We start from the raw sequence: 52,426 nt of genomic DNA on the forward strand, positions 1-52,426 counted from the left end.
GTGGGGTCGTGGGCGGGCACCAGCAGGTAGGCCTGGGGCAGCAGTTCGTAGTACGCTATCAGCATGGGAAGGCAGGGGCTACAGCTAAAAACCAATAGGCAGCCAGAGCAGCTGAGGCCACCCGGCCAGGCACTGCAAAGCTCGGAGCCAGCGCGAATTGGCTTACCCATTTAAGTACTTATTTCACGTATGCGTTCTGCGTAAAAACACAATTGCTAGAAACGCCATTTCGCTGCTTGGTGAGGCTCCTTTGCGCAGTAGCCGGCCCCGGTTGGGCTAGCTGGGTGCCGGGCTAAAGGCTGAAAAACTAAGCTAGCTTCGGCCGTTTAGCAGCCTGAAAATGAAGGATAAATAGGGGGCGGAGCCAAACGGATTCGGTAAGTAAAGCTATCGACAAACGCTTTAAAAGATGTTGACAGTCAGGCGTATATACGATGAAAAGGCAAATCGACCGTTCTTCGGGCAGCACAGCGGATACGTTTCTGGCAGCGCCCTGCGGGGCGGTGGCTGCACGATATACGGAGGCAGCTTGCCCCGGCTGCACGAAACCCGTAGCAGCCTTGCGGAAATGCCGTAGCGCCTTTCCGTAGAAAGCCTCATTTATTGGCTTAAACCCTTAAAATGCAAAATAATCTTAATCCAGCCGCAGACTTGCCTCGTTAAAGCCACCGAAGTTTTCTCTCACCCTTTACCCTTTTTCACTCATGGCAGACAACCAAAATAACACCCGTGGCGGCAGCTCGGAGCAGCACGCCGAAGCTGGCCGTCAGAGCCACAAAAACCAACAAGGTGGCGAGCAGGGCGGTGGCCAGCGCGGCGGTAGCTCAGAGCAACACGCCGAAGCCGGCCGTCAGAGCCATAAGAATCAGCAGGACGGTGGCGGACAAGGCGGTGGCCAGCGTGGCGGCAGCTCGGAGCAGCATGCCGAAGCCGGCCGCAAAGGCGGTGAGGCCAGCCATGGGGGCGGCAACCAGGGCGGCGGCAACCAGGGCGGCGGTGGCCGCGGCTTTGCCGGCATGGACCCCGAAGAGCAGCGCCGCATAGCCAGCGAAGGCGGCAAAGCTGCCCACGAGAGCGGCCACGCCCACGAGTTCAACTCGGAAGAAGCCCGCGAAGCCGGCCGCAAAGGCGGCGAGGCGAGCCACGGGGGCGGCAACCAGGGCGGCGGTAACCGCTAGCCCTGGCATAGCCCGGCCCTCGGGCCCAACCCTACCGCCGGGTCTCCGCAAGGGGCCCGGCGCGTTGGTGCTAGGGGGTAGCTACCTGAGGTAGCGCCTGCGCTGCGGCAGAAACGCGGCTATTTACCGAGGGCGGAGTGCAGCATACTGCCCTGGCGCGCAAAAACACGTAGCCAGCACGCGGCTGGTTAGCCCCGCAACGGTGGGCGAGCATCCTCTGGGCGCACGCCTTCCGGCCGACCATGAGCTGGTGCCCGCCAGGGCTGCCTGCGTTCTGGCCGCTGCCGGTTTTGGTAGCGGCGGGTGGGGTTAAGCGCCAGCAGCCTACTCCGGAAGCTGCGCAGCTTACCGGGCCCGGGCTGGCCAGCAGCCCAGGGTATTTCGCAGGCGTGGTACTATCTTGCGCTAACTGTCGCATTCAGGCTTTGTTACTAGCTACCGCCTGATTTTCAATGGATAAGCCCAGCCGTTCCACCGTTCCTCTCATCGACCACCGTGCGGCCTTGCGCAGCCTGCGCGAGCGCGCCGAGCGCCGCCGGCTGGTGTCAGAAAGCTTGCCGCCTACTACTTCTGCCGAGGTGAAGCGCTTGGTGCAAGAGCTGCAAGTGCACCAGATAGAGCTCGAAATGCAGTATGAGGAGCTGCTGGTGCTGCAAGCCGAAGCCGAGCGTAGCCGGATGCAATATGTTGAGCTATACGATTTTGCGCCAGTAGGCTACTGTACCCTGGCCGCCAATGGCACGCTACTGCAGCTCAACCTGTGCACCAGCCAGCTGCTGGGCCAGGAGCGCCGGCAGCTGCTGGGCCGGCGGCTAGCCCTGTTTGTGGTGCCGGCCGAGCGCCACTTGTTTGCTGATTTTCTGAGCCAGCTCTGGGCGGCGCCAGGCCAGCGCCGCAGCTGTGAGCTGACCATGCGGGGCCCCCGGGAGGAGCTGTTTTATGCCCAGCTTGAGGGGGTAGCTACGCCCGAAAGCGACGACGAGACCCAACCTCCCAGCAGCTGCCGGCTGGCGCTGTTCGATGTGACGGCCCGCCGCCAGGCCACCGACCAGCTAGGGGCTAGCGAAGCGCGCTTTCGGGCCACCTTCGAGCAAGCCCGCGACGGCATGCTGCTGCTCGATAACCAGTGCTTTACTGATATCAACCCGGTGGGCTTGCACCTGCTGGGCATTCTCGACAAAAGCCAGGTGCTGGGCCGGCCGCTGGCGTCGTTCTGGCCCGAGATGCAGCCTAATGGGCGCCGCTCGCTCGATGTGCTCATGCAGTGCCTGCACACAGCCCAAACGCAGGGCTGGTGCCGCCTCGAATGGATGCGCTACAGCCCGGCCGGTGAGGAAATATGGGACGAAATGTCGTTTAACCCGGTAGTGGTCAATGGCTTGTCGCTGATGCACGCCTCGTGGCGAGATGTCACGGCCCGCAAGCTGGGCGAGCAGCTGCTGCAAGAAAGCGAAAGCCGCCTGCAATTGGCCCTAGCCGCCGCCAACACTGGGGTCTGGGCCTGGGAACCCGCCTCCGACGTGCTCTACCAAGACGCCCGCGCCCAGGAAATACTGGGCCTGGTGCCGCCCGAAGCCGACCGGCCGTTGGTGCCCTTTGCCCAGCTGCGACAAGCGCTGCACCCCACCGATGCTGCCCGTGTGGAAGAAGCCCTAGCCGTAGCCCAACGCGAACACTCGGTAGTAGATATAGAGCACCGGCTGCTGCGCCCCGATGGCAGCGTGCGCCACGTGGCATCTATGGGCCGCTTCAGCTACGACGAGCATACCGGGCAGCCCCTGCGCTTTGTGGGCCTGGTGCGCGACATCACGGCCCGCCGCCAAACCGAAGAAGCGCTCGGCTCCCGCAATCGGCTGCTAGGCAGCATCCTGCAAAACCTGCCGGTACTGGTGGCCCGCCTGGGGCCCGACGGCCGTTTCCGCGAGCACGTGGGCCAGGCCGTGGGCCGCATGCACCTGGCCGAAAACGAGCTGGTGGGCCAGCTAGCCGCCGAGGTGTTTCCGCACAGCGCCTCCCACGTGCAGCGCCTGCTGGCCGGCGAGCGTCATAACTACGCGGTCAACGTCTTATATAATGGGCAGCCGGTTCATCTGCAATGCTTTGGCTTTTTCGACGAAGTGCAGCAGGAAGTGGTCATCTTCGCTCTCGACATCACCGAGCCCGAGCTGCTGAAGGAAGAAACTACCCGCCTGCGCCTGCGCCAGCAGCAGGAAGTGCTCTCGGCCATTCTCAGCACCCAGGAAGAAGAGCGCCGCCGCATTGCCGAGGGCCTGCACAACGGCGTGGGCCAGCTGCTCTACGGCACCCGCCTGCACCTCGACACGCTGCCGCCCTCCGAGGGGGTGCGGGCCAGCCAGCAGCTGCTCAAAGAAGCCATCGAGGCCACCCGCAGCATCTCGTTTGAGCTCACGCCCAGCATCCTCGAAGACTTTGGGCTCGAAGTGGCCCTGCGCGAGCTGGTGAGCCGCATTCCAGCCAGCCTGTCGGTCGACCTGAACCTGCATGGGCTGGGCGAGCCGCTGCCGGGCCTGCTGGCCACGGCCGTGTACCGCATTGTGCAAGAGCTGCTCAACAACGTGATGAAGCACGCCCAGGCCCAGGAAGTGTTCGTGCAGGTATCGCGCGAAGAAAACCAGCTCCACCTGAGCGTGGAAGATGATGGCGTGGGCTTCGATGCGGGCGCCGAGAGCAGCCTGACCGGCATCGGCCTGGCTGGCATCCGCACCCGCGTGGGGCTGCTGGGCGGCACCATAAGCATTAATTCGCGGCCCGGCCGGGGCACCGGCTTTTTCCTGAATGTGCCCGTGCCGGCCGCCTAGCACCTGGGCAAACTATGGAGCAGAGTATCAATAGTATTAACAGGAAAAATAAGGATTTTTGGGGTGGATTTTGTGGAAGCTATCCCCTAGCTTTGTCTAACAAATTCATGCTTTAAACCTATTTGATTCCTGGGCTATGGGAATAGCTACTACGTTTACAGTGCATGTAAGTAGCCAGCACACCAACGCAGGGTTAAGCCTACGCGGCAGTTGCCACAGCACCACCGCGGCCCGGCAGCTAGAGCAGGCCATTGCCGAGCTGATAACCGCGGGCATGCCCTTCATCTGGGTCGATTGTCGCTACCTGCTTTTTCTGAGTTGGCACGGGCAGCGGGCCATTTTCAACGCGCATCAGCGGGCCCGGCAGGCGGGCTGCACCGTGTACTGGTGTGGGTTTTCGGCCTCGGTGCTCGGCCAGCTGGCCGATACCGGCCTGCACCTACTGCTCAACTTGCTGCCCGCTGGCGGCTACCAAGGCCCTAACGCGCTGCTGCAAGAAGCCATTCCGGCGGCCCTGCCCACCCGGTCGTTTAAGCAGTAGGTGCTTGCAGCGGCCCAAGGCATCGTTTAACCGGTCAGATGGCTTTCGGCCGACCGACCGGGCGAGCTCCGAGCCGCTGCAAGTTTGAAAAGTCTTTGAGCCGCCGCAGGCCGGCCAGGGCCTTGGCATCGTCGGGCCTGATGAGCAGTACCTTATTGTAGAGGGCGCGGGCCTCGGCCTTTTTAACTACGCGGAGTTTGTACGGGCTGCGCTCAAGGCCCGGGCTTTTTTGAGGCTGAGCTGCCAGTGGTACCCGCCGCGGCCGCAAAGGTCCCGCTAGCCCCACCCGAAGACCACATCTACTTCAAAGTCTAGTACCGGCTTGTGCGCGTGATGCCGGCCGATATCCTCTACATCGAGGGCCTGAAAGACTACGTGAAGGTGCGCCTGCCTAGCCAGCTGCGGCCGCTGCGCGCGCCCATTAGCCTGCGCAGCATGGAGGGAAAGCTGCCGGCCGGCAAGTTTATGCGCATCCACCGCTCCTACATCGTGGGGCTCGACCACGTAGCGGCCGTGGGCCGTTGCAAGTGCGCACCGAAACCTCGCCCGTAAGCGACGGCTACCGCGAAGCCGTCGCCCCTTTTTTGCCCGCTGGAAGTAGCCAGCTATCGCACTAAAAGGGAGCCTGGCAGCGGTCCGCTGCGTGATGGGGTGAGCAGCCAGCGATGCATTACCCCCTCTGCTAGCCTCGGGCCAGTGGTTGCGCTAGGGCGGCCGAGCACCCCGAATAGTGCAAATATCCCTTCGCCGGCTTAGCTTAGAATATTCGCTAGTATAGCCGTGTGATATGAATGTGTTTAAGAAGCTTTTTGCGCGCTTTAGTGCGGCTCCGGCCGTGCCAGCAGCGGCCCCGCCTCCCAATTGGCTGGAGGTAGATGGTCAGTTTGTAGACCTCAATGGCTTGGCACCCGAGCAGCTGGCCGCGCTGGCTGCCGACCTGCAGGTGCGTCGCCAGCAGCGCGAGGCCGAATTGGCCAGCTACCTGCACGGCCTGGCGGCCGAGCGCGAGCGCCTGCTGGCCAGCGCCGATGTGAGCCTGTGGGTGCTCACCCTCAAGCTGATGTTTGGGGAGGCGATGGGCCGCCGGGTAGCCATCCAGGATATTGGGCCGGGTATGCAGCTGCAGCACCTGATGCTCAGCTTTGGCGAGCCCACCCAAGTACTGGCCGAGGGCGGCGGTCTGGTCCTGCTCTATGGCGCACCGCCCGCCATCAGCTACTTTGAAATAGAAGGAGATACCATTGTGAAGGCCGCCATTGGCTGGCGGCCCGCGCTGCCCTTTGGATAGGGCAGCCGCTCAGAGCTGGTACCCTACAGCGCTGCCGTAGCAACAAAGGGCCTAGCTGCCTGGCAACTAGGCCCCTTGCTAAAGGTTTATAAGCTTACCGGCTTGTTAGGCGGGCTTCGCTTGGGCGGCTTTGTAGTGTACGGCGGGCAGCGCGCGCAGGCGCTCGGCGGCCTGCTCGGCGGTAATGTCGCGCTGGGCATTGGCCAGCAGCTCGTAGCCCACCATAAATTTCTTTACCGTGGCCGAACGCAACAGCGGCGGCAAAAAGTGCATGTGCAGGTGCCACTCGGGGTAGTCCTGGCCATCGGTGGGGCGCTGGTGGAAGCCGGCCGAGTACGGGAAGCTGATTTCGAACAGGTTATCGTACTTGATGGTGAGCTGGCTCAGGATGTCGGCTAGCCCGTCGCGCTCCTGGTCATTCAGCTGCGTGAGGTCTTGCACGGCGCGGCGTGGCAGCACCAGCGTTTCGAAAGGCCACACCGCCCAGAAGGGCACCAGCACTACCCAGGTATCATTCTCCACCACAAAGCGGGTCTTGGTTTTCTCCTCAATGGCGAGGTAGTCGCTGAGCAGCGTACGGCCGTTTTTCTCAAAATACGCCTTCTGGGCGCGGGCCTCCTTTGCGGGCAGGTCGGGCACGGTGCGCTCGCTCCAGATTTGGCCGTGGGGGTGGGGGTTCGAGCAGCCCATCACAAAGCCCTTATTCTCGAAAATCTGCACGTAGTTGATATTCGGGTCGGCCCCGAGCGTGCGGAACTCGTCGGTCCAGACATCTACCACGCGCCGGATTTCGGCGATGGGCATCTCGGGCAGCGTCAGGTCGTGGCGCGGCGAAAAGCAGATGACGCGGCAGTGGCCTGTTTCGGCTTCGGCGCGCAGCAGGCCGCCTTCCTCGTAGGTGCCGGGCTCGCCCTCGGGCAGCAGCGCCGCAAAGTCGTTGTCGAACACATACTGGTGCTCGTACTTCGGGTTGGTGATGCCGCTGGTGCGGGTGTTGCCGGGGCAGAGGTAGCAGGTGGGGTCGTAGGCGGGGCGCACCTCGGCCTGTTCTTTTTCCTGCTGGCCCTGCCAGGGGCGCTTGGCGCGGTGCGGCGACACGAGCACCCACTCATCAAGCAGCGGGTTGAAGCGGCGGTGGGGCTGCGAGGTAAGGTCCATGCTAATAGGTGTTTAAAGATAAAAGGCGGTTGTCAATGTGGCACCTGCCCGTTTTTCGTTCGGCAAGTTCCCGCAGAGGTTCGCAGTGGGAAAGCGCAGAGGTTCGCTGAGCGCTGACGGTACAACTCAGCGCACCTCAGCGTAGCACACTGCGAACCTCTGCGGGAACTTGCCGAACAGAATTCTTAGCCAGCAAGCTCTCCTACGCCGTCGGCTAAATTGGTTACGTAAGTATCGAGCTTCAGGCCCAGCTTTTCCTGGTAGCCCTTGGTCATAAAGTCGATAAAGGCATCCACTTTGTCGCTAGCCACCAGGTTGAGGGTGCAGCCGCCGAAGCCGCCGCCCATCATGCGGGCGCCGTAGCAGCCGGGGGCGCTGTGAGCCAGGCCTTCGAGCACGTCGAGCTCGGCGCAGCTCACCTGGTAGAGGTCGCGCAGGCCGGCGTGGCTGGCGTAGAGCAGCTCGCCTACCTCGGCTAGGGGCTTGCCTTCCACGAGGCGGGCGGTAAGCTCTTTTACGCGCTCGTTTTCTTCGACTACGTAGCGGCAGCGCTTCTCTACTACCTCGCCCAGCTCGGCTTTGGCCGCGTCGATGTCGGCCAGGGTGGCGTCGCGCAGGGACTTGATGGCCGGGTTGTGCTTTTGCATGATTTCCACCCCCCTAGCGCACTCCGCGCGGCGGGTGTTGTACTCGCTGTCGCCGAGCGCGTGCTTCACGCCCGAGTTGCAGAGCACGAGGCGCGCGTGGGTGGTATCGAGCGGAAAGTAGGCGTATTCGAGCGAGCGGCAGTCGAGCTCTACCACGTGGCCCGCGCGGCCGAAGAGGCTAGCAAACTGGTCCATGAGCCCGCACATCACCTTGGCGTACTCGTGCTCGGCCATCTGCGAAATCTGCGCTAGGGTCATCGTATCGAGCCCTAGGCTCAACAGGTGGTTGAGGCCCCAGGCCACGCCGCACTCGGCCGCGGCCGACGACGACAGGCCCGCCCCGCTCGGAATATCGCCCCCGAAGGCGCAGTCGAAGCCCGGCACCTGAGCGCCACGCTTGCGCAAGCCGGCCACCACCCCTAGCTGGTAGTTGGCCCAGTGCCCGCCGGGCAGCGGCGCAATATCGGCCACGGCCACCTCGTAGGTGGCGTCGAAGTCGAGGGCGACCAGCCGGATGCGGTCGGTACCATTGAGGCGCAGCGCAAACCGGATTTCCTTATCAATAGCCGCTGGCAGCACCAGGCCATCGTTGTAGTCGGTGTGCTCACCGATGAGGTTGATGCGGCCGGGAGCGCGCAGCAGCAAGTCGGGGGCGGCGCCAAAGCGCTGCTCAAAGGCGGAGGTAAGGGCGGAAGCGGTCATAAGTAGGGGCAAAAGTGGCGCATATTCCTGGCATACGCAGTTACGAACTAGGCAAACAAGGGGGACAAATTGGCTAGGCCAACCTTTTTACGGCTATTTGAGTAAGTCAGTGCAAGAAGCGGGCAAGCAGTGAAAGTTGCTGGTTGCGCTTCATATCTACTTCACTTTCTGATTATTCCCATGACTACTTCGCGACTTTCTCTGCTTATGCTATGCGCCGTGCTGGCCTCAACGCTCACGGGCTGCCAAGTGGCCGGTGACATCTTTAAGGGCGGCATGTGGATTGGGGCCATCGCGGTGTTTTTGGTCGTAGCCATTATCTGGTGGCTGGTGAGCAAAATGAGCGGTGGCAACGGTGGCGGCGGCACGTCTGTGTAGCCCGGCTAGCCCCAGCCTCAAGCAAAAAGGCGCGGCCCCCGCTTGGGAGCCGCGCCTTTTTGCATAAAAACCGGGCGTTAGGCCTGCTCGCTGCGCTTGGTGGGCATGGTGCCGATGATGTGGTCCCAGAGGGTGCTGCTGACGCCAAAGGCCACCTCATCCTGGCGGTAGTGGTGCTGGGCGTGGTGCGTCCACCACACTTTCAGGAAGTTTTTCGGCGGCGCATACATGTGAATGGCATAGTGCACAAACAAGTACATGGCGTAGCCGAAGGTGAAGCCCGACAGGATACCAAACGCCCAGGTGCCGAAGACAAACCGGAAGATGAAAAACAGCAGCGAGGCCACGAATACCGTCAGAATGGGCGGCATGGCTAGGCGGGTTTTATCCTTAGGATACTCGTGGTGCACACCGTGCATGGTGTACTGAAACTTGGCCCGGCCCGGCGTCGTGGCCGGAATGTGGTACACGTAGCGGTGCACCAGGTATTCGACAAAGGAGAACAGCAGCAACCCGCCCAAAAACAGCCCTAGCCCGGTCAGGCCCGCCACGAAGCCCCTAGTGATGCCATAATACAGGCTCAACAGCGCAGTGGCAATAAAGATGCTGACCGGCAGCGCAATGTGCGTGTGCGAGAGCCGCTCCAGCACCGGGTTTTTGAAGAGCTGGGCCGAGCCTTTATGCTTGGGCCGCACCGGCTGAGGGGCCGGGGCAACGGGAGTATCGGGAAGGATAGCCATACGAACGCCTGAAACTTAACTTAATATCTAAAAAACAGCTTATCTACAAAGTTACGCCCTAGCTGGTTTTGGTGCCGCCGCGGGCTAGGGCCGAAACCCGGCAGCCTCCAGCGCGGCGGCTACCTCGGCTACCTCACCGCCGGGGTGGCGCAGCCGCGCCTGGGCATAGAACCCCGAGCGGGCCTCCAGGGTTCGGGCCAGCCACTCGGCCAGGGCCTGCTGGGGCGTGGCGGCGGTAGCGGTGGCCGCCAGCAGCGGCCGGGTGGCGGCTTGGTTGCGGCGTGCCAGGCGGCGCAGCAGCTCGTGCGGCGGCACATCGAGCCACAGCACAAAGCCCGAGGCGTGCAGCACGGCCAGGTTGTCGAAAAAGCAGGGCGTGCCCCCGCCGGTGGCCACCACCAGCGGCTGGCCGGGCTGGCTAGCCACGGCCGCCAGGGCCGCTGCCTCGCGCTGCCGAAAGCCGGCCTCCCCTTCACTAGCAAAAATCTCGGGGATGGTCTGGCCCGCCTCGGCCACGATGCGGTGGTCGAGGTCGAGAAACCCCCGGCCGTAGTGAGCGGCCAGCTGGCGGCCCAGCGTGGTTTTGCCCGAGGCGGGCAGGCCGATGAGGTAGAGGTGGTTTGACAATGGGTGAGGGAGTGAATGAGCGAAGGGGTGGATGGGTGAATGAGTGAATGAATGGGTGAAGGCGCCTCGGATAGCCCTGGCTCAACAGTCACTTCCCCTTCACTCCTTCACTTATTTACCCACTGATTCTAACCCGTGGGTCGAGCAGCGCATACAGCATATCGACGGCGATATTAACGAGCACAAAAATGGCCGCCACGAAGAGCGTAGCGCCCATCACTACCGGAAAGTCGAGGTTCTCGACGGCGCGCAGCGTGGTGGTGCCCAGTCCTTTCCAATTGAAAATGTACTCGATGAAAAACGCGCCGGCCATGAGCGAGGCCAGCCAGCCCGACACGGCCGTGACTACCGGGTTCAGGGCGTTGCGCAGGGCGTGCTTCCACACCGTGCGGCCGGGGCTCAGGCCCTTGGCCCGCGCCGTGCGGATGTAGTCCTGGCTCAGCACGTCGAGCATAGAGGAGCGCGTGAGCTGCATAATGACGGCCAGCGGGCGCACCCCGAGCGCCACCGCCGGTAGCAGTAGGTTGCGCAGCACCAGGTGGCGCTGAGCGGTGAAAGGGTCGGTTTCGTAGAGCTGGCCAGTCAGGCTCAGGCCCGTCCAGTGGCTCCAGTAAAATCCGAAGCTGACCGCGATAAGAATAGCGGCTACAAACGACGGCACCGAAATGCCCAATACCGAAGTAGTTACGAGCGTGCGGTCGAGCCACGACTGCGGCCGCAGCGCCGCCGCCACCCCTAGCGCAATGCCGCCCACCGCTGCCAGCAGCATGGCCGCCAGTGCCAGCCACAGCGTGCCCGGAAAGCGGTCGAGCAAAATTGTGAGCACGTCCTGGTTGCTCTGAAACGAGCGGCGCAGATACGGCCACTTCAGCACCACGGCGCGCTGCTGGCCCAGCGGCAGCAGCGCCACGCCCCTATAGCGCGCCACCCCGGCCGAGTCGCGCCGGTGCACCCCGAGCGGCGAGGCGTCGTTGAGGTACCCTAGCAGGCGCGCGGGCAGGGGTTGGTCGAGGCCCAGGTCGGCGTTGATGGCCGCCTTGGTGGCCAGGTCGGTGCGCTGGCCGGCCAGCAGGGCGGCCGGGTCGCCGGGCAGCACATTAAACAGAAAAAAAACTGTGCAAGCCACGCCTACCAGCACAAGCAGGCCCTGACCCAGGCGGCGCAGAAGAAAGGAGAGCATAAGCTGTAGCGTGGACTTTCAGTCCGCGATTTGCAATAGTTGGGGCTCGCGGACTAAAAGTCCGCGCTACTCTTTTATTGAAGCGCTTTCTCGACCTGATACAGCGCCGGAATGTCGTGGTAGTGGTACTTGGCCACCACCGTGCCGTTGTGCAGCACCACCAGGCCAGGATTCGAGCGAATAACGGACTTGAGTACCGTGGCATCGGCAAAGGCGTAGGGCGTAGCCAGGTTCACGTCGTGCCGAAACGAGTCAAACTTGCCCGCCGCCGTGCTCGTGATGGTGAGCACCTCGATGTGCTTGCGCGACTTGCCAGCTTCTTCAAACAGCTTATTAAAATCGGAAAAGCGCTCGCGGTCGGCCTTGTTGGTATTCTGCACAATGAGCAGCAGCTTGTTGCCGGTCAGCACCTGCTTGGTAATGTCGTTGCCCTCGGGGTCGGTGATGACAAAGTCGGTGACGACGGGCGTCGATTGCAGCGGGTTGAGCACCGTCATGGTCTTGTACTTCCAGGTCGAGTCGGTCGGAAACTGCTCAGCCTCCATCGTTTTGCCAGCCCGCTCGAAGGTGTAGCGGTAGCGGGGCGCCTCGGCGGGTTTCATCAGCTGCCCGATGTTGTTGCCGACTTTATAGGGCAGGAAGTCGAAATACGGCAGGTGCCCCAGCGCCCGCACGCCAATGCCGATGGTCAGGGCACTGGCAAAAGTCATGGCCATGAGCGCCGCCGTACCACGCAAAAAGCTGTGGCGCAGGTGCTTCTGGTTGAAAAAAACCACCAGCCAGAGCCCTAGCAAAAACAGGTCTTTGAAAAACGACGTCCAGGGCTTGAGCTTGATAAAGTCGCCAAAGCAGCCGCAGTCCGTCACCTTGTTAAAGGCCGCCGAGTAGAAGGTGAGAAACGCAAAAAACACCAGCAAAGCGAGCAGCGCCAGCAGCGTTTGGCGCAGGTACCAGCGAATGAGCAGCGCCACGCCCAGTATCACTTCGAGCGAGCTAAGGGCGATGCTCAAAAACCGGCTGGCGTTGTGCAGCGGGTCAAACAGCCAGCTCAGGGCCGGCACGTCGGCGCTGAATACTTCGAAGTATTCTTCCAGCTTGTAGGCCGTGCCCACGGGGTCGTTGAGCTTCACGAGGCCCGAAAAAATGAACAGCATACCCAGCAGCGCCCAGCAGAGGCGGGTAACCTGGCGCATGGGTTGGGGAAGGGAAATCGGCATAGAGAAGGAAAGTAGGCAAAGGTCAGGAGCCTGGCTAGGCCCTTACGGGCGCGGCGCGGGGCTAGCCGCTTCTTCACGCAAAATGAGGGCAAACACGGCGTAGTTCAGCATGTCGCGGTAGCCGCCCTCCACGCTTTCACTTACCAGGGCCGCCCCCCCAATGTTTTCGAGCTGCTTGATGCGGTGCAACTTCATCAGAATGAGGTCAGTGATGCTGCTCACGCGCATCTGGCGCCAGGCCTCGCCGTAGTCGTGGTTTTTGGCCAGCAGCAGCTCGCGGTTCAGAGTGTTTTCGCGGTCATAGGCGGCGGCCACCTGCTCGGTGGGCAGGTCGAGCGGCGCGTCGGGGGCTAGCCGCAGCTGCATGAGGGCAATGAGGCAGTAGTTGATGATGGCCACGAACTCCTCGTCTACGCCGTCGGCAATTTTCTGCGTGCCCGTTTCCTGAATCGTGCGAATCCGGTTGGCCTTGATAAAAATCTGGTCCGTAACCGAGGGTAGGCGCAAAATGCGCCAAGCCGTGCCGTAGTCGTGGGTTTTGGCCAAAAACAGCTCGCGGCAGCGGCTCAAAATCAGGTCGTAGTGCGCGGGAGTAGTCAATGGGCGAATGAGTGAATGAGAGAATGGGCGCTGGGCGTCTTCGGCGGGAATCAACCCCCGCGCCAGATAGCCCGGCAAGTTCGCCCCAAGCGCCGGATATTTAACCCCTCGCTCTGCCTCCTGCCCATGCCCACCCACTTCAGCCATTCACCCATTCGGTCATTCACCAACTCGCTGCGCAGCCCCCACGGCCGCCTGCTCGACCTGCGCCAGCCGCAGGTGATGGGCATTCTCAACGTCACGCCCGACTCCTTTTACCCCGGCTCGCGGCTAGGTCCCGCCGACGAAGCCGCCCTGCTGCACCGCGCCGAGGCCATGCTGGCGGCCGGCGCGGCGGCCCTCGACGTGGGTGGCTACAGCTCGCGCCCGGGCGCCGACGACATCAGCCCCGATGAAGAAAAAGGCCGCCTGGTGCCGGCCATCGCCGCCTTGCGCCGCGAGTTTCCCGAGGCCTTTATCTCGGCCGATACCTTTCGGGCCAGCGTGGCCGCCGAGGCCGTGGCCGCCGGCGCCGACCTCGTCAACGACATTGGCGGCGGCACCCTCGATGCCGAGATGTTTGCCACCGTGGCTCGCCTGCAAGTGCCTTACTGCCTGATGCATATAAAGGGCACGCCCCAAACCATGCGCACGCTGGCCCACTACGACGAGGATATTGTGCTGACCGTCCTGCGCTTCTTTCGTGACCAGCTCGCCGCCCTGCGCCAGGCCAATGGGGGGCTAGCCCCCGCCGACGTGCTGCTCGACCCCGGCTTTGGCTTTGCCAAAACCCCCGTCCACAACCACGCCCTGCTGCGCCGCCTGCCCGAGCTGGCCCCGCTGGGCCACGGCCTGCTGGTGGGCCTCTCGCGCAAGGCTATGGTGTATAAGCCGCTCGGGCTAGGCCCCGAGGCGGCCCTCAATGGCACCACGGCCCTGCACGTGCTGGCCCTGCAGGGCGGGGCGCGCCTGCTGCGCGTGCACGACGTGGCCGAGGCCCGGCAGACTATTGCCTTGGTGAGTGCCAGTTGAAGATACCCGCAGCTTGCCTTGCCCACGGCCCGGCAAAGGCCGTTCTTTGCGGGGCCAACCGCGTTTCTCTTGTCACTCCCTTTTCCCTTTTATTTTCTGCACGTAGGGCTGGCCGACGTGGCCGACGTGCTGCTCGTGACCTGGCTGCTGTATCAGCTCTACAAGCTGCTGCGCGGCTCGGTGGCCCTCAACGTCGCGCTCGGGCTGCTGAGCTTGTACCTGGTGTATTTGGTGGTGAATGCGCTGGGGCTGGGGCTGCTCTCGGCCATCCTGGGGCAGTTTATGAGCGTAGGCGTGCTCGCCAGCATTATTCTGTTTCAGCAGGAAATCCGGCGGTTTTTGCTCAATGTGGGCAAGGTGGCGCTGGAAGGCGGTGGCCCGCTAGGGTGGTGGCGGCGGCCCAGCGCCCAGCCTAGCGGCGCGCCCAGCGTGGCGGCCTTCGTGGAGGCCGCTAAGAGCCTGGCCAGCAAGGATACCGGGGCGCTCATCTGCTTCACGTTTACCTCCGACCTGAGTTCCTACGCCGAATCGGGCGACCGCCTCGATGCCGAGCCCAGCAAGCGCCTGCTGCTGGCCATTTTCAACAAAACCTCGCCCCTGCACGACGGCGCCGTGATAGTAGCCCAGGGCCGCTTGGTGGCCGCGCGCTGCATCCTGCCCGTGAGCCAAAACCCCGAGGTACCCGCCGCCCTGGGCCTGCGCCACCGCGCGGCGCTAGGCCTCACCGAGGCCACCGACGCTGTGGTGCTGGTAGTAAGTGAAGAAACCGGCCAGATGAGCCTGGTGCGCCACGGCGAAATACACCGCGGCCTGGCCGCCGCCGAGCTCAAGAGCCGCCTGCAAGAGTGGCTGCTGGCGGCCCCACGCCCAGCGTAAGCCGGCTACTGCGAGCTCGTAGAAGAAAACAGCGTGGGCAGCAAAAAGCTAGGCCCCTCAAAGCTGGCGGCCGGGTGCAAGTCGAGCTGCCTTTCAACGCCGCTGGCGTGCAGCTGGCTGCGCAACGCTGGCGATATTCCGCACCAATGTAGCTGAGTGCCAGCCTCCCGGCAGGCCATCGTGGCTCGCAGCATGGCCTGCTGCCCCAGCTGGCTGAGGGTGTGCAGCCGCTGGCTATCTATCCAGGCCTGGGCGGGGTGGCGCTGCAGCAGCTGGTGCACCGTCTGGAGCAGGTGCGCGGCGTCGGCCGCGCTGGTGCAGCTGCCGCGCAGGCTCAGGCCCGCGCACTGGCGGTAGGTGCCCAGGTGAATGGTAAGGGTACGGGTAGGCAGGATAAGGAGGAAGAAGGCGTCATTCATAGCGATGTATAGAGCGGTGCCGCAAATATACAAGTGTGAATCAGGCGCTTAATTGGGCGTAAGACGGGTTTTATCTACGTATTTATACCTGTTTTTGCATTAGCTAAGGTGCCGGAGCGCTTGCTATTGCGCGGGCAGTATGGTTCAGCTACGTGTTTTTACCCAGTTGCGGGTTTTTGCGCAATACGCCTGCGAAAACCCGCAGAGGTGCTCCGTATTACTCGGTAATTATGTTGTAAATAAGGCACTTATTGGTAATAATGCCAGACACAGTAGGCTATTTAGCCGTTGCAAGGCCACGGTAGGTTTCCACTCTTTCTCTTCCATTTTTAGCCGCTGTTTTATCATGAAGCCGACTCTGAACTCCCAGCCCCAGGGCATTACACCGCCCATTGCACTTAAAACCCGCCCGGCCGCCCGCATTGGCGATGGCAGCCGCACCAGCCGCCGGGGCTTTGCCAGCATGGACCCCGCCGAGCAGCGCCGCATTGCCAGCGAAGGCGGCAAAGCCTCGCACGCTAGTGGCCAGGGCCATAAGTGGACGACCGAAGAAGCACGCGCTGCTGGGCGCAAAGGGGGCCTCACCAGCCGCCGCGGCCCTAGCCGCCCCACCGAAGGCAAAACCCCTGCTAAAGCAGCCAGGTAACCCGCACTTCCTGGCAGGCCCTAGCCGCTAAAAAGCCCGGCTCCTCGTCCGTAATGGGGAGGAGCCGGGCTTTTTAGTGGCTAGGGCCTGCCACGGGGGCCTAGTCGAGCAGGCCCTGGGTCACGGCCATGCGAATGAGGGCAGCCGTATTTTTGGTCTGCGTTTTTTCCAGAATATTCTGGCGGTGCGTTTCGATGGTGCGCTTGCTGGTGAAAAGCTTCTCGGCTATCTCATTGGTAGTGAGGCCTTCAGCCAATAGCTGCAGCACCTCGCTCTCGCGGCGGGAGAGGCGGCTGGCCTTGGTGGTTTCGTCGGGCTCGTCGTCCTTGGTCAGTACTTTGCGCAGCATGTTCAGGCCCAGGTCGCTGCACAAAAACTGGCGCCCCGAAATCACCATCTGGATACCCAGCAGAATTTCGTCTTTCTCGGCGCTTTTGAGCACGTAACCCGAAGCGCCGGCGTCGAAGAGCTGGCCGATGTAGCGCTCGTGGGCCAGCATGCTCAGAATGAGCACGCGCACCTGCGGATACTCGGCGCGCAGGCGCTGGGTAGTGGCTAGCCCGTCGAGCACGGGCATGTTGGCATCAAGCAGCACAACGTCGGCCGGGGCGGTGGGCAGGCGGTCAAGCAGCTCCTGGCCGTTGCTGGCCTCGCCCACTATCGTGATATTGGGCTCGTTGGCAAGCAGCGCCCGCAGGCCATCGCGGACGATAGTGTGGTCATCGACTAAAAAAATGCGGCTCATAGCGGCAGGAGAGTAGGATGAAGCGTATTCTACGGCAAACCGCCCGAACGCAGCTAACTGATTGGCTTTCTGTTGATGCAGCGATAGCCCTATTTCAGCACGCCCAGCTCGTGGCCTACCTTGGTGAAGGCCGCAATGGCCTTGTCGAGCTGCGGGCGGGTGTGGGCCGCGCTCAGCTGCACCCGAATGCGGGCCTTGCCCTGCGGCACCACGGGGTAGTAGAAGCCTACCACGTAGATGCCCTCGTCGAGCATCCTGGCCGCAAAGTCCTGGGCCAGCTTGGCATCGTAGAGCATGACGGGCACGATGGGGTGCTCGCCGGGCGTAATATCGAAGCCGGCTGCCGTCATCTTTTCGCGGAAGTACTTGGTGTTTTCTTCGAGCTGGTCGCGCAGCTGCGTGCTTTCGGTGAGCAGCTCCAGCACCCGCAGGCTGGCGCCTACAATGGCCGGGGCCAGGGTATTAGAGAACAGGTAAGGCCGCGAGCGCTGGCGCAGAATTTCGATAATCTCCTTGCGGCCCGAGGTGAAGCCGCCCATGGCGCCCCCTAGCGCTTTGCCCAGCGTGCCGGTGATGATGTCGACGCGGCCCATCACGTTGCGGTACTCGTGGGTGCCGCGCCCGGTTTTGCCCAAAAAGCCCATCGAGTGGCACTCGTCTATCATCACGAGGGCGTCGTACTGGTCGGCCAGGTCACAGATTTTATCGAGCTGCGCAATGGTGCCATCCATCGAAAACGAGCCGTCGGTAACGATGATGCGGTGGCGCATGCCCGCCGTGGCGGCATCCTGGAGCTGCTTTTCCAGGTCGGCCATGTCGTTGTGGGTGTAGCGGTAGCGCTTGGCCTTGCACAGGCGCACGCCATCGATAATGCTGGCGTGGTTGAGGGCATCCGAGATGATGGCGTCGCGCTCATCAAACAGCGGCTCAAACACACCGCCGTTGGCGTCGAAGGCCGCGGCGTAGAGAATGGTGTCCTCGGTGCCCAGAAACTCGGCTATTTTGGCTTCGAGCTGCTTATGAATGTCCTGCGTGCCACAGATGAAGCGCACCGAGCTCATGCCGTAGCCGTGCGAGTCGATGGTAGCCTTGGCGGCCTCAATCACGGCCGGGTGCGAGCTGAGGCCCAGGTAGTTGTTGGCGCAGAAGTTGAGCACGTCGCCCGCCTCCTGGGTGTCGATTTCGGCGCCCTGGGGCGAGGTAATGACGCGCTCCTTCTTATACAGGCCCGCGTCTTTGATTTCTTGTAGTTGGTGCTGAAGGTCAGCCTGGAGAGTGCCGTACATAAAAGGGTGGGGCTAGCGCGAAGAGATAGGCAGTTTACGATTTGAAGCCGGCCAGGGCTACGCAAGTCGTGAATGCGCACTACAAAGTTCGCCCTGGGGCCGCTAATTCTTCATCTTAAAAAACGCCTGCACACCTGCTCGGCCGCTGGCCATGAGCTCCTGCTTCTGGGCGCTGGAAATACGTTTTATCTTGGGGCTAAACCCGAGAAAGTTGATGCTAATGGTGCGTTGCCAGTCGGCAGGTTGCATGGGGTTCAAATTTTCGAGGGCCACGGTGTAGAGTGCGCCCACGTGAGAATTGAAATCGATGACGGCGTAGGGGGCTAGCTGCTGGCGGCCGGTGGCGGTGGGGTCGCAGGCTATTTGCTCGGCGCGGTCGAGGCGCAGGCCCAGGGTTTCGGGGTTGTAGGTGTTGCTGCGCACATCGGGGCTAGCGGTGGCAGCCAGGCTAGCCGGCAGGTAGCGCGGCTTGTCGAAGAGGTCGATGGGGTAGTTGGCCAGCAGGCCGCCATCTACCAGCACCTGCACGGGCTGGCCGGGCGCGGGCCGGCCTACCATTACGTTATTCTGGCCATCGAGCAGCACCGCCCGGAAGTAGAGCGGAATGCTCATGCTGATGCGCACGGCGTCGGCCACGCGCATGGTGGGGTTGGTTTCGTGGCTGAACACCTGTACGCGCTGGGTAGTGAGGTTGGTGCCGGTGGTGTAGAGGTCGCGGTAGCGGCCGGGCTGGGCCAGGGCCAGCGCGTGCAGCTCGCCCAGCGTGAGGTTGGGCTGCTGGGTTTTGCGGGCCACCAACTCGCTCGCTGAGGTAGCGCGCAAACTCGTCGCCGCGGTACCAGCCGTACTGCTTCACCAGTCGGTGGGTGCCGCCAAAGAAGATAAACCGGCCATCATTCAGCCGTTGCACCGGCGTGGCATTCACCACGGCCACAATCTCATCGGGCGAGTAGCCCACGGCCAGCAGCGCCGCCTGAATGGCGCCCGCCGAGGTGCCGCCCACGCGCTCGATGCGAGTCAGCACGCCCCGGCTTTCCAGCTCTTGCAAGGCCCCGCCGTAGGCAATGCCCCGGATGCCGCCGCCCTCCAGCACCAGGTTGCGGTAGGGCAGGGGGCTAGCCGCCGGAGCCTGGGCACGGGCGGGGCCGCCAAGCAGCACCAGGGTAGTAAGTAGCCAGAGCAAGCGGGTAGTCATTGGGGCAAAGATGCGGCTGGCCCAGCAGTCGTTGCGCCGCCGCCCAAATCCCGGCCCTAGCCCTGGCCGTATCTTTGCGGCACACAGCCTTCCCACCCCTCCCTACCCAGTTTTTGCATCTCAATGGAAACCACACCCGGCGACACTGCCACCCCTCGAACACCCGGTAACGTCCTCGTCATTGGTGCCTGCGGCCAGCTCGGGCTCGAGCTCACGGCCGCCCTGCGCCAGCGCTACGCGACCGAGGCCGTGGTGGCCGCCGATGTGCGCGCCCCCCAAGACCCGCAGGCGCTGGCCGGTGGCCCGTTTGAGCTGCTCGATGTGCTGGATAAGCCGCGCCTCGACGCGCTCGTGCAGCAGTATAAGCCGGTGCAGATATACCACCTGGCGGCCCTGCTCTCGGCCACGGCCGAGAAGGACCCGATGTTTGCCTGGAAGCTCAATATGGATGGCCTGCTCAATGTGCTGAACGCGGCCGTGCAGTACCAGGTGCCGCAGGTGTACTGGCCCAGTTCCATCGCCGTGTTCGGGCCCGACACTCCCCGCGAGCATACGCCGCAGCTCACGGTAATGAACCCCAACACGGTGTATGGCATCAGCAAGCTGGCCGGCGAGCAGTGGTGCGAGTGGTACCACCGCCACCACGGCCTCGACGTGCGCAGCCTGCGCTACCCCGGCCTCATTGGCTACAAGAGCCTGCCCGGCGGCGGCACCACCGACTACGCCGTGGATATTTACCACAAGGCCGTGGCCGGCCAGGATTTCGAATGCTTTCTGAAGCCCGATACCTACCTGCCCATGATGTACATGCCCGACGCCCTGAAGGCCACGCTCGACCTCATGCACGCCCCGGCCGAAAGCATCAAGGTGCGCACCAGCTACAACCTGGGCGCCATGAGCTTCTCACCGCAGGAAATCGCGACGAGTATCCGGCAGGAAATGCCCGGCTTTGAGGTCAGCTACAAGCCCGATGGCCGCCAGGCCATTGCCGACTCGTGGCCCGCCAGCATCGACGACTCGGCCGCCCGCCGCGACTGGGGCTGGCAGCCCGAGTTTGACCTGCCGAAGATGACGCACGACATGCTAGCCCACCTGCGCGAGCCGGTAGTAGCCTAGCAGTACTAGTGGGCTGCGCAGCTACAGCGGAAGCTCGGCCCGCAGTTGAGTCAGGATTTTTGCCCAGTTTTCGAGATACAGCATGTGGCCCTGGCCCGGCAGCGGGTGCAGCCGCGCCCTAGCCAGGCGGCTAGCCAGGTACGGAATATTGTCGGGCGCCCACACCCCATCGGCGGTGCCGTGCCAGAGGGTGGTGGGCGCCCGTACGGCCTCCATGCGGAAGCCCGGCGGCCGGCACCAGGCCTGGGCATCATCGTACACACCGCGGCCGGCGTGGGCAAAGCCCTGCACGGCGGCATCGCGCAGCAGCGCCCGAAACGCCTGGGTCACACGCGCTTCGGCGGGGTGCATAAGGCGGATAAACCAGCCGATGGTGCGGTCGGGGTGACGCGCCCATTGCCGGCTCAACCACAAAAAAGTGGTGCGGTTCAGCCACGGAAAGCTGAGCTGGCCCCACCGCAGGCCTTTCCACACCCGCGAGAGGTGGCGGTAGGCCGCGCGCTCGCCCAGCGGCAGGCAGGTGCTGAGCAGGTGCACTGCGGCCACCCGCTCGGGATACAGCGCCGCCAGCGCCAGGGCATGCACGCCGCCCACCGACCACCCCAGCACGCCCACCGGCCCAGCAATGCCCAAGGCATCGAGCACGGCCACCGTGTCGGCGGCAAACGACGGAAAGCTAAGGCGACGATACACGTCGCTGTGCCCCACGCCAGGCCGGTCGAGCGCCACTACCTGCAGCCCTAGGCTAGCCAGCAGGGCTGGCGCGGGCGGCAGCTCAAGGCTGCTGGAGCCAAAGCCGTGGTGAAACACCGCCACCGGGTGGCTGGGGTCGCCGTAGCGCGTGAGGCCCAGGCGGCGCCCATCGGGCAGGTGCACCACCAGCGGCTCAGGGTGGCCCGGGGTTTTGTCGGAAGCGCAGCTAGGGGCAAGCATAGCGTAAAAAGCGGCGGCTACTGCCCACCCAGCCGGCGCGGCCACCCTAGCAGCCGCGAGGTGAGCAGCGGCACCCCAAACGTGGCAATAGTGAGCACTGTGAGGCCAGCATCGGCGGCTTCGCTGTCGAGAAAGTCGCTGACCGGGTGGCCCGGCGCAAAGTGTTTGAGCAGCGACAGCACCAGCTTGAGACCCAGCACGCCTATCACTACGAAAGCCGCCGTTTCGAGAAAGGGGTACTTGCCCATCAGCCCCACGAAGGCCTGCGCCACCAGCCGCATGGCCAGAATACCGATAAACACGCCGGCGCAAATAAGAATCAGGTTGTTGCTAAACGCCACCACCGCAAACACGTTGTCGATGGAAAACGCCACATCCATCAGCTCTATGACGGCCACGGTGGCCCAGAAGGGGCCTAGCAGCCCGATGGTGCTGCGGTAGAGCCAGCTCTTTTGTTTATCGGGCCCGTGCTCTTCTTCGGGCTTGGTGGCCCGGAAATAATCGAAGCACAGATACAGCAGGTACAAGCCGCCCAGCGGCTTCAAAAACCAGAAGCCTACCAGGTAGGAGGCAAATACCAGGCATAGGCCCCGAAACAGGTAGGCGCCAAAAATCCCGTAGCGCAGCGCCTGCTTACGCTGCGCGGCGGGTAGGTCGCCCACCAGCGTGGCTAGCACGGCGGCATTATCCACCGAAAGAAGGCTTTCGATAACTATCAGATTACCAACTACCGCCAACGAAGGCAGCGGGTGGTCAAGAATGTCCTGCAGCTGGGCGTACATAGAATAAGTGCGCAGAATTTGGAGGAAGGGAAGAATAAATATTGCGCAGCTAATACCCGATTCGCGGTCCAGCTTCCTCTTTTTAACGTATGTGGCCCCAAAACTGCGACAAAATCCTGGCATCCGCGCATGATAGTGAACCCCATCCCGACTGGCTGGCAAATAATCTACCAACAGGCGCATGCCTTACTGGCGGCGCAGCTGGCCTGGCACTGGCCCCCTTTTTTGGCGGCCGACCGCTGGGTGGGCCTGCTGGCCGCTACCGCGCAGCACGACGATGAGCAGGAGGCCTGGCACGGGCGCGGCGGCCACCACGGCCTTACGCCGGCCGGTGCGCCAGCCAATTTTACGCAGGTGCCTTTTTCGATTGAGCAGGCTACCAATGTGCTGCACGCAGCCCGCTTTCAGGGGCGCTGGCGCAGCCTGCTCACAAGCCTGCACCTGAGCACCTTGTACGAGCCGCTGCGCGGCAGTAGCGACGATATCACAAGCTTTCTTGACGAGCTGCGCCAGCGCCAGCAACGCTGGCTCAAGGAGCTGAACCTAACCAAGGCCAAGGCCCACCAGGCCTACGACCTGTTGCACTGGTGCGACCGGCTTTCGCTCATTTTGTGCCGCAACGAGGTGCCCGAGATGGGCCGCGCGCTCGAAATTTATCCGGACCCGCTGGGCCATGGCCACCGCACCGCGCACGTGGTGCGCCAGCCCGATGGGCCCGGTACCCCCATCCGGATAAGCCCCTGGCCTTTTGCTGATAAAGAGCTGATTGTGACCGTGGAGGCCAAGGTATTGCACCAGTTGCAGTTTCGCGACGATGCCGAGCTGGCCATTGCCTTGCACTACTGCCCCACCCAAACGCTAAGCTGGACTTTACGGGCCGAGTAGTCAATTTACTCAGGCATTTTTCGGACATAATAGCGCGCCGCCCCGTATGGGTGCCTAGTACTTCGTGCCGAGCGGTGGCCGCGCAGCGGCTGGCCCGGCACCCTAACAGCTACCTGGATGGCGCGCTACAAATTTTCCGACATTCTTTCGCTGGTCAAGGCTACGGCCACCGAGTTCAGCAATAATAACGCCTTCCGCCACGCGGCGGCGCTATCGTACTACACCATTTTTTCGCTGCCACCGCTGCTGCTCATCGTCATCACCACGGCTAGCGCCATTTATGGTGGCGAGGCGCTCACGGGCCAGATTTATGGCCAGATAAAAGGGCTGGTAGGGGCCGATGCGGCGGCCTTCCTGCAGGAAAGTATTGCCAAGTTTACCTTGCAGCAGAAGGGCACCCTGGCTACCGTAATCGGGGTAGGCACGCTCATTTTTGCGGCCACCACCTTCTTTGTGACGCTGCAAGACAGCATCAACGACATCTGGAACCTGAAAGTAAAAACTGAGGGTATCGGCATCGGGCAGTACTTACGGCAGCGCGTGCTGTCGTTTGGGCTCATTCTGAGCGTGGCACTATTGCTGCTCACTTCCTTCGTAGTCAGCGCGTTGCTTAGCGTTTTTACGGGCTACCTGCAGCGGCTGCTGCCCGATATTGGCCTCATCGCCATCAAGCTGGTCGATGTAACTTTATCGCTGGTGGTTACTACGCTGCTCTTTGGCATGATTTACCGGTTTCTGCCCGATGCCATTATCCGCTGGCGCGATGTGGGCATTGGGGCGTTCATTACGGCCGTGCTGTTTATTTTAGGTAAGTACTTGATTTCTTTTTACATCTCGAAGTCGGACCCCGGCTCGGCATTTGGGGCAGCGGGCTCGGCTATTGTGCTACTGGTCTGGATTTACTATTCCTCGCTCATCGTGTTTTTCGGGGCCGAGTTCACGCAGGAGTTTGCCGATGCCTACGGTCAGAAGGTGCAGCCCCGCTCCTACGCCGTGCGCGTCGAGCTGAAAGAGATACCGGCCGGCGAGTCGGATGCCGAAAAGGCTACCGGCCGCCCGCCAAGCACTGGTAGCTGGGGGGGCTAGCCAAGCGGAGGCTATCGAATCTTGGCTACTATTGGATGAGAAGTAGCCTTGGTAGAGCGCTGGCGTAAAGTCAGATGTTGAAAGGCCGGCAGCTAGGATAACTCGCATATTAAGAGGCGTATAGCCACGGTCGGCCTCAGCGAAAGGGCGCTTGCCAGCGTCCTGGGGGCGTCAAAGAGCCCTTGCAACCAACGCAGGTCGGGTCAGAATCTTTACGCAGTCGGCTAGCCCCTTCGTGGCAGCGGCACCCTCATCTTATGCGTAAAGCTTTTACTCTTATTGCCTTGGCTACCTGCTCGGCCCTGGCCGCCCACGCCCAGCGGCCGGCGCTGCCCGGTGCGCCACAGCCCCCAACAAGCCCGGCACCAGCCAGCCCGGCGCTGCCGCCCATGCGCACGGCCGAGCTGCCTGCCGCCAGTGTCATCGGCCACCCCGGGGAGGTTATCGGCCAGACGTATAGTGTAGAAACGGTAGGGGGCACCCAGTTTAGCGGAATCCTGCGGGCGGCTAGCGAGGAAGCGTTGACTTTCGAAACCCGGGAGCTGGGCGTCGTCACGCTGCAGCGCGTCAGCATGCGCCAGCTTACGGCCCAGACGCCCGAGCAGGCGCGGCACGGCTTCGATTATGTGGGCAACAGCACGCACATGTTTCTGGCTCCTACTGCCCGCAACCTGCACCAGGGCGAAGCTGAGGCGCAGGTTATCAATATCTTCCTGGGCAGTATCAACTACGGCATTACCGACAATATTTCGGTAGGCCTGTTGGTGCCAGTTATCCCCTTCGTTGGAATACCTGCCGTGGCCATCACCCCCAAGGTGAGTGTGCCGGTAAGCGATAAGCTGCGGGTAGGCGCGGGGGTACTGTACGGCTTTACCACGGGCGTCTTTGGTAGCCAAACCGAGAGTGGTGGCCTGGGCTACGGGCTAGCCACCTACGGCACGGCCGATACCAACCTCACGCTCGGCCTGGGCTACGGCTTTGCCGGCGGCAGCGTCGGTAGCTCACCGGTAGGCGTGCTAGGAGCCAACGTGCGGCTGTCGCGCCTGTTCACACTGGTCAACGAAACCTATGTGGCCGGCTTCAACAATGGCGGCGGCTTTGGGGGGCTAGCGGGCCTGCGCTACGCTACGCCCCGCTTTAGCGGCAGCCTGGGAGCGCTGTATTATAACTCGCGCAACGGCAGCGGCCTCTACCCGGCTTACCTCGACGTGGCCTTCCGCTTTGGCAAAATAAAGCTGCGGTAGCGGCTGGTTATCAGCCGTTTCAGAGAAGGCGGTTGCGCGCTAGGCCGCCTCGGCCTTCTCCTTGTTGGCTAGTTGGCCGCAGGCAGCGTCGATGTCTTTGCCGCGGCTGCGGCGGATGTTGGTTTGCACGCCGCGGTCGGCCAGGTATTTGTGAAAGGCCGTGATTTTGTCGGCCTCCGCGTTCTGGTAAGCCGCGTTCTCGATGGGGTTGTACTCGATGAGGTTAATCTTGCAGGGCAGCCACTTTGAGATAGTGTATAGCTCGGCGGCATCCTCTAAGCCATCGTTAAAATTCTCGAACACAATGTATTCGTAGGTGACTTTGCGGCCGGTTTTCTGGTGGTAGTACTGCAGTGCATCCTTGAGGGCCGCCAGCGAGTTGGCCTCATTGATGGGCATAATCTCGTTGCGCTTGGTGTCGTTGGGCGCGTGCAGGCTCAGGGCGAGGTTGGCTTTCACGTCATCGTCAGCCAGCTTCTTTATCATCTTGGCGATGCCGGCCGTGCTGATGGTGATGCGACGCGGAGCCATGTTGAGGCCATCGGGCGCCGTGATGCGGCGCACGCTTTCCACCACGTTGGCGTAGTTGAGCAACGGCTCGCCCATGCCCATGTACACGATGTTGGTGAGCGGCGTGCCGTACTGCGCCTCGCACTGCTCCCGGATGCGCACCACCTGGTCGTAAATCTCGGCCGCGTCGAGGTTGCGCTTGCGGTCCATGTAGCCGGTGGCGCAAAACTTGCACGTGAGCGAGCAGCCCACCTGCGACGAGATGCAGGCCGTCATGCGCGTGTCGTGCGGGATGAGCACGCCCTCCACAATGTTGCCATCGTGCAGCCGAAAGGCCGACTTGATGGTGCCATCGTTCGAGAGCTGCTGGTTTTGCACGGCCACGCCGTTTATCACGAAATGCCGGGCCAGCAACTCGCGGGTGCTCAGCGAGATGTTGTTCATTTCCTCAAACGAGCCAGCCGTGTTTTTCCACAGCCACTCCGTCACCTGCTTGGCGCGAAACGGCTTTTCACCGTGCTCCACCATGAACGCCTTGAGGTCGTCGGGCGAGACTTTGCGGATGTCGCGTTTAGCGGGGGCGAGTTCGAGTTCCAGTAACATAGTGCAAAGATACAAACAGCCAAAGCGTTGGGTTCCCGTTTGGTAGGAGGGCTAGCTACTTTGTGCGTTGCGGCTTAGGTGATAAGCTAAACGTTACGGGCACTGTGTACCCGCAGGTAACAGGTTTGCCAAATTGCAAACAAGGCTTAAATCGAGGCAAGTTGCAGACCGCTTGCACAGCAGCGGCGTCACAATCGGGGCGAAATCCTCTCCAAATGCGGGTATCCGTAACTATCCCCTGCGGGGTGATGGTAAAACCAACAAATACCCGGCCTTCTGCCCGCGCACGCTTGGCTTGGGGCGGATAGACAAGTCGCTGTTGCACCGCTGCGACAATAGCTGCCCCACCGCCGCCACTTAGCAATTCCGGGCTTCTTTCAACTGGGTCAACGATAGTGCCTGAGGCTGTTTGAGCTAAAACCAAGTTGCTGGCAAGAGCAAAGCTGCTGGTAAGCAGCCATCCAATTAGGTGTCGCATAAGAACGTTAGACAGTTGTTCTTACGCAGATGCCAGATACTCTAAGAATACATAAACTGGCCAATTACAAGCTCAACACCACTGAATAAAATTCCGGCAAAAGTGGCTGCACTCAGCCAATCCTCATTTGCCGCCGCCTATCTTCGCTACTATAAACTTTAGGGGTGCTTTGCGCGAGCAAGGCTGAGACGATACCCTCCGAACCTGAACCAGGTAATGCTGGCGAAGGGAAAAGTACTGGACCGCTTTGCGGCTGCCTTACGGGGCTAGCCGTGGCTGGCGCCGCCTATTGTTTAGGACCTTTCCATTGCCCCAGCTAATTTTAGTTGCATGGTCTGCTACGTAAACAATTCAGCCCACGAAGCCACTGAAAACCAGCCGCTCGCCGAGCTGCTGACCGCCCTGGGCCAGGCCCAGACGCGCGGCCTCGCGGTGGCCGTCAACGACACCGTGGTACCTCGCGCCGAGTGGGCCAGCCACGCCGTGCAGCCCCACGACCGCATCCTGCTTATCCGTGCCACCCAGGGGGGCTAGGCGCGTGCCAGCCTCTTTTCTACCCCATCCAGCCCACGATGAAGAAAAAAGACCAAGCCCCCCAGCAGACGCTGGTGGAGCGCCAGCCCCTCACCGGCTCGCGCAAGATTTATGTGCCGGGCAAGCTCTACCCCAATATCCGGGTGGCGATGCGCGAAATCGCGCTGGCCGACACCGAGCGTAAGTTCGATTTCGGCTTCCCGTCGGAGCAGAACGCGCCCGTGACGGTGTACGATACCAGCGGCCCCTACACCGACCCTAGCGTAGCCATCGACCTCAAAAAAGGCCTGCCGCGCTTGCGCGAAAGCTGGATTCTGGAGCGCGGCGACGTGGAGCAGCTAGCCGGCACCACCTCCGACTACGGCCAGCAGCGCGCCGCCGATAATAGCTTGGACCACTTGCGCTTCGAGCACATTGCAGCCCCGCTGCGCGCCAAGCCGGGCGCCAACGTAAGCCAGATGCACTACGCCAAAAAGGGCATCATCACGCCCGAGATGGAGTACATCGCCATCCGCGAAAACCAGCGCTTCGACGAGCTGCCCGCCGATGACCCGCTGCGCACGCAGCACCGCGGCCACAGCTTCGGGGCCAACACGCCCGAGGGCCATATCACGGCCGAGTTTGTGCGCCAGGAAGTGGCCGCTGGCCGGGCGGTTATCCCTAGCAATATCAACCACCCGGAGAGCGAGCCGATGATTATTGGGCGCAACTTCCTGGTTAAGATTAATACCAACATTGGCAACTCGGCCGTCACGTCATCCATTGAGGAAGAAGTAGATAAGGCCGTGTGGAGCTGCCGCTGGGGTGGCGACACGCTCATGGATTTGAGCACGGGCAAGAACATCCACGAAACCCGCGAGTGGATTATTCGCAACTGCCCCGTGCCGGTGGGCACGGTTCCCATTTACCAGGCCCTGGAAAAAGTAAACGGCAAGGCCGAAGACCTGACCTGGGAGCTGTTCCGCGACACGCTCATTGAGCAGGCTGAGCAGGGGGTGGACTACTTCACCATCCACGCGGGCGTGCTGCTGCGCTACGTGCCCATGACCGCCAAGCGCGTGACCGGCATTGTGTCGCGCGGGGGCTCCATCATGGCGAAGTGGTGCCTGGCGCACCACAAGGAGAGCTTCCTCTACACGCACTTCGAGGAGATTTGCCAAATCATGAAGGCCTACGATGTGGCCTTCTCGCTGGGCGACGGCCTGCGCCCCGGCTCCATCGCCGACGCCAACGACGAGGCGCAGTTTGCCGAGCTGGAAACGCTGGGCGAACTCACCAAAATTGCCTGGGCCCACGATGTGCAGGTGATGATAGAAGGCCCCGGCCACGTGCCCATGCACCTCATTAAGGAGAACATGGACAAGCAGTTGAAGGAATGCCACGAGGCGCCCTTCTACACGCTAGGGCCGCTGACTACCGACATTGCGCCGGGCTACGACCACATCACCTCAGCTATCGGCGCCGCTATGATTGGCTGGTTTGGCACGGCCATGCTCTGCTACGTGACGCCCAAGGAGCACCTCGGCCTGCCCAACAAGCAGGACGTGAAAGACGGCGTCATCGCCTATAAAATCGCCGCCCATGCCGCCGACCTCGCCAAGGGCCACCCGGGCGCGCAGTACCGCGACAACGCCCTGAGCAAAGCCCGCTTCGAGTTCCGCTGGGAAGACCAGTTCAACCTCTCGCTCGACCCCGACACGGCCCGCGAGTACCACGACGAAACCCTGCCCGCCGAAGGCGCCAAGGTCGCCCACTTCTGCTCGATGTGCGGCCCGCACTTCTGCTCGATGAAAATCACGCAGGAAGTGCGCGACTACGCGGCTAGCCAGGACCTCACAGCCGCGCAGGTGCTGACCGAAGGGCTGCGTGAGAAGTCACGCGAGTTCGTGGAGAAGGGCAGCGAGATTTATCTGTAATCGTCTGTCATACTGAGCTTGCGCAGCATTTTCTCACGCCAAAACAAGCTCGTTCGAACCTGATAAGAGGCTGCGGAAGCTCAGTATGACAGATAAATAGTAAAAGTGACGCCTCATGCCTACCCCCCGCCCCTACGCTCTCACCATTGCCGGCTTCGACCCTAGCGCCGGTGCCGGTGTGCTGGCCGATGTCAAGGCAATGGAGGCTAGCGGGGTGTATGGCCTGGCGGCCTGCACCGCCCTCACGGTGCAGAACGATGTGGCTTTTGAGCGAGTGAGCTGGGTGGGGCTGGCCGATATTCAGGACCAGATTCAGCTCCTCTTGGTACGCTTCTCGATTCGATTTATCAAAATCGGGCTAATTGAAAGCTTGCCGGTACTGTTGGCGTTGATTCAGTGGCTAAAAGCCTATCAACCAGCCGCGCGCATCATCTGGGACCCGGTGCTGAAAGCCACGGCCGGCTATGAGTTTCACGCCCAGCCCGATGCTGCGCTACTCCAGGCCATCTGCTGTGAGCTGGCGCTCATCACCCCCAACCAACCCGAGGCGCTGCGGCTCCTCCCTGCCGCTAGACCCGAGGTGGCAGCTGCGGCGCTGGCCGCCTGGTGCCCGGTGCTGCTGAAAGGCGGCCACGCCGAGGGCGACTTTGCCACCGACGTGCTGCTCATGCCCGAGGTGCGCCACACGCTGGCTAGCCCCCGCCTGCCGCGCGGCGAGAAGCACGGCAGCGGCTGCGTGCTTTCGGCAGCCATTCTGGCCCGGCTAGCCTTGGGCGATTCCCTGCCCGAAGCCTGCCGCTTGGGCAAGGCATACACGGCCGCGTTTTTGGGCAGCAACGACACGCGGCTAGGGTACCATTCTATAGCTAAAAACCATGACAATTAGCAACCTGCACTACATCACTACGACCGCCCAGGCGGCCGAGCTGGCCTGCCGGGGCGGCGTGCGCTGGGTGCAGCTCCGCGTTAAAAATCTGCCGGCCGCCGAGTGGCGGCAGCGCGCCCTCGACGTGCAGACCGTGTGCCGCCACCATGGCGCCACGTTCATCATCAACGACAACCCAAAGCTCGCGTTGGAAATCGGAGCCGATGGCGTGCACCTGGGTAAACAAGATATGGCACCCACCGAGGCGCGCGCCTTACTGGGGCCGCAGTTCATTATTGGCGGCACGGCCAACACTTTTGCCGATATCGAGGAGCTAGTGGCCGCCGGCGTCGACTACATCGGGCTAGGGCCGTTTCGCTTCACTACCACCAAAGAAAAGCTGAGCCCGATACTGGGCCTGGATGGGTACGCCGAAATTATGGCGCAGTACCGGGCGGCGGGTTTCACGACGCCGGTTGTGGGCATCGGGGGCGTCGAGCTAGCGGATATAGCGGCGCTAGTGGCCGCCGGCCTGCATGGGGTGGCCGTGTCGGGAGCCATTGGTGGCGCGGGTAGTCCTACGGAGGCCGCCCGGCTTTTTGTGAAAGAATTATCTGGCACTCAGTCAATAGCAAGCTTATGAAAACCCAACCGCTGGTAATTGCCGGCCGCACCTTCACCTCGCGGCTGTTCACGGGTACGGGCAAGTTTAGCTCGTCGGCCCTGATGGAAGAGGCGCTGCTAGCCTCGGGGTCGGAGCTGGTGACGGTGGCCCTCAAGCGCGTAGATGTGGCCGATGCCGACGACGATATCCTGCGCCACCTCGGCCACCCGCAGTTTCACCTGCTGCCCAACACCTCGGGGGTACGCACGGCTAAGGAGGCTGTTTTTGCCGCCCAGCTCGCCCGCGAGGCGTTGGAAACCAACTGGCTTAAGCTCGAAATCCACCCCGACCCCAAGTACCTGCTGCCAGACCCCATCGAGACGCTAAAAGCGGCCGAGGAGCTGGTGAAGCTGGATTTCGTGGTGCTGCCCTACATCCACGCCGACCCGGTGCTGTGCAAGCGCCTCGAAGAAGTTGGCGTGGCCGCCGTGATGCCGCTAGGGTCGCCCATTGGCTCCAATAAAGGCTTACTCACCAAGGAATTCCTGGAAATAATAATTGGCCAAAGCAAGGTGCCGGTGGTAGTTGATGCCGGCATTGGCGCGCCCTCGCACGCCGCCGCTGCGCTGGAAATGGGCGCCGATGCGGTGCTCGTGAACACCGCCATTGCCGTGGCCGGGCAGCCGGTAGCAATGGCTAGGGCCTTCAAAATGGCGGTGGAAGCTGGCCGCTTGGCCTACGAGGCGCGGCTAGCTGCGCCGGTGGCGCATGAGGCCGTAGCTAGCTCGCCGCTCACCGCGTTTTTGGATATGTAAACGTCTGAAAACGGTCGTCATGCAGCGCGCAGCGAAGCATCTCGCGTGCGCTCGCTAGGGATACTACTCCAACGAAGCGGGCGAGATACTTCGCTGCGCGCTGCATGACGACCGGTTTAAGGAAAATCAATACAAACAATGAGCTTTCGCCCCGTTTTTGAAGCCCACCCGTGGGACGATGTCAAGGCCAGCATCTACGCCAAAACGGCGGCCGACGTAGCGCGCGCCCTCGCCGCGCCACGCCGCACGTTGGAGGACTTCAAGGCGCTGATTTCGCCCGCCGCCGCGCCCTACCTGGAGCAGATGGCCCAAGCTAGCCACCGCCTCACGCGCAACCGCTTTGGCAACACCATGCAGCTCTACGTGCCGCTGTACCTGAGCAATGAGTGCCAGAATATCTGCACCTACTGCGGCTTTAGCTTAGATAACAAGCTGAAGCGCCGCACCTTGAGCAGCGTAGAAATGCTGGCCGAGGCCGCCGTGCTCAAGCAGTGGGGCTACGACCACGTGCTGCTCGTGACCGGTGAAGCCAACCAGACGGTAGGCGTCGATTACCTGGAAAAAGCGCTGAAAACGCTGCGCCCGCACTTCGCGCACCTCTCGATGGAAGTGCAGCCGCTCGACCAGGAAGACTACGAGCGCCTCATCCCCGAAGGCCTGAATACAGTGCTCGTGTACCAGGAAACCTACCACCAGGACGATTACAAAAAGCACCACCCCAAGGGCAAGAAGTCAAATTTTCACTACCGCCTCGACACGCCCGACCGCCTGGGCCGGGCCGGCATCCACAAAATGGGCTTAGGCGTGCTCATCGGCCTCGAAGACTGGCGTACCGACTGCTTTTACACCGCCCTGCACCTCGACTACCTCGAAAAAACCTACTGGCAAACCAAGTACAGCCTCTCCTTTCCGCGCCTGCGGCCGGCCGAGGGCCTGCTCCAGCCCAAGGTCGAGATGAGCGACCGCGAGCTGGTGCAGCTCATCTGCGCCTACCGCTTGCTCAATGAGGAGGTCGAATTATCGCTCTCCACTCGCGAAAATCCGGCCTTCCGCGACCAGGTTATCAAGCTGGGCATCACCAGCATTAGTGCGGGCTCTAAGACCAATCCCGGCGGCTACGCCGTGGCGCCCGAGTCGCTGGAGCAGTTTGAAATATCAGACGAGCGCAGCCCGGCCGAAATAGCCGCCATGCTGCGCCGCCAGGGCTACGAGCCGGTGTGGAAAGACTGGGACGCCGCGCTGGCCTGAGCAACCAGCTCGCGCCAGGTTGCCGCTGGGTTGGGGCTTTGCCAGATGCTACCCAGCACGGCCGCGCCCGCAAAGCCCGCCTCCCGCACGCGCGCCACGTTGCCCGCCGCTAGGCCCCCTAGCGCCACCACTTGCGGGCGGTAGCCGGGGCGCACGGCCAGCTTGTGCAGCACGGCTTGCACCTGGGCCAGGTCGAAGCCGCTAGGGCAGCCTTCCTTGCTGATGCTGTTGAAAATAGGACTGAGCGTCACGTAATTGTAGCGCCGCCGGTGCTGCTGCACCTCGGCCAGCGTGTGCAGCGATGCCGACACGCTGAGCCCGCCCAGCCCCCGCAGCAAGCGCGCCAGGCCGGGGGCGCGGCGGGCCGCTTCGGTGAGGTGAATGCCACCCAGGCCGTACTCGTGCGCCAGGTCGTAGTGCGAGTGAAGCACCAGCCGCGGCCGGTACTGGGGCTCGATGGCTTGCACGTAGTTGGCCAGCTCGACCCGCGACCAGCCGGGCTTGCGCACGTGCAGCCGTTGGAGGTTGGCGGCAAATAGCTGGGCTAGCCAGGGCAGCTCAACCGTTTCATCGTGGGGCGTAATCGCGAGCAGGGAGAACATAAGGCGATTAGCTAAAGTGAGCGGCGAGCTCGGGCGGCAGGGCGCGCAGCTTGCGGGTGTTGTAGTCAAAGCACAGCATGCCGGTTTTGGCGCGGGCTATTTCTTTACCTTGTTGGGTTTTAGCATGGTACACAATATCAAATCCATACTTATTCTGGTCGTTGGCGGCTAGCTCAATCCGCAGCACATCGCCGTGAAATGCCTCGCCTTTGTACTCTATCGCCACATCGACCATGATGAACCCCAGCTGGCTAGCCCCATCAAACTCGGCCACGCCGAGGCTAGCCAGGAACTGCACCCGCGCCTCGTGCAGGATGCTCAGCAAGGCATCGTTGCCGAGGTGAGCGCCGTAATTAAGGTCGGTGATGCGGACCGGAATCTCCACCGCAAAGCCAAAGCTTTCGGGCAAACTTACTTTTACGCGGGGCATTTTTTCAGTGAACAGTTAGGAATGAGCAGCGAGCAATTGGATACCGGGTCAAAAATAGAGGTGCGCACCACCGCCGACGGTTCGCCCACGCTCTACGTGCCGGCGCTGGATGAGCATTACCACTCGCGGCACGGGGCGGCGCAGGAGTCGTGGCACGTGTTTATCGAGGCGGGGTTGCGGCCACTGCTGGCGGCGGGGCTAGGGCAGACCCAGCCGCTGCAGTTGCTGGAAGTGGGCCTGGGTACCGGCCTCAACGCCTTGCTGACCCTCGAAACTGCGCAGCAAGCTGGTGCAGCTGTGACTTATGATGGCTACGAAACGCTACCGTTGCCCACCGCTGCCGTGGCGGCTCTAGCTCCGCAGTGGGCAGATTCTCTCAGGCTGCGCGCCGCTTTTACGCGTCTGCACGCCGCGCCCTGGAATGAAGCGCTAGCCCTCACGCCCTTGTTCAGCCTCACCAAGCGGCTGGCCGAAGTGCAAGCCGCCGACTTGCCCGCTAGCCGGTACAACCTGATTTATTTCGACGCCTTCGCCCCCGAAAAGCAGCCCGAGTTGTGGACCGAAGCCATTTTTGCGCAGCTTTACGCCGCTGCCGCGCCCGGCGCGGTGCTGGTGAGCTACTGCGCGCAGGGCCAGTTCCGGCGCAACCTGCGGGCCGCTGGCTGGCTCACCGAAAAGCTGCCCGGCCCGCCCGGCAAGCGCGAAATGACCCGCGCCCGCAAGCCTACGGCAGGTAGTAGCGCGGACTTTTAGTCCGCCAGTATCAGCCGCTTTCACTCGCGGACTAAAAGTCCGCGCTACTTCCAACCAGTTATGGCTACCGACTCCACCATCGAAATCTATTGCCCGCACTGCCACTGGGAGCCCGACGGCGGGCCGCACTGGCAGTGCCGTTGCGGCCACGTCTGGGACACCTTTGGAACCGCCGGCACCTGCCCGCAGTGCCACTACCGCTGGGCCGTGACGGCCTGCCCGCCCCAGCCCGGCGGCTGCGGCGTTACCTCGCCTCACATCGACTGGTACCACGGCCTGGAGGCGCTCATCGAAGAGCTAGTGGAAGAAGCCATACCCGCGCCCGCCGCCGTAGGTTGCACCCCGCATGAGTCGTAAATTTCTCGAAACCGAAAGCCCCGCCTGGGTCACCGAGGGCCTCATTACCGAGGCCCAGCGCGAGCGCCTGCTGGCCCGCTACCCCTCCGATGCCGTGCAGGCCGTGGGCCTGCTGCCGCTGCTGGGCAGCATCTTGGTGGGCCTGAGTGCCCTGAGCGTAGTAGCCGCCAACTGGCAGCGCCTGCCCACCCAGCTGCGGCTAGGGTTGCTGCTGGGTAGCCTAGTAGCCGCCTACGCGGGCGGCGAGTACTTTTTGCGGCGCGGCAACCGCCGGGTAGGCCACGGCCTTATTGGGCTGGGGCTGGTGGTTTTTGGGGCTAGCATCATCCTCACCAGTCAGCTGTATCAATTGGTGGGCTACGACATCAGTGGCCTACTGGCGTGGGTGGTAGTGGGCGTGCTGCTGAGCTATCTGTATACTAGCCAGAGCCTGGTCTTGCTGCCGATACTTATCGGGGCGGCAGTGCAAACCTATTGCACCCAGGCGCTGGGCATTTTCAGCTACACCATTATGGCGCTGGTGGCGCTGGGCAGCGGCTACCGCTGGTGGCGGCGGCCCGATACGCTGGTGGCCTCGGTGCTGGCCGTGGGGCTGCTGTGGCAGGCGGCGCTGTGGGTGGCGCTCTCGCACAGCAAAATCACCTGGTTTTTCATTCCCGCCATGCTCGTGTACGCGGCCGGCGACTGGCACCGCGACCGCCCGGCGGCCCGTGCGCTGCAAGGCCCGCCGCTCGTGGCGGCTTACCTGTTTGCGCTGGGGCTAGCCCTGTTTGGCGAAACCGACCAGTACGCTGGGCTGCTGCGCCCGCCCGTGCTGGCCTACCTGGGGGCGCTGGCGGCGGTTTTTGCCCTATCGGTGGCCGGCAAGCGGCAGCAGGGCCGACTAGCCTCGCTGCCCGATTGGCTATTGCTATTGCCGGGCTTTTACCTGCCGGGCGGGCTGCCCCTGGCCATTGCCACGCTGATGGTGCTATATGCCCACGCCGGCTCGGTGCTGGCCCGCGCCCACCGCTCGGGCGAGGCCGAGCAGCTTACGCTGGGCACGGTGCTCTTCGTAATCGCCACGATGGTCGCCTACTTTAAGCTCACCTGGGCGTTTCTCGATAAGTCGCTGTTTTTCCTCATTGGCGGCGTGCTCTTGCTCAGCCTGAGCTGGTACCTACGCCGCCGCAATGCCCAGCGCCTGGCCGCCGGCGTGGCCTCGGTGGCTTCGCCCGGCAGTGCGGCTGCTAGCCCCCCTTCGCCCCCCAAGCCACTTGCCTGATGCCCACCCGCCATACTCCTTCTCACCGCCTGTTGCTGCGGCTGCTGGTGGCGGCCCAGGTGCTCTACGTGCTGGGCGTGGCCGGCGCGGGCTACGCCACCACGGCCTACGGTCAGCATATCGCGCTGGCTACCACGCCCGTCGATTTGCACGGCTTGCAGTACGAAAGCTTTGTGCGCCTGCACTATACTGCGGCCGAAGCGCCGCTCACGGCCTGGCGTGGCCCCGCGCCGCCCCAGCGCCGCCAGGCCGTGTACGTGCTCCTCACCACCGCCCCCGACAGCCTAGCCAGCGTGGCCGGCGTGTATGCCCAGGAGCTAAAGCCCGCCGCCGGCCAGGCCGTGCTGCGCGGCTGGGTTACCGATGTATACGCCCATACCCTGGGGCTGCGCTACAACCTGGAGCGCTACTACGTGCCCGGCGACAGCCCCTTGCGCCTCGGCAAAACCGGCCCGCCGCTGCGCGTGCAGGTCAGCATTGCGCCCTGGGGCCAGGCCCGCATCGAGTCGGTGCGGCTGCTCCGGCCTACTGCCGCTCGCTAGGGGGCAGTAGCTGGCGGTCGGCGGCCGTGAGGGCGGTGAGGGCATATTTCTTTTGGCCCGTGATGTTCAGCTCATCCAGCATATCCACCATGTCGCTGTACTTAGCCTTCGGTCCGGATTTGATGAGTACCACGGGCTCGGGCAGCTGCCGGCCGCGCGCCAGCAGCGCCTGCCGTATGCCCTTTGGGCCAAAGTTGGTGGTGTGCAGCGTGGGCACCGGCACGCTGGGGTCTTCGGGCCGGGCTAGCCCAAAGTAATAGTAGGCCTGATGCCCACTACCCAGGATAATCGTCATGGCTTTGGAAGACTTCAAGGGCGTAATCTGCTCGTCCGACTGCGGCTTTGCCGGCAGTTGCAGCTGCATCACGTTGGGCTTGGCGAAGGTGGTTGTGAGCATAAAAAACGTGAGCAGCAGAAAAGCCAGGTCCACCATCGGCGTCATGTCGAGGCGGAAGCTATGCTTGCGGGCACGCGGTTTTTTGCCGGCTTTCGGGGCAGGTTGTTCGATGGCAGCCATGTGAAAAAGGACAGGAGTGAAGCCGCTACTCCGCACCACGCCGCGGCGGCGCTACCAAAAGCAGCGGCTACCCTCCCGATGCTGGGCTAGCGAAAATTCCACACCTGGCTAGGGGTGAGGCAGGCGTGCAGCGGCACATCGGTGGGCAGCACGTCGGCCAGGGACAGCACCGGCTCGTCGTCCAGGATATTCAGCCCAATAAATAGCGTACCCGGCCGGCACTCAGCCAAAAACCGGTCGTAGAACCCGCCGCCGTAGCCCACGCGCTGGCCCTGCTGGTCGCAGGCCAGCAGCGGCACCAGCACCGCATCGAGCTGCGCGGGCGCTACCTCGGTGGCCGGGTCGGCCAGCGGCTCCGGAATGCCCCAGCGGTCGGTTAGCAGCGGAGTGGTTGGTGTTAATTCGTAGTGCTTCAGTGAAATGCCATCGGGCTGCACCACCGGCGCGGCCGGCCGCACGGGTAGCTTTTCATCCCAGATGCGGTGAATGAGCGGCCAGGTATCCGGCTCGTTCTTCCGGGCCAGGGGCAGGAAAACGTGCAGCCAGCGCCACTGCGCCACCGGGAAATGGGCAAATAATAGGTTGGCCAGTTGCCGGCTGCGTTGAGCTACCTCGGCGCTGGTCAGCGCTCGGCGGCGGGCTAGCGCGGCGCGGCGCAGGGCAGCTTTAGTGGTTTCCATTAATCCTGAGCCGACACGTAGAAGCTGAGCTTGGGCTGCATCCCTGCCAGTACCGCGCCGGCCGAAATGCGCTCCCAGCTCGCCTGACTGGTGACGCGGTAGTAGATGTCGTTGTCGGCGTAGCCAATGCCGGCCGAAAAGGCCAGCCCTTTCTGCAGCGCGGCAGCATCGGCGCCGGCCCCGCCTACCCACTCGAGCGATAAGAAAAAGTCTTCGCTCAGCAGCAAGTTGTCAGGCGTTAGGTCTACCGAAATGGGGCCGTGGGCGGCGGCGGTGCGCAGTATTACTTCGCGGTGCAGCAGCTTGTCGTTAGTGGGCCGGCCTTTGGCGTCGAGGCGGTAGAGGTTCACGCGCAGCGTCACGTTGCCCACGTGGTTGTAGGCTACGTTGAAGTTAGCCTTTAACACGTTGGTAGGCTTGCGCTTGAGGTAGATAACGGTGCCCGTTTCGGCGCCCAGGTCCTTGGGTTCGAGACTAAGCGTGGAGTTTTCCGAGTTGCCACTGAAGCCCAGCTGACGGTCGCGCCAGGCGCGGCTTATGGCCTGCACCCGCACCTCGGCCAGTGCCACGGCCGCCGGGCTTAGCGCCAAGTTGGGCTGCCCTTGCAACTGACGCAGCGTGAGCAGCCGCGGCTGGTAGCCGAGGTAGGAAACGCGCACCGTATCGGCCGCCAGCGGCTCCCGGAAAGCTAGCCCATACTGCCCTTGCTCGTTGCTGACGGTGCCCAGCGCCTTGCCCACCACCCCGATATTCACAAACGGCAGCGGCTGCCCGGTGCGAGCGTCCGTCATGCGCCCGCTGATGGCTTGGGCCAGCGCGGCGGTGGTCAATAGCCAGAAAAATGCGAGGAATGAAAAGCGGAGCATGGCCACAAAGAAAGAGCCTAGCGCCGGGGCGGCACCAGGCTCTGGTAGATGCGGGCTGGGGGATTTAGCAAGTTATTTCCATTCCACTCTAATGAATTACCAGAAACTGGCTATGAGCAAAATGAGCCCAATTAGTACCGCTCCAGGCAATAATACATTCGCCATTGCCCGGCCAATACTAAAATTTTGAATGAGAATTACTCCCTTAATCAAAATAACAGATGACCAGATGCCCAACCCTATTTGGGCAAGTCCGCAACTGGCTAATAGCGTATCAGCAAGTAATGGGGTACTGGTAAACTCACCATTGAGGACGCACAAGGCTGGAAACAAGAAAACAAGGGTGGTAATGCTAGGTACGAGTGCCCAACCAAGCACAATTTTAAACTGGTCATTGGTTGCCCGGCCGCCTAGCCAGCCACCGATTAAGCTCAAGCCCCACGAGTAGCCTATGTAGGTGACGATGCCCGAGATACTGCCGCCGATGATGGCGAGTATCAGCGAGGTAGAAAGCCCCATCTTGTGAGTGGGTTGACTGGAATACTGCGCCGTAACGCGTGCTACCGCCCGAGCAATACCGCCAAGCACGAAAAACAGGGATACATGCTCGTCAATATGCTTATCAAGCACATAAGCTAGCGTTGCCCGTGGCTTGCTCCATATTTTACGCAGCAGATTTGTCTTGTTTACACCGTCATTATCGGGCGGTGAATAAGGTAGAACTTCATGCATAAAACGTAGTCTGAGCCACGAATATAGCTAGCCATAACGGGTGCTGGAAAACTGCGCCGGCTGCCTTTGAGTGCGGCTTTCTAGTTATACAACCAGTAATAGCCTACCCCTCCTGCACTACCGCAAACTCCAGCGCCAGTGGCTCGAAGCAGGCCAGCAGCTGCTCAATAAAGCCCGGGTTATTAATCAAGATGCTGAGCACGTTATCCGTGCGTTCCTGCAAGCCACCGCCGGGAAAGAGCTTGTCCTTGAGGGCGGTGAGCTGGGCGTAGGCAGTTTCGTGCTTGGCCTCGGCGGCTTTGCTGAGGCGCTTTTCGAGGCCAGCCAGGCTAGCGGCGGCTTTCTGGGCCTCGGCCGCTACCGACTTTACCAGCGTGGGGTCGAGGCGCTGGGCTAGGGCCTGCACCTGCTCAAACGCGGCGGCCAGCGCCTGCTGCTGCGCGGCCAAGCTGATTTCTTCCTGCCCTAGCGCGGCGCCCACCTGCTTTTTCAGCTCGGCCAGAGGCTTGAAAATATCGAAGGTGCTCAGGCCTAGCTTGGCGAGCTTGCCGGCATTGGCGCGGCTCAGGTACATGGCCGAGTTGCGGGGCAGCACGATGGGGTAGGGTACGCCCAGCGCCGCAAATACGTCTTTCAGCTGAAACCAATAGGCCACCTCGGCCCCGCCTCCGATGTAGGCAAGGTTGGGCAGCAGGATTTCCTGGTACACCGGGCGCAGCACCACGTTGGGGCTAAAGCGCTCGGGCTCAGCGGCGGCCAGGGCCAGCAGCTCGGCCTGCGAGTGGCAGCGGGCGGTGCCGCGCACCGTTACCTGGGTGCAGTCGGCGCCGGGGGCGGCGTCGGGCTCCAGGCGCTCGCGCTTGCCGGTGTCGGTGAGGAAAAACAGGTTGAGTGGGCGCGAGTACACCTGTGGCTTGTAGCCAGCGGCCGTGAGGCGGCCATTGGTGGCCTGCACCGCCTGGTTGGAAAATTGTTCTTTTATCTCTTTCTCCAACAGTGGCTTGAGCGCCTGCTTCAGCGCGGGCCGGTCGGCGTCGATACACACCAAACCATACTCGTCGAAGAGGCTGGTGGCTAGCCGGCGCGTGGCTTCGCTCAGATTCTGGCTGCCAGTGTAGGCCTCGCGGAAGGCGGCGGGTACCTCGGGCGGCAGCTGGCTCAGCAGCTCTTCTTCGAGACCAGTGAGGGCTAGCCGGCCCACGGGGCCGCCCAGGCCGGCTTCGCCGCCCGGCCCGGCCCAGCTATAGGTTTTGCCGAAGAGTGGAAAGCTGTTGATTTCGGCAAAGTCGTGGTCCTCCGTGGCTAGCCAGTACACGGGCACGAAGTCGTACTGCGGGTAAGCAGCCTTCAACTCCTGGCTCAGCTTGATGGCCGATACTATCTTGAAGACGAAGTACAGCGGCCCGGTGAGCAGGTTGAGCTGGTGGCCCGTAGTGATGGTGAAAGTGGTGTCGCGGGCCAACAGGTCGAGGTTGGCAGCCACAGCGGGCGGCACCTCACCACCCAGCTCGGCATACTGGGCGCGCAGGTCGGCCACGAGGCGCTGGCGTGCTTCGGGCGCGTAGCTGGCCTTTTTCTCCTCTATTTGAGCTTGAAAAGCAGCTAGCTCGGGCCGACGGTGATAGAAGGGGACTAGCGCCGGCGAAGCGGCGATATAGTCAGTCAGCAGGCCCGAAAACGCACCAGTGGCGGCGTAGGGCAGGGTAATTGTCTGAACCACGGATTCGTCGGATTTTTCGGATTGCCCGGATTTTGTGGATGGCTCCATCAACATAATGGCTAGGGGTGCTAAAACCTTCCGCAAGGGCAAAGGTCGGGAGTAAACAAAAAAGACAGCCAATCGGCTGTCTTTTTCAAAATTTCAACCGGTGCGCCCAAAAGTGCCGCTCCAAGTCGACCACAAAATCCGAAAAATCCGACGAATCTGTGGTGCAGGCAGCTAGCGTACCACCTCGCCGTACAAATCGAAGTCGCTAGCCCCCGTGATGTGCACGTTTGCGAAGCTACCCTGCGGAATGTGCAAATCATTGGTAGCCAGCACCAGCACTTCGTTGTCTACCTCGGGCGAGTCAAACTCGGTGCGGCCCACGTAGTAGCCGCCTTCGAGCCGGTCGAAGAGCACCTTGTACGTCTGGCCCACACGCGACTCGTTATAATCCAGCGATATCTGCTGCTGAATTTCCATGATGCGGTCGGCGCGCTCCTGCTTCACTTCGGCCGGTACGTCGTCAACCAACGTGTGCGAGTGGGTATTCTCTTCGTGCGAATAGGTGAAGATGCCCAGGCGCTCGAACTTCGACTCCTGCACAAACTCACACAGCTCCTCAAAGTCTTGCTCGGTCTCACCGGGGTGGCCGGCGATGAGCGTGGTGCGCAGCGCAATGCCCGGCACTCGGTCGCGAATTTCGCGCACCAGCTCCTTGGTGCGGCGGCTCGTGATGCCCCGGCGCATGGTTTTCAGCATGTTGTCTGAAATGTGCTGCAACGGCATATCGAGGTAACGGCAGATGTTGTCGCGCTCGCGCATCACATCTAGCGCCGCCAGCGGAAACTGGGAGGGGTAGGCGTATTGCAGGCGAATCCAGTCCACGCCGTTTACGTCGGAGAGGCGCTCTAGCAGCTCGGGTAGCTTGCGCTCGCCGTAGGCTTGCAGGCCGTAGTAGGTCAGGTCTTGGGCAATGAGAATCAGCTCTTTTGTGCCCATGCCGACGAGGCGCTTGGCTTCGGTCACGAGGTCCTCCATGGGCCGGTCTACGTGCTTGCCGCGCATCAGCGGGATGGCGCAAAACGAGCAGGGACGATTGCAGCCCTCGGCGATTTTGAAGTAGGCGTAGTGCTTGGGGGTAGTAAGCAGGCGCTCGCCCACCAGCTCCTTCTTGTAGTCAGCTTCCAACACCTTCAGCATCTGGGGTAGCTCCAGGGTGCCGAAGTAGGCATCGACCTGCGGAATCTCTTCTTCCAGCTCGTCCTTATAGCGCTGTGAAAGGCAGCCGGTTACATACAATTTTTCGAGCTTACCGGACTCTTTCTCATCGGCGTAGCGCAGGATGGTGTCGATGCTCTCCTGCTTGGCGTTGTCGATAAAGCCACAGGTATTGATAATCACAATATTGGCGTCCGACTTCTTGGCTTCGTGGGTCACCTGAAAGTCGTTGGCGCGCAGCTGGCCCATGAGCACCTCCGAATCGACGAGGTTCTTGGAGCAGCCCAGGGTGATAACGTTGACTTTGTTTTGTTTAAGCGTTCTAACTTTCATACAGCACGAAGGGCTACCCGGCTCAGCACGGGCAACAGGAAATAACTAGCGAAAAGAGCCTGCAAATTTACAACTCTTAAATGGGTAAAGCCTCGAACCAACTCCTAAGGGTAGTTAGTTCGAGGCTTTTAGAAAGTAATAGTCCACGACCTGGGCGCCTACAGCGCCTCAAACTGGCGCAAGAAGCGCACGTCATTCTCCGTGAACAGGCGCAAATCCTTCACCTGGTACTTGAGCATGGTGATGCGCTCGATGCCCATGCCCCAGGCGTAGCCGGTGTATTTCTCGGAGTCGATGCCGCAGTTTTCCAGCACGTTAGGGTCTACCATGCCGCTGCCGCCGATTTCGACCCAGCCGGTGCCTTTGCAGATGTTGCAGCCCGCCCCCTTGCAGATGAGGCAAGTAATGTCGATTTCGGCGCTAGGCTCGGTGAAGGGGAAGTAGCTGGGGCGGAACCGGATGTTGATGTCCTCGCCAAACATCTCGCGCACGAAGTAGTAAATCGTCTGCTTGAGGTCGGCAAAGCTCACGTTCTCATCAATATACAGGCCCTCAATCTGGTGAAAGAGCATGTGCGCCCGGGCCGAAATGGCCTCGTTGCGGTACACGCGGCCCGGCATGACGCGGCGGATGGGCAGCGGCTCATTTTCCATCACGCGCACCTGCACGGTGCTGGTGTGGGTGCGCAGCAGGCTGGGCTGGGTGTCGCCTTCCACGGCGGGCACGAAAAACGTGTCCTGCATGTCGCGCGCCGGGTGGTTTTCGGGGAAGTTGAGGGCCGTGAAGTTGTGCCAGTCGTCCTCAATCTCGGGCCCTTCGGCTACCGCGAAGCCAATGCGGCTGAAGATGCGCAGCATCTGCTCGCGCACCAGGCTCAGGGGGTGGCGGGTGCCTAGCGAATTTGGAACAGCGGGCAGGGTATAATCGAAGGTGGCGTCGGCGGGCTGGTTGGCACTAGCCTCTTCCAGCGCAGCCTGCGCCTCGTCGAAGCGGGCCTGCGCCTGCTGCTTAAGACCGTTGAGCTGCTGGCCCACGGCGCGCTTTTGCTCGTTGGGCACCGTTTTGAGCTGGTCGAAGAGGTCGGCCAAGCGGCCTTTGCGGCCCAGGTAGAGGAGGCGAAACTGGTCGAGGGCGGCGGCGGTGCTGACGTCGGCGGCGGCCACTTCAGCGGCCAGGCCCAAAATAGATTCCTGCATGATACTCGCAAAGGTACGGCGGGCAGCAAGTCAGCAGAAAATGCTGTCCTTTTTCGGATACCCGTAAAAATAATCCTCTTATAAATCAAACTGTTGAAAGCAGCGTGAAAAAAAAGTAGCCACTACGCCCCGCTGATTTTCCAAAGTCTGGCACCGCCTTTGCAAAAGCGTTTTCAGCGTTCAACTCCTCCCATCCTTTTCCTTTTACCCATGCTACGCCGTCTTCTACTTCCGCTGCTAGGTATCGCCCTTTTCGCTTCCGAAGCGGCGTCAGCTCAAACCCTTCCTGCCCCGGCCGCCCAGCCCGTGGCTGCCCCGGCCCAGCCGGTAGCTGGTGCCTACAGCCACCCGGCGGCCCGCGCTAAGGTTCTGACGGCCCGTGAGAAGCGCGCCGCCGAGGCTGCCGCTAAAGCCGAAGCTGCCAAGGCCGTTGCCGTAGCCCCCCCCGCCCAGCCCGATGCTGCCGCAACGGCCGGAACCAGCTGGAATGGCTGGAGCAACGAGCCCACGCCTCAGGCCACCGACGCTACGTTCCGCCCCGCTACCAACCTATCGGTAGCACCTGGCATTCCGCTCAACCAAGTAGGCCACGGCGTGACGACGGACTACAACGGCCGGCCGCTGCACCACGAAGTGGTGAGCACCAGCATCTCGACGGGTCGCTAGGCCTCTGCTTTTCTCTCCTTTTTCTGCCTTGCTCTTGCGGCCACGAAAGCTAGCCTTTCGTGGCCGTTTTGCGTAGAAGCCAAGCCCGCTGGCCGCCTGAAAAGCGGTGGGGGTTTCTTCTGGCTATTCTTCATTTCAAGCTCATGCCCGCCTTACGCACCTTATCGCCCGCTTTGCTGGGGCTAGCCCTGCTGGCCCAGCCAGCTGCGGCCCAAACTACCCCCACCAAACACCGCGTGCAGCACATGCCCGCCGCCAAGCCGGCGCCCCGCATGGTGCCCAATACCTCGCCAGCTGCCCGTGCCGCCGACCCGCTCCGGGGCACTAATAGTAATGGGCAAGGCAACAACGTGTATGCCGCTCCGGGTGAGCCCGTAAACGTGACCGACAACGGTAAAAACACGCCCCCTTACGATGGCTCCGCCCCCAAAGGCGCAGCGCGCACCCGCACCACGCTAGCCTCGCCGAAGTAGGAGGTTTATAGTGCTTTAAAAAGGCCAGGCTCGCTAAGCAGCTGCTTAGCGAGCCTGGCCTTTTTATCTTCTAGGAGTACGCAGGGCAGCTACTCGGCGGCCTGATAATACAGCGTGCTGCAATTTTCGGGGCGCAGCACGAGCTCGGCGGCGGCGCGCACATCGGCGGGCGTCACGGCTTGCAGCTGGGCAGGCTCCTCGTTCACGAGGTTGGCATTGCCGAGCAGCTTGCCGATAGCCAGGGCTAGCGCGCGGTTCAGCAGCTCAATCTCGCCGAAGACCAGGCCCGTTTCGGCTTGGTTCTTAACTTTCTGCAGCTCGTCGGCGGGCACTTCGGCTTGCAGGAGCTCGGCCACTACGGCTTCTACAGCGCGGTCGGCCTCGGCCAGGGCCACGCCGGCGTTGAGCTTGCCGCTCACCACAAACAAGCCGGGGTCGAGCGAGCCCGTGACGGAGGCTGAAATGTTGTTGAACAGCTGCAAGTCTTTTACCAAGCGCTGGTGCAGGCGCGAGCTTTTGCCCCGGCCCAGCACGTCGCTCAGCAGGTCTACGGCGTGGTAGCGCGGGTCGAGGCGGGCGGGCATGTGGTAGGCTTTGTAGAGGGCGCTCAACGGCACGGGGGCCGTTACTTCGGTGCGGCGCGCCTCGGTTTGGGCGGGCTCCTGGGGCAGCTGGCGCTCGCGGCGCTCGCCGCCCGGTATGGGCCCAAACCACTTCTCGGCCAGGCGCTTTACTTCGTCAAACGGCACCGCCCCGGCCACCACCAAAATGGCATTCTGGGGTGCGTAGTGCTGCCGGAAGAAGGCGCGCACATCGGCCATCTCGGCGTCTTCGATGTGGCTGATTTCCTTGCCGATAGTGTTCCACTGGTAGGGGTGGTTTTGGTAGGCTAGCGGCTTGAGCTTGAGCCACACGTCGCCGTAGGGCTGGTTGAGGTAGCTCTGCTTGAACTCTTCGACTACCACTTTGCGCTGCACGTCGAGGCCGTTTTCGGAGAAAGCCAAATCGAGCATGCGGTCGCTTTCGAGCCAGAAGCCGGTTTCGATGTTGGCGGCCGGCAGCGAGAGGTAGTAGTTGGTGATGTCTTGCGAGGTGAAGGCGTTGTTTTCGCCGCCCACTTTTTGCAGCGGCTCGTCGTAGCTCGGGATGTTTACCGAGCCGCTAAACATCAGGTGCTCAAACAAGTGCGCGAAGCCAGTCTTGTCGGGGCTTTCATCGCGCGAGCCCACGTCGTAAAGAATATTAAGTACCGCCAGCGGCGTGGTAAAGTCTTCGTGCACGAGGCAGCGCAGGCCGTTGGGTAGGGTAAATTCCTGGTAATGAATCATAAGAAGGGAGTAAGGCTAGTTTGCGGCAAAGCTGCGGATAGCATTCGGGCGGAGGCCGTTCGGCTAGGAGCGAGGGCTAGCCTCGCACCTTACAAACTTAACAAGCTGGCCCGCAAAAAGGTGTGCCAGCCGACTATCTTGCCGCATGCAAACCCACGCCGACATTCTCATCATCGGGGCCGGGCTGGCGGGCCTCGTGGCCGCGGCCGAAGCTACTGCCGCCGGCAAGCGCGTGCTGGTGCTCGACCAGGAGCCCGCTCAAAGCCTGGGTGGGCAGGCGCACTGGTCGTTTGGGGGCTTGTTTCTGGTCGATTCGCCCGAGCAGCGGCGGCTCGGCATCCGCGACAGCTTCGACCTGGCCTGGGCCGACTGGCTGGCCACGGCCGGCTTCGACCGGCCCGAAGATGCCTGGCCGCGCCGCTGGGCCGAGGCCTACGTGCAGTGGGCGGCCGGCGAAAAGCGTGCCTGGCTGCGCGAGCGCGGCATCTCGTTCTTCCCGGTGGTGGGCTGGGCCGAGCGCGGCGGCTACGGCGCCAGCGGGCCCGGCAACTCGGTGCCGCGCTTCCACGTGACGTGGGGCACCGGGCCGGGCGTGCTAGCCCCCTTCGTGGCCCAGGCCCGCGCCGCCGAGGCTAGCGGCCGGCTGGAATTCCGCTTTCGCCACCGCGTGAGCGAGCTGATAGTGACTACTGGCGCCGTGACCGGCGTGCGCGGCGAAGTGCTGGCCCCCAGCGATGTAGCTAGGGGCCAGCCCAGCAGCCGCGAGCAGCTAGGCGAGTTTGAGCTGAGCGCCGGGGCCGTCATCGTCACGGCCGGCGGCCTCGGTGGCAACCACGGGCTGGTACGCCAGCACTGGCCCGCCCGCCTGGGCGCGGCGCCCGCTAGCCTCATCTCGGGGGTGCCGGCGCACGTGGATGGCCGTATGCTGGGCATCACCGAAAAAGCCGGCGGGCAAATCATCAACCAAGACCGCATGTGGCACTACACCGAGGGCATCCAGAACTGGGACCCCATCTGGCCCATGCACGGCATTCGCATTTTGCCGGGGCCATCGTCGCTGTGGTTCGATGCGCGGGGGCGGCGCCTGCCGGGGCCGCTTTACCCCGGGTTTGACACGCTGGGCACCCTGGCGCATATCCAGAAAACGGGCTACGATTACTCGTGGTTTGTGCTCACGCAGAAGATTATCGAGAAAGAGTTTGCGCTCTCGGGCTCCGAGCAAAACCCCGACCTCACGGGCAAAAGCATCTGGCAAACGCTGGGCCGGGTGCGGGGTGGCGGCACCCCGCCGTTGCGCGCTTTTCTGGAAAAGGGTGCCGATTTCGTAGTCAGAAACAACCTGCCTGACCTCGTGGCGGGTATGAATGCGCTCACGCCCGAGCCGCTGCTCGACCTGGCTGCTATGCAGGCCGAGATTGAAAACCGCGACCGCCAGCTCACCAACCCCTTCGGCAAAGACCAGCAGCTTACGGCCGTGCGCGGCGCGCGTAAGTATCTGGGCGACCGCCTCATCCGCACCGCCAAGCCGCACCGTATTCTGGACCCGGCCGCCGGGCCGCTCATCGCGGTGCGCCTGCACCTTATCACCCGCAAAAGCCTCGGAGGCCTGCTCACCGACTTGCAAGGGCGGGTGCTGGGGGCTAGCGGCCAGCCGGTGCCGGGCCTATATGCGGCGGGCGAGGTGGCAGGCTTTGGCGGGGGCGGCTTGCACGGCTACCGGGCACTCGAAGGCACATTTTTAGGTGGCTGCCTCTTCTCGGGACGCGCGGCGGGCAGGGCAGCGGCTGGGGCTAGCTGAGCATATCGCTGGCTAGGATAGCGGATGTTGTTGGTAAACGAGCCTTGGAATAACCCGTGCCGTTATTAGTTAGGAACTAGCTTGGCTGTGTGCATAAACCTTCATCCACTCGACATCAAATATTATGTAACTGCTTGGTTATAAATACAAATAAACCAAAATATTCAGCACCTTAACCCCCTCTACGACCGTATCGAAGAAAGCAGCAGAGAGCCACAAGCACGCGGCTCAGCACCACACCGAGGCCGCCAAGCACCACACTGAGGCTGCCAAGCAGCACGAGTCGGGCAACCACAAAAAGGCTGCCCACCACGCCCACACGGCGGCCGCCCATACCGAGCACGCCAACCACGCCCGCAAGAGCCACGCCGAAGAGCACGGCAAGAAATAGTAGCCGCCCCGGCTCGCCCAGCAAAAAGCCGGCCCGCCTTTCTGGGTAGAAAAGCGAGCCGGCTTTTTGCTGGGCGAGCGTAGCGCCCGCCGCTACCTTTGCCCTCCCCAACCCGCCCCTAGCCCCTCTATGCAATTCGACCGCAAAGACTACCCCAACGATGTGCTGCTGCGCCTCTACCGCGAGCTGCTGCGCCCACGCCTCATTGAGGAAAAAATGCTTATTCTGCTGCGCCAGGGTAAGGTGAGTAAGTGGTTTTCGGGCATCGGGCAGGAGGCTATTTCGGTAGGCAGCACGCTGGCGCTCAACGCCGACGAATATATTTTGCCGCTGCACCGCAACCTGGGCGTGTTCACCGGGCGCGGGGTGCCGCTAGGGCGGCTCTTTGCGCAGTGGCAGGGCAAAGCCACCGGCTACACCAAGGGCCGCGACCGCAGCTTCCATTTCGGCACCAACGAGCACCACATCGTGGGCATGATTTCGCACCTCGGCCCGCAGCTGGCCGTGGCCGACGGCATTGCCCTGGCCGACTTGCTCGATAAAAAGCCGCGCGTCACGCTCACCTACTCGGGCGATGGCGGGGCGAGCGAGGGCGATTTTCACGAGGCCCTGAATGTGGCCGCCGTATGGCAACTGCCCGTCATTTTTCTCATCGAAAACAACGGCTACGGCCTCAGCACGCCCAGCAACGAGCAGTTTCGGTTCAAGTCATTCGTCGACAAAGGCCCCGCCTATGGCATGGAGGCCGTGCAGGTTGATGGCAACAACGTGCTGGAGGTGTATGACAAAATCAAGACCCTGGCCGAAGACCTGCGCCAAAATCCCCGGCCCGTGCTGGTAGAGGCCCTCACCTTCCGCATGCGTGGCCACGAGGAAGCGAGCGGCACTAAGTACGTGCCCGCCGAGCTCATGCAGGAGTGGGCCCAGAAAGACCCGGTCGAAAACTACGAAAAATGGCTGCTGGCCGAGGGCATCCTCAGCGAAACCGCTCGGGTGCAAATGCGCGAAAGCATCAAGCAGGAGATAGACAAAGGCTGGCAGGAAACCGAGGCCGCGCCCGCCCCCGTGGCCGAGGAGGCGCGCGAGCTGGCCGATATGTACGAGCCGTTCACCCAGCCCGTGGCTAGCCCCCCGGCCGATAGCCCGGCGCCCGAAAGGCGGTTTATCGACGCCATTCAGGAGGGGCTGCGCCAGAGCATGACGCGCTTTCCCGAGCTGGTGCTCATGGGCCAGGACATTGCCGAGTACGGCGGCGTGTTTAAGATTACCGAAGGCTTCGTGGCCGAGTTTGGCAAGGAGCGCGTGCGCAATACGCCCTTGTGTGAGTCGGCCATTGTGGGCGCGGGCCTGGGCCTCAGCATCCGGGGCAAGAAGGCGATGGTGGAGATGCAGTTTGCCGATTTTGTGACCTGCGGCTTCAATCAGATTGTCAACAACCTGGCGAAGAGCCACTACCGCTGGGGCCAGCATGCCGACGTGGTGGTGCGCATGCCCACCGGCGCCGGCACGGCCGCCGGCCCCTTCCACAGCCAAAGCAACGAAGGGTGGTTTACGCACGTGCCGGGGCTGAAAGTGGTGTACCCTAGCAACCCGCACGACGCCAAGGGCTTACTCTGCGCCGCGTTTGAAGACCCTAACCCGGTCATGTACTTCGAGCACAAGCTGCTCTACCGCTCGCTGAGCGGGCCGGTGCCCGAGGCGTACTACACCACGCCCATCGGCCAGGCGGCGCTGGCGCAGGAAGGCGACGAGGTGAGCATCATCACCTACGGGCTAGGGGTGCACTGGGCGCTGGCGGCCTGCAAGGAGTTGAATATCAGTGCTGATATTCTGGATTTGCGCACGCTCCTGCCCTGGGATACCGAAGCCGTGGCCCGCTCGGTGCGCAAAAACGGCCGCGTGCTCATCCTGCACGAAGACACTCTCACGGGCGGCCTGGGCGGCGAAATCGCGGCCTGGATTGCCGAGCACTGCTTTGCCAGCCTCGATGCGCCCGTGCGCCGCGTGGCCTCGCTCGATACGGCCGTGCCCTTTGCGCCGCCGCTTGAGGCAGGGTTTTTGCCGCAGCAGCGGCTGCGCGAGCAATTGCAGGCGCTGCGCAACTACTAGCCCCGCCGGGCGGCGTGTATCTTGCGGATAGTCTAGTTACGTATCCTTGTTGTGAAGTTTTTAGCGACGCTATTTTTTCGGGTGGCCGTGCTGCCGCTGCTCTTGCTGGGGCTGCTGAGCGGCTGCGCGGTGTACGATTCTATCTTTCACCCGCACCGGCTGCCCACGCCCAAGATGGACGCCGTGACCAAGGCCAAAATCAAGGCCGCCGAAAAAGCGCGCCATAAGGGCCTGTCGCTAAAAGCCGCCGACGACAGCGGCACCAATGCCACAAACACCGACGCGAGCGGCGACCCCTCGGCGCCGTCGGTGCCCGGGGGCGGGGCCGATGAGAAGAAGAAAACCATGTCGTACAGCGACTTGCCGGAGGGCACGCGCATCAAGTACGACAAGCAGGGCCTAGTGAGAAAGAGCTTCCTTGACCGTCGGGCCAATAACGGCCGCAAGCTCCACCACTACGATACCCGCCCCCTCACCCCACGCGAAGCGAGCCGCGAAAACCGTAAGATTCGCAAGAAAGGCCACACCGACGGCCACGGCGGTGGGGGTGGAGCCGCGCCCCGCCACCCGGCCCCGGCACCCGACCGCGCCCCGGATACCAGCCCCGACGCCATCCCGCTAGCCCCCGCCGAGGTGGCCCCCGCACCCAAGGCCAAGAGCGCTGCTCCCAAGCCCGACCCCACGCAGCCCGCGCCCGCGCCGGCCTCCAAGCCCGAGAAGGCGAAGAAAAAGGCTAGCAAAGTGCTCGTACCCAAGCCCGACCCTACGCAGCCCGCGCCGCGGCAGTAGCCGGGCCAGCCTCCTTTTCCCACCCAAGCGCATTGTATGATTTGCTATTTGGTTGCTGGCTTGCTGCTGGCCACGGCTGCCCCGCCCCAGACGGTGCCCACTAGCCCCGCCCGGCAGCGCGCCGAGGCCCGCCGCGCTCTGCGCGAAGCCGGGCGCGCCGATGTGCCCTACAAAGACAGCCACCTAGAGGTGTCGCGCCGGCAGTTGCGCCGGGGGACTAGCGAGCGCCTGGCCCCGGTAGCCGGCGAGCCGCGCTTTGGCCCCGATGGCAAGCCGCGGGTAGCGCGAGCCAGGTTGCGGGGGCTGCGCCGCTGGCCCAAAACCGAACCCAAGCCCTGACTATGTGGTTAAAGAGGATGATGCAGCGGCTGGCTTAACTAGCTTATAAATAACTTTCTGATTTACATTACCTTTCGAATTTGATATGGCTACCCCCTGGATTCCGCTTACCCAACCCGAGCAGCTGCGCGACATCGTGCAGGAGTCGCACGAGCACCCGGTGCTCATCTTCAAGCACAGCACTACCTGCTCTATCAGCGCCGCTGCCAAGGCCAAGGTAGAGCGCCAGTGGCCCGATGCCTCGCTGCCCGCCGACACGCCCATCTACTACCTCGATTTGCTGCGCTTTCGCCCTCTATCGGGCCAGATTGCCAGCGAGTTTGGCGTGCAGCACGAGTCGCCGCAGCTGCTGCTCATCCAGGATGGGCAGGTGCGCTACCATGCCTCGCACATGGGCATTCGCCTCAGCGAGGCCGGCGAGGCCCTGGCGGCCAAGTAGCGCTAGCCCCCGCGCATAGAAAAAGCC

General features: G+C 62.5%; 56 protein-coding genes, 1 pseudogene and 1 riboswitch (1 of these 58 only partly in view). Of the genes and pseudogenes, 30 read left to right on the top strand and 27 right to left on the bottom strand.

Annotated elements, in window-relative coordinates; translation table 11 throughout:
• Positions 1-65 carry the beginning of an STAS domain-containing protein gene (locus J4D99_RS02370; protein WP_208130075.1) on the bottom strand. It extends 271 nt beyond the left edge of the window, so the window shows 65 of its 336 coding nt (coding positions 1-65); it begins with the start codon at positions 63-65; its stop codon lies off the left edge, out of view.
• Between the two features lie 639 nt (positions 66-704).
• On the opposite strand from J4D99_RS02370, the gene J4D99_RS22070 reads away from it, so the two are divergent.
• The 5 genes from J4D99_RS22070 (at position 705) to J4D99_RS02395 (ending at position 5,826) form a co-directional block, all read left to right on the top strand.
• Positions 705-1,178, top strand: a complete 474-nt coding sequence (locus tag J4D99_RS22070) for a KGG domain-containing protein (RefSeq protein WP_304607914.1) — start codon at positions 705-707, stop codon at positions 1,176-1,178.
• Positions 1,179-1,630: 452 nt separating this feature from the next.
• Positions 1,631-3,997, top strand: a complete 2,367-nt coding sequence (locus J4D99_RS02380; protein WP_208130076.1) for a PAS domain S-box protein — start codon at positions 1,631-1,633, stop codon at positions 3,995-3,997.
• A 136-nt stretch (positions 3,998-4,133) separates the two neighbouring features.
• Positions 4,134-4,538 carry an STAS domain-containing protein gene (locus J4D99_RS02385; protein ID WP_208130077.1) on the top strand — a complete coding sequence of 135 codons (405 nt, stop codon included), beginning with the start codon at positions 4,134-4,136 and terminating at the stop codon, positions 4,536-4,538.
• 333 nt (positions 4,539-4,871) lie between these two features.
• Complete coding sequence (locus J4D99_RS02390; protein ID WP_208130078.1) at positions 4,872-5,090, top strand: LytR/AlgR family response regulator transcription factor; 219 nt, start codon at positions 4,872-4,874, stop codon at positions 5,088-5,090.
• Between the two features lie 235 nt (positions 5,091-5,325).
• On the top strand, positions 5,326-5,826 hold the full coding sequence (locus J4D99_RS02395) for a hypothetical protein (RefSeq protein ID WP_208130079.1): 501 nt from the start codon (positions 5,326-5,328) through the stop codon (positions 5,824-5,826).
• Positions 5,827-5,931: 105 nt separating this feature from the next.
• Here J4D99_RS02395 and J4D99_RS02400 read toward each other — a convergent pair whose 3' ends face one another.
• Positions 5,932-6,984: a UDP-glucose--hexose-1-phosphate uridylyltransferase gene (locus tag J4D99_RS02400; RefSeq protein ID WP_208130080.1), complete on the bottom strand. Its 1,053-nt coding sequence runs from the start codon at positions 6,982-6,984 to the stop codon at positions 5,932-5,934.
• Between the two features lie 185 nt (positions 6,985-7,169).
• Positions 7,170-8,333: a galactokinase gene (gene galK, locus J4D99_RS02405; RefSeq protein ID WP_208130081.1), complete on the bottom strand. Its 1,164-nt coding sequence runs from the start codon at positions 8,331-8,333 to the stop codon at positions 7,170-7,172.
• A 180-nt stretch (positions 8,334-8,513) separates the two neighbouring features.
• On the opposite strand from galK, the gene J4D99_RS02410 reads away from it, so the two are divergent.
• Positions 8,514-8,711 carry a hypothetical protein gene (locus J4D99_RS02410; RefSeq protein WP_208130082.1) on the top strand — a complete coding sequence of 66 codons (198 nt, stop codon included), beginning with the start codon at positions 8,514-8,516 and terminating at the stop codon, positions 8,709-8,711.
• Between the two features lie 77 nt (positions 8,712-8,788).
• Here J4D99_RS02410 and J4D99_RS02415 read toward each other — a convergent pair whose 3' ends face one another.
• The 5 genes from J4D99_RS02415 to J4D99_RS02435 all read right to left on the bottom strand — a co-directional run bounded on the left by J4D99_RS02415 (position 8,789) and on the right by J4D99_RS02435 (position 13,075).
• Entirely contained in the window at positions 8,789-9,451 is a 663-nt protein-coding gene (locus J4D99_RS02415; RefSeq protein ID WP_208130083.1) for a sterol desaturase family protein, read from the bottom strand.
• Positions 9,452-9,535: 84 nt separating this feature from the next.
• Positions 9,536-10,078 carry a shikimate kinase gene (locus J4D99_RS02420; protein WP_208130084.1) on the bottom strand — a complete coding sequence of 181 codons (543 nt, stop codon included), beginning with the start codon at positions 10,076-10,078 and terminating at the stop codon, positions 9,536-9,538.
• A 115-nt stretch (positions 10,079-10,193) separates the two neighbouring features.
• The gene (locus J4D99_RS02425; protein WP_208130085.1) at positions 10,194-11,258 is read right to left on the bottom strand and encodes an ABC transporter permease; all 1,065 of its coding nucleotides are present in this window, start codon (positions 11,256-11,258) and stop codon (positions 10,194-10,196) included.
• Between the two features lie 74 nt (positions 11,259-11,332).
• Positions 11,333-12,475, bottom strand: coding sequence for a BT_3928 family protein (locus J4D99_RS02430; RefSeq protein ID WP_236018467.1), 1,143 nt, complete (start codon positions 12,473-12,475; stop codon positions 11,333-11,335).
• Between the two features lie 42 nt (positions 12,476-12,517).
• The gene (locus J4D99_RS02435; protein ID WP_236018469.1) at positions 12,518-13,075 is read right to left on the bottom strand and encodes a DUF1599 domain-containing protein; all 558 of its coding nucleotides are present in this window, start codon (positions 13,073-13,075) and stop codon (positions 12,518-12,520) included.
• 126 nt (positions 13,076-13,201) lie between these two features.
• Here J4D99_RS02435 and folP point away from each other — a divergent pair, with 126 nt between their 5' ends.
• Together folP and cdaA are read left to right on the top strand one after the other, a co-directional pair.
• Positions 13,202-14,086: a dihydropteroate synthase gene (gene folP / locus J4D99_RS02440; RefSeq protein ID WP_208130087.1), complete on the top strand. Its 885-nt coding sequence runs from the start codon at positions 13,202-13,204 to the stop codon at positions 14,084-14,086.
• Between the two features lie 69 nt (positions 14,087-14,155).
• A complete protein-coding gene (gene cdaA, locus J4D99_RS02445) occupies positions 14,156-14,962 on the top strand; it encodes a diadenylate cyclase CdaA (RefSeq protein ID WP_208130088.1) in 807 nt (268 codons plus the stop codon).
• Between the two features lie 5 nt (positions 14,963-14,967).
• Here cdaA and J4D99_RS02450 read toward each other — a convergent pair whose 3' ends face one another.
• Complete coding sequence (locus tag J4D99_RS02450) at positions 14,968-15,381, bottom strand: STAS domain-containing protein (protein WP_208130089.1); 414 nt, start codon at positions 15,379-15,381, stop codon at positions 14,968-14,970.
• A gap of 346 nt (positions 15,382-15,727) precedes the next feature.
• On the opposite strand from J4D99_RS02450, the gene J4D99_RS02455 reads away from it, so the two are divergent.
• On the top strand, positions 15,728-16,027 hold the full coding sequence (locus J4D99_RS02455) for a KGG domain-containing protein (RefSeq protein WP_208130090.1): 300 nt from the start codon (positions 15,728-15,730) through the stop codon (positions 16,025-16,027).
• Positions 16,028-16,127: 100 nt separating this feature from the next.
• Here J4D99_RS02455 and J4D99_RS02460 read toward each other — a convergent pair whose 3' ends face one another.
• The 4 genes and pseudogenes from J4D99_RS02460 to J4D99_RS22130 form a co-directional block, all read right to left on the bottom strand.
• Positions 16,128-16,772, bottom strand: a complete 645-nt coding sequence (locus tag J4D99_RS02460; RefSeq protein ID WP_208130091.1) for a response regulator transcription factor — start codon at positions 16,770-16,772, stop codon at positions 16,128-16,130.
• Positions 16,773-16,861: 89 nt separating this feature from the next.
• Positions 16,862-18,058, bottom strand: a complete 1,197-nt coding sequence (gene kbl / locus J4D99_RS02465; RefSeq protein WP_208130092.1) for a glycine C-acetyltransferase — start codon at positions 18,056-18,058, stop codon at positions 16,862-16,864.
• Positions 18,059-18,160: 102 nt separating this feature from the next.
• Entirely contained in the window at positions 18,161-18,880 is a 720-nt protein-coding gene (locus J4D99_RS02470) for a patatin-like phospholipase family protein (RefSeq protein ID WP_236018475.1), read from the bottom strand.
• A gap of 22 nt (positions 18,881-18,902) precedes the next feature.
• Positions 18,903-19,253 (bottom strand): annotated as a pseudogene (locus J4D99_RS22130) (patatin-like phospholipase family protein); the annotation flags it as partial.
• A gap of 123 nt (positions 19,254-19,376) precedes the next feature.
• On the opposite strand from J4D99_RS22130, the gene J4D99_RS02480 reads away from it, so the two are divergent.
• Entirely contained in the window at positions 19,377-20,369 is a 993-nt protein-coding gene (locus J4D99_RS02480; protein ID WP_208130094.1) for an NAD-dependent epimerase/dehydratase family protein, read from the top strand.
• A gap of 21 nt (positions 20,370-20,390) precedes the next feature.
• Here the strand turns inward: J4D99_RS02480 and J4D99_RS02485 are convergent, their stop codons facing one another.
• Together J4D99_RS02485 and J4D99_RS02490 are read right to left on the bottom strand one after the other, a co-directional pair.
• On the bottom strand, positions 20,391-21,302 hold the full coding sequence (locus tag J4D99_RS02485; RefSeq protein WP_208130095.1) for an alpha/beta hydrolase: 912 nt from the start codon (positions 21,300-21,302) through the stop codon (positions 20,391-20,393).
• A 17-nt stretch (positions 21,303-21,319) separates the two neighbouring features.
• Complete coding sequence (locus tag J4D99_RS02490; RefSeq protein WP_208130096.1) at positions 21,320-22,084, bottom strand: TerC family protein; 765 nt, start codon at positions 22,082-22,084, stop codon at positions 21,320-21,322.
• A gap of 129 nt (positions 22,085-22,213) precedes the next feature.
• On the opposite strand from J4D99_RS02490, the gene J4D99_RS02495 reads away from it, so the two are divergent.
• The 3 genes from J4D99_RS02495 (at position 22,214) to J4D99_RS02505 (ending at position 25,299) form a co-directional block, all read left to right on the top strand.
• Positions 22,214-22,969 carry a DUF3891 family protein gene (locus tag J4D99_RS02495; RefSeq protein ID WP_208130097.1) on the top strand — a complete coding sequence of 252 codons (756 nt, stop codon included), beginning with the start codon at positions 22,214-22,216 and terminating at the stop codon, positions 22,967-22,969.
• 117 nt (positions 22,970-23,086) lie between these two features.
• Positions 23,087-24,055: a YihY/virulence factor BrkB family protein gene (locus J4D99_RS02500; RefSeq protein ID WP_208130098.1), complete on the top strand. Its 969-nt coding sequence runs from the start codon at positions 23,087-23,089 to the stop codon at positions 24,053-24,055.
• Between the two features lie 257 nt (positions 24,056-24,312).
• Positions 24,313-25,299, top strand: coding sequence for a hypothetical protein (locus J4D99_RS02505; RefSeq protein ID WP_208130099.1), 987 nt, complete (start codon positions 24,313-24,315; stop codon positions 25,297-25,299).
• A 39-nt stretch (positions 25,300-25,338) separates the two neighbouring features.
• On the opposite strand, the gene rlmN is transcribed toward J4D99_RS02505, so the two are convergent.
• Complete coding sequence (gene rlmN / locus J4D99_RS02510; RefSeq protein WP_208130100.1) at positions 25,339-26,412, bottom strand: dual-specificity RNA methyltransferase RlmN; 1,074 nt, start codon at positions 26,410-26,412, stop codon at positions 25,339-25,341.
• A 55-nt stretch (positions 26,413-26,467) separates the two neighbouring features.
• Positions 26,468-26,890, bottom strand: coding sequence for an energy transducer TonB (locus tag J4D99_RS22135; protein WP_208130101.1), 423 nt, complete (start codon positions 26,888-26,890; stop codon positions 26,468-26,470).
• 150 nt (positions 26,891-27,040) lie between these two features.
• A riboswitch (TPP riboswitch) is annotated at positions 27,041-27,138 on the top strand.
• 82 nt (positions 27,139-27,220) lie between these two features.
• Between J4D99_RS22135 and thiS the strand changes: the two genes are divergently transcribed.
• The 6 genes from thiS to thiH all read left to right on the top strand — a co-directional run bounded on the left by thiS (position 27,221) and on the right by thiH (position 32,872).
• On the top strand, positions 27,221-27,424 hold the full coding sequence (gene thiS / locus J4D99_RS02520; protein ID WP_208130102.1) for a sulfur carrier protein ThiS: 204 nt from the start codon (positions 27,221-27,223) through the stop codon (positions 27,422-27,424).
• A gap of 38 nt (positions 27,425-27,462) precedes the next feature.
• The gene (gene thiC / locus J4D99_RS02525; protein ID WP_208130103.1) at positions 27,463-29,340 is read left to right on the top strand and encodes a phosphomethylpyrimidine synthase ThiC; all 1,878 of its coding nucleotides are present in this window, start codon (positions 27,463-27,465) and stop codon (positions 29,338-29,340) included.
• A 115-nt stretch (positions 29,341-29,455) separates the two neighbouring features.
• Positions 29,456-30,226, top strand: coding sequence for a bifunctional hydroxymethylpyrimidine kinase/phosphomethylpyrimidine kinase (thiD, locus tag J4D99_RS02530; protein ID WP_208130104.1), 771 nt, complete (start codon positions 29,456-29,458; stop codon positions 30,224-30,226).
• Positions 30,216-30,848 (top strand): thiamine phosphate synthase, encoded by a 633-nt coding sequence (locus tag J4D99_RS02535; RefSeq protein WP_208130105.1) that lies wholly within the window; start codon positions 30,216-30,218, stop codon positions 30,846-30,848. Before thiD ends, J4D99_RS02535 begins: the two co-directional genes overlap by 11 nt.
• Positions 30,845-31,624: a thiazole synthase gene (locus J4D99_RS02540; RefSeq protein WP_208130106.1), complete on the top strand. Its 780-nt coding sequence runs from the start codon at positions 30,845-30,847 to the stop codon at positions 31,622-31,624. The genes J4D99_RS02535 and J4D99_RS02540 overlap by 4 nt, the downstream gene beginning before the upstream one ends.
• A 138-nt stretch (positions 31,625-31,762) precedes the next feature.
• On the top strand, positions 31,763-32,872 hold the full coding sequence (thiH, locus tag J4D99_RS02545) for a 2-iminoacetate synthase ThiH (RefSeq protein WP_208130107.1): 1,110 nt from the start codon (positions 31,763-31,765) through the stop codon (positions 32,870-32,872).
• Here the strand turns inward: thiH and J4D99_RS02550 are convergent.
• The gene (locus J4D99_RS02550; RefSeq protein WP_208130108.1) at positions 32,830-33,474 is read right to left on the bottom strand and encodes a thiamine phosphate synthase; all 645 of its coding nucleotides are present in this window, start codon (positions 33,472-33,474) and stop codon (positions 32,830-32,832) included. The two genes, thiH and J4D99_RS02550, sit on opposite strands and share 43 nt — an antisense overlap.
• 7 nt (positions 33,475-33,481) lie before the next feature.
• Entirely contained in the window at positions 33,482-33,904 is a 423-nt protein-coding gene (locus tag J4D99_RS02555) for a thioesterase family protein (protein WP_208130109.1), read from the bottom strand.
• A gap of 21 nt (positions 33,905-33,925) precedes the next feature.
• Between J4D99_RS02555 and mnmC2 the strand changes: the two genes are divergently transcribed.
• The 4 genes from mnmC2 to J4D99_RS02575 are packed head-to-tail and all read left to right on the top strand — an operon-like array spanning position 33,926 to position 36,820.
• A complete protein-coding gene (gene mnmC2 / locus J4D99_RS02560; RefSeq protein WP_208130110.1) occupies positions 33,926-34,657 on the top strand; it encodes a tRNA (5-methylaminomethyl-2-thiouridine)(34)-methyltransferase MnmC2 in 732 nt (243 codons plus the stop codon).
• A 60-nt stretch (positions 34,658-34,717) separates the two neighbouring features.
• The gene (locus J4D99_RS02565) at positions 34,718-35,014 is read left to right on the top strand and encodes a hypothetical protein (protein WP_208130111.1); all 297 of its coding nucleotides are present in this window, start codon (positions 34,718-34,720) and stop codon (positions 35,012-35,014) included.
• Complete coding sequence (locus J4D99_RS02570; RefSeq protein ID WP_208130112.1) at positions 35,004-36,278, top strand: DUF2157 domain-containing protein; 1,275 nt, start codon at positions 35,004-35,006, stop codon at positions 36,276-36,278. Before J4D99_RS02565 ends, J4D99_RS02570 begins: the two co-directional genes overlap by 11 nt.
• Entirely contained in the window at positions 36,278-36,820 is a 543-nt protein-coding gene (locus tag J4D99_RS02575; RefSeq protein WP_208130113.1) for a GDYXXLXY domain-containing protein, read from the top strand. Before J4D99_RS02570 ends, J4D99_RS02575 begins: the two co-directional genes overlap by 1 nt.
• On the opposite strand, the gene J4D99_RS02580 is transcribed toward J4D99_RS02575, so the two are convergent.
• The 7 genes from J4D99_RS02580 to pheS all read right to left on the bottom strand — a co-directional run bounded on the left by J4D99_RS02580 (position 36,804) and on the right by pheS (position 44,067).
• On the bottom strand, positions 36,804-37,337 hold the full coding sequence (locus J4D99_RS02580; RefSeq protein WP_208130114.1) for an ExbD/TolR family protein: 534 nt from the start codon (positions 37,335-37,337) through the stop codon (positions 36,804-36,806). The genes J4D99_RS02575 and J4D99_RS02580 overlap by 17 nt on opposite strands.
• An 86-nt stretch (positions 37,338-37,423) precedes the next feature.
• Positions 37,424-38,017, bottom strand: a complete 594-nt coding sequence (locus J4D99_RS02585; protein WP_208130115.1) for a 5-formyltetrahydrofolate cyclo-ligase — start codon at positions 38,015-38,017, stop codon at positions 37,424-37,426.
• Positions 38,017-38,883 (bottom strand): carboxypeptidase-like regulatory domain-containing protein, encoded by an 867-nt coding sequence (locus tag J4D99_RS02590; RefSeq protein ID WP_208130116.1) that lies wholly within the window; start codon positions 38,881-38,883, stop codon positions 38,017-38,019. The genes J4D99_RS02585 and J4D99_RS02590 overlap by 1 nt, the downstream gene beginning before the upstream one ends.
• A 96-nt stretch (positions 38,884-38,979) precedes the next feature.
• Entirely contained in the window at positions 38,980-39,615 is a 636-nt protein-coding gene (locus tag J4D99_RS02595; protein ID WP_208130117.1) for a YIP1 family protein, read from the bottom strand.
• A gap of 103 nt (positions 39,616-39,718) precedes the next feature.
• The gene (bshC, locus tag J4D99_RS02600) at positions 39,719-41,335 is read right to left on the bottom strand and encodes a bacillithiol biosynthesis cysteine-adding enzyme BshC (RefSeq protein ID WP_309509611.1); all 1,617 of its coding nucleotides are present in this window, start codon (positions 41,333-41,335) and stop codon (positions 39,719-39,721) included.
• A 219-nt stretch (positions 41,336-41,554) separates the two neighbouring features.
• Positions 41,555-42,871 (bottom strand): 30S ribosomal protein S12 methylthiotransferase RimO, encoded by a 1,317-nt coding sequence (gene rimO, locus J4D99_RS02605; protein ID WP_208130119.1) that lies wholly within the window; start codon positions 42,869-42,871, stop codon positions 41,555-41,557.
• Between the two features lie 158 nt (positions 42,872-43,029).
• Complete coding sequence (pheS, locus tag J4D99_RS02610; protein WP_208130120.1) at positions 43,030-44,067, bottom strand: phenylalanine--tRNA ligase subunit alpha; 1,038 nt, start codon at positions 44,065-44,067, stop codon at positions 43,030-43,032.
• Between the two features lie 210 nt (positions 44,068-44,277).
• Here pheS and J4D99_RS02615 point away from each other — a divergent pair, with 210 nt between their 5' ends.
• The gene (locus tag J4D99_RS02615; RefSeq protein ID WP_208130121.1) at positions 44,278-44,733 is read left to right on the top strand and encodes a hypothetical protein; all 456 of its coding nucleotides are present in this window, start codon (positions 44,278-44,280) and stop codon (positions 44,731-44,733) included.
• A gap of 143 nt (positions 44,734-44,876) precedes the next feature.
• Positions 44,877-45,206: a hypothetical protein gene (locus J4D99_RS02620; protein ID WP_208130122.1), complete on the top strand. Its 330-nt coding sequence runs from the start codon at positions 44,877-44,879 to the stop codon at positions 45,204-45,206.
• 89 nt (positions 45,207-45,295) lie between these two features.
• Here J4D99_RS02620 and J4D99_RS02625 read toward each other — a convergent pair whose 3' ends face one another.
• Positions 45,296-46,534: a M16 family metallopeptidase gene (locus tag J4D99_RS02625; RefSeq protein ID WP_208130123.1), complete on the bottom strand. Its 1,239-nt coding sequence runs from the start codon at positions 46,532-46,534 to the stop codon at positions 45,296-45,298.
• Between the two features lie 145 nt (positions 46,535-46,679).
• Here J4D99_RS02625 and J4D99_RS02630 point away from each other — a divergent pair, with 145 nt between their 5' ends.
• The 5 genes from J4D99_RS02630 to ytxJ all read left to right on the top strand — a co-directional run bounded on the left by J4D99_RS02630 (position 46,680) and on the right by ytxJ (position 52,399).
• Positions 46,680-48,332, top strand: coding sequence for an FAD-binding dehydrogenase (locus tag J4D99_RS02630; RefSeq protein ID WP_208130124.1), 1,653 nt, complete (start codon positions 46,680-46,682; stop codon positions 48,330-48,332).
• A 520-nt stretch (positions 48,333-48,852) separates the two neighbouring features.
• The gene (locus J4D99_RS02635) at positions 48,853-50,832 is read left to right on the top strand and encodes an alpha-ketoacid dehydrogenase subunit alpha/beta (protein ID WP_208130125.1); all 1,980 of its coding nucleotides are present in this window, start codon (positions 48,853-48,855) and stop codon (positions 50,830-50,832) included.
• Positions 50,833-50,883: 51 nt separating this feature from the next.
• Positions 50,884-51,621, top strand: a complete 738-nt coding sequence (locus tag J4D99_RS02640) for a hypothetical protein (protein ID WP_208130126.1) — start codon at positions 50,884-50,886, stop codon at positions 51,619-51,621.
• A 36-nt stretch (positions 51,622-51,657) separates the two neighbouring features.
• A complete protein-coding gene (locus tag J4D99_RS02645; protein ID WP_208130127.1) occupies positions 51,658-51,960 on the top strand; it encodes a hypothetical protein in 303 nt (100 codons plus the stop codon).
• A gap of 85 nt (positions 51,961-52,045) precedes the next feature.
• Complete coding sequence (gene ytxJ / locus J4D99_RS02650) at positions 52,046-52,399, top strand: bacillithiol system redox-active protein YtxJ (RefSeq protein ID WP_208130128.1); 354 nt, start codon at positions 52,046-52,048, stop codon at positions 52,397-52,399.
• Positions 52,400-52,426 lie beyond the last annotated feature (27 nt).

The organism is Hymenobacter sp. BT559, from assembly GCF_017571525.1.
Classification (GTDB): Bacteria; Bacteroidota; Bacteroidia; order Cytophagales; family Hymenobacteraceae; genus Hymenobacter; species Hymenobacter ginsengisoli.

Bases quoted from the DNA above. Each gene is read 5' to 3' on its own strand.
- thiS (WP_208130102.1), top strand. From the start codon at position 27,221: ATGGTCTGCTACGTAAACAATTCAGCCCACGAAGCCACTGAAAACCAG.
- J4D99_RS02460 (WP_208130091.1), bottom strand. From the start codon at position 16,772: ATGAGCCGCATTTTTTTAGTCGATGACCACACTATCGTCCGCGATGGC.
- J4D99_RS02495 (WP_208130097.1), top strand. From the start codon at position 22,214: ATGATAGTGAACCCCATCCCGACTGGCTGGCAAATAATCTACCAACAG.
- J4D99_RS02535 (WP_208130105.1), top strand. From the start codon at position 30,216: ATGACAATTAGCAACCTGCACTACATCACTACGACCGCCCAGGCGGCC.
- J4D99_RS02595 (WP_208130117.1), bottom strand. From the start codon at position 39,615: ATGCATGAAGTTCTACCTTATTCACCGCCCGATAATGACGGTGTAAAC.
- J4D99_RS02485 (WP_208130095.1), bottom strand. From the start codon at position 21,302: ATGCTTGCCCCTAGCTGCGCTTCCGACAAAACCCCGGGCCACCCTGAG.
- J4D99_RS02400 (WP_208130080.1), bottom strand. From the start codon at position 6,984: ATGGACCTTACCTCGCAGCCCCACCGCCGCTTCAACCCGCTGCTTGAT.
- J4D99_RS02615 (WP_208130121.1), top strand. From the start codon at position 44,278: ATGCTACGCCGTCTTCTACTTCCGCTGCTAGGTATCGCCCTTTTCGCT.
- J4D99_RS02455 (WP_208130090.1), top strand. From the start codon at position 15,728: ATGAAGCCGACTCTGAACTCCCAGCCCCAGGGCATTACACCGCCCATT.
- thiC (WP_208130103.1), top strand. From the start codon at position 27,463: ATGAAGAAAAAAGACCAAGCCCCCCAGCAGACGCTGGTGGAGCGCCAG.
- J4D99_RS02645 (WP_208130127.1), top strand. From the start codon at position 51,658: ATGATTTGCTATTTGGTTGCTGGCTTGCTGCTGGCCACGGCTGCCCCG.
- J4D99_RS02425 (WP_208130085.1), bottom strand. From the start codon at position 11,258: ATGCTCTCCTTTCTTCTGCGCCGCCTGGGTCAGGGCCTGCTTGTGCTG.
- rimO (WP_208130119.1), bottom strand. From the start codon at position 42,871: ATGAAAGTTAGAACGCTTAAACAAAACAAAGTCAACGTTATCACCCTG.
- J4D99_RS02490 (WP_208130096.1), bottom strand. From the start codon at position 22,084: ATGTACGCCCAGCTGCAGGACATTCTTGACCACCCGCTGCCTTCGTTG.
- J4D99_RS02500 (WP_208130098.1), top strand. From the start codon at position 23,087: ATGGCGCGCTACAAATTTTCCGACATTCTTTCGCTGGTCAAGGCTACG.
- J4D99_RS02580 (WP_208130114.1), bottom strand. From the start codon at position 37,337: ATGGCTGCCATCGAACAACCTGCCCCGAAAGCCGGCAAAAAACCGCGT.
- pheS (WP_208130120.1), bottom strand. From the start codon at position 44,067: ATGCAGGAATCTATTTTGGGCCTGGCCGCTGAAGTGGCCGCCGCCGAC.
- thiH (WP_208130107.1), top strand. From the start codon at position 31,763: ATGAGCTTTCGCCCCGTTTTTGAAGCCCACCCGTGGGACGATGTCAAG.
- J4D99_RS02570 (WP_208130112.1), top strand. From the start codon at position 35,004: ATGAGTCGTAAATTTCTCGAAACCGAAAGCCCCGCCTGGGTCACCGAG.
- J4D99_RS02505 (WP_208130099.1), top strand. From the start codon at position 24,313: ATGCGTAAAGCTTTTACTCTTATTGCCTTGGCTACCTGCTCGGCCCTG.
- J4D99_RS02480 (WP_208130094.1), top strand. From the start codon at position 19,377: ATGGAAACCACACCCGGCGACACTGCCACCCCTCGAACACCCGGTAAC.
- J4D99_RS02585 (WP_208130115.1), bottom strand. From the start codon at position 38,017: ATGGAAACCACTAAAGCTGCCCTGCGCCGCGCCGCGCTAGCCCGCCGC.
- J4D99_RS02620 (WP_208130122.1), top strand. From the start codon at position 44,877: ATGCCCGCCTTACGCACCTTATCGCCCGCTTTGCTGGGGCTAGCCCTG.
- J4D99_RS02450 (WP_208130089.1), bottom strand. From the start codon at position 15,381: ATGAATGACGCCTTCTTCCTCCTTATCCTGCCTACCCGTACCCTTACC.
- J4D99_RS02555 (WP_208130109.1), bottom strand. From the start codon at position 33,904: ATGCCCCGCGTAAAAGTAAGTTTGCCCGAAAGCTTTGGCTTTGCGGTG.
- galK (WP_208130081.1), bottom strand. From the start codon at position 8,333: ATGACCGCTTCCGCCCTTACCTCCGCCTTTGAGCAGCGCTTTGGCGCC.
- ytxJ (WP_208130128.1), top strand. From the start codon at position 52,046: ATGGCTACCCCCTGGATTCCGCTTACCCAACCCGAGCAGCTGCGCGAC.
- J4D99_RS02635 (WP_208130125.1), top strand. From the start codon at position 48,853: ATGCAATTCGACCGCAAAGACTACCCCAACGATGTGCTGCTGCGCCTC.
- J4D99_RS02565 (WP_208130111.1), top strand. From the start codon at position 34,718: ATGGCTACCGACTCCACCATCGAAATCTATTGCCCGCACTGCCACTGG.
- J4D99_RS02630 (WP_208130124.1), top strand. From the start codon at position 46,680: ATGCAAACCCACGCCGACATTCTCATCATCGGGGCCGGGCTGGCGGGC.
- J4D99_RS02380 (WP_208130076.1), top strand. From the start codon at position 1,631: ATGGATAAGCCCAGCCGTTCCACCGTTCCTCTCATCGACCACCGTGCG.
- J4D99_RS02430 (WP_236018467.1), bottom strand. From the start codon at position 12,475: ATGCCGATTTCCCTTCCCCAACCCATGCGCCAGGTTACCCGCCTCTGC.
- rlmN (WP_208130100.1), bottom strand. From the start codon at position 26,412: ATGTTACTGGAACTCGAACTCGCCCCCGCTAAACGCGACATCCGCAAA.
- thiD (WP_208130104.1), top strand. From the start codon at position 29,456: ATGCCTACCCCCCGCCCCTACGCTCTCACCATTGCCGGCTTCGACCCT.
- J4D99_RS02395 (WP_208130079.1), top strand. From the start codon at position 5,326: ATGAATGTGTTTAAGAAGCTTTTTGCGCGCTTTAGTGCGGCTCCGGCC.
- mnmC2 (WP_208130110.1), top strand. From the start codon at position 33,926: ATGAGCAGCGAGCAATTGGATACCGGGTCAAAAATAGAGGTGCGCACC.
- J4D99_RS02550 (WP_208130108.1), bottom strand. From the start codon at position 33,474: ATGTTCTCCCTGCTCGCGATTACGCCCCACGATGAAACGGTTGAGCTG.
- J4D99_RS02590 (WP_208130116.1), bottom strand. From the start codon at position 38,883: ATGCTCCGCTTTTCATTCCTCGCATTTTTCTGGCTATTGACCACCGCC.
- J4D99_RS22135 (WP_208130101.1), bottom strand. From the start codon at position 26,890: ATGCGACACCTAATTGGATGGCTGCTTACCAGCAGCTTTGCTCTTGCC.
- J4D99_RS02540 (WP_208130106.1), top strand. From the start codon at position 30,845: ATGAAAACCCAACCGCTGGTAATTGCCGGCCGCACCTTCACCTCGCGG.
- J4D99_RS02385 (WP_208130077.1), top strand. From the start codon at position 4,134: ATGGGAATAGCTACTACGTTTACAGTGCATGTAAGTAGCCAGCACACC.
- J4D99_RS02410 (WP_208130082.1), top strand. From the start codon at position 8,514: ATGACTACTTCGCGACTTTCTCTGCTTATGCTATGCGCCGTGCTGGCC.
- J4D99_RS02415 (WP_208130083.1), bottom strand. From the start codon at position 9,451: ATGGCTATCCTTCCCGATACTCCCGTTGCCCCGGCCCCTCAGCCGGTG.
- J4D99_RS02575 (WP_208130113.1), top strand. From the start codon at position 36,278: ATGCCCACCCGCCATACTCCTTCTCACCGCCTGTTGCTGCGGCTGCTG.
- J4D99_RS22070 (WP_304607914.1), top strand. From the start codon at position 705: ATGGCAGACAACCAAAATAACACCCGTGGCGGCAGCTCGGAGCAGCAC.
- kbl (WP_208130092.1), bottom strand. From the start codon at position 18,058: ATGTACGGCACTCTCCAGGCTGACCTTCAGCACCAACTACAAGAAATC.
- J4D99_RS02390 (WP_208130078.1), top strand. From the start codon at position 4,872: ATGCCGGCCGATATCCTCTACATCGAGGGCCTGAAAGACTACGTGAAG.
- J4D99_RS02625 (WP_208130123.1), bottom strand. From the start codon at position 46,534: ATGATTCATTACCAGGAATTTACCCTACCCAACGGCCTGCGCTGCCTC.
- folP (WP_208130087.1), top strand. From the start codon at position 13,202: ATGCCCACCCACTTCAGCCATTCACCCATTCGGTCATTCACCAACTCG.